46 protein-coding genes and 1 riboswitch (2 of these 47 cut by a window edge) are annotated in these 57,671 nt (G+C 62.1%); of the genes, 21 read left to right on the top strand and 25 right to left on the bottom strand.

The window, feature by feature from the left end; all coding sequences use genetic code 11:
- From JJJ17_RS00735 to cysQ, 7 genes are all read right to left on the bottom strand, one after another.
- Positions 1-932, bottom strand: the 5' portion of a protein-coding gene (locus tag JJJ17_RS00735; RefSeq protein ID WP_200683082.1) for a sulfotransferase family 2 domain-containing protein. It extends 466 nt beyond the left edge of the window; 932 of the gene's 1,398 nt are visible here — the first part of the coding sequence; the start codon lies at positions 930-932; its stop codon lies off the left edge, out of view.
- The gene (locus JJJ17_RS00730; RefSeq protein WP_200683081.1) at positions 929-2,617 is read right to left on the bottom strand and encodes a DUF5927 domain-containing protein; all 1,689 of its coding nucleotides are present in this window, start codon (positions 2,615-2,617) and stop codon (positions 929-931) included. Before JJJ17_RS00730 ends, JJJ17_RS00735 begins: the two co-directional genes overlap by 4 nt.
- On the bottom strand, positions 2,614-3,642 hold the full coding sequence (locus JJJ17_RS00725; RefSeq protein WP_200683079.1) for a glycosyltransferase family 2 protein: 1,029 nt from the start codon (positions 3,640-3,642) through the stop codon (positions 2,614-2,616). Before JJJ17_RS00725 ends, JJJ17_RS00730 begins: the two co-directional genes overlap by 4 nt.
- Before the next feature lie 78 nt (positions 3,643-3,720).
- Positions 3,721-4,779 (bottom strand): glycosyltransferase family 2 protein, encoded by a 1,059-nt coding sequence (locus JJJ17_RS00720; RefSeq protein WP_325168739.1) that lies wholly within the window; start codon positions 4,777-4,779, stop codon positions 3,721-3,723.
- Positions 4,776-5,762, bottom strand: coding sequence for a UDP-glucose 4-epimerase GalE (galE, locus tag JJJ17_RS00715; protein WP_200683077.1), 987 nt, complete (start codon positions 5,760-5,762; stop codon positions 4,776-4,778). Before galE ends, JJJ17_RS00720 begins: the two co-directional genes overlap by 4 nt.
- A gap of 16 nt (positions 5,763-5,778) precedes the next feature.
- Positions 5,779-6,675, bottom strand: coding sequence for a UTP--glucose-1-phosphate uridylyltransferase (locus JJJ17_RS00710; protein WP_200683074.1), 897 nt, complete (start codon positions 6,673-6,675; stop codon positions 5,779-5,781).
- 315 nt (positions 6,676-6,990) lie between these two features.
- Complete coding sequence (gene cysQ, locus JJJ17_RS00705) at positions 6,991-7,788, bottom strand: 3'(2'),5'-bisphosphate nucleotidase CysQ (protein ID WP_200683071.1); 798 nt, start codon at positions 7,786-7,788, stop codon at positions 6,991-6,993.
- Positions 7,789-7,917: 129 nt separating this feature from the next.
- Here cysQ and JJJ17_RS00700 point away from each other — a divergent pair, with 129 nt between their 5' ends.
- From JJJ17_RS00700 to JJJ17_RS00665, 8 genes are all read left to right on the top strand, one after another.
- A complete protein-coding gene (locus tag JJJ17_RS00700; RefSeq protein ID WP_200683069.1) occupies positions 7,918-8,739 on the top strand; it encodes an ABC transporter permease in 822 nt (273 codons plus the stop codon).
- A gap of 215 nt (positions 8,740-8,954) precedes the next feature.
- A complete protein-coding gene (gene dnaK, locus JJJ17_RS00695) occupies positions 8,955-10,874 on the top strand; it encodes a molecular chaperone DnaK (protein ID WP_200683067.1) in 1,920 nt (639 codons plus the stop codon).
- 80 nt (positions 10,875-10,954) lie between these two features.
- Positions 10,955-12,118, top strand: a complete 1,164-nt coding sequence (gene dnaJ, locus JJJ17_RS00690) for a molecular chaperone DnaJ (protein ID WP_200683065.1) — start codon at positions 10,955-10,957, stop codon at positions 12,116-12,118.
- Between the two features lie 59 nt (positions 12,119-12,177).
- The gene (gene radC, locus JJJ17_RS00685) at positions 12,178-12,951 is read left to right on the top strand and encodes a RadC family protein (protein WP_200683064.1); all 774 of its coding nucleotides are present in this window, start codon (positions 12,178-12,180) and stop codon (positions 12,949-12,951) included.
- Positions 12,952-13,164: 213 nt separating this feature from the next.
- Positions 13,165-13,725 carry a ubiquinol-cytochrome c reductase iron-sulfur subunit gene (gene petA, locus JJJ17_RS00680; RefSeq protein ID WP_200683063.1) on the top strand — a complete coding sequence of 187 codons (561 nt, stop codon included), beginning with the start codon at positions 13,165-13,167 and terminating at the stop codon, positions 13,723-13,725.
- A 12-nt stretch (positions 13,726-13,737) separates the two neighbouring features.
- Positions 13,738-15,060 carry a cytochrome b gene (petB, locus tag JJJ17_RS00675; protein ID WP_200683062.1) on the top strand — a complete coding sequence of 441 codons (1,323 nt, stop codon included), beginning with the start codon at positions 13,738-13,740 and terminating at the stop codon, positions 15,058-15,060.
- A 12-nt stretch (positions 15,061-15,072) separates the two neighbouring features.
- Positions 15,073-16,443, top strand: a complete 1,371-nt coding sequence (locus tag JJJ17_RS20615) for a cytochrome c1 (RefSeq protein WP_200683061.1) — start codon at positions 15,073-15,075, stop codon at positions 16,441-16,443.
- Between the two features lie 122 nt (positions 16,444-16,565).
- Positions 16,566-17,444: a ribokinase gene (locus tag JJJ17_RS00665; protein ID WP_200683060.1), complete on the top strand. Its 879-nt coding sequence runs from the start codon at positions 16,566-16,568 to the stop codon at positions 17,442-17,444.
- Positions 17,445-17,447: 3 nt separating this feature from the next.
- Here the strand turns inward: JJJ17_RS00665 and phoB are convergent, their stop codons facing one another.
- The 8 genes from phoB to mutS all read right to left on the bottom strand — a co-directional run bounded on the left by phoB (position 17,448) and on the right by mutS (position 27,312).
- Complete coding sequence (gene phoB, locus JJJ17_RS00660; RefSeq protein WP_200683059.1) at positions 17,448-18,137, bottom strand: phosphate regulon transcriptional regulator PhoB; 690 nt, start codon at positions 18,135-18,137, stop codon at positions 17,448-17,450.
- Positions 18,138-18,141: 4 nt separating this feature from the next.
- On the bottom strand, positions 18,142-18,864 hold the full coding sequence (phoU, locus tag JJJ17_RS00655) for a phosphate signaling complex protein PhoU (protein ID WP_200683058.1): 723 nt from the start codon (positions 18,862-18,864) through the stop codon (positions 18,142-18,144).
- A 23-nt stretch (positions 18,865-18,887) separates the two neighbouring features.
- Complete coding sequence (gene pstB, locus JJJ17_RS00650) at positions 18,888-19,685, bottom strand: phosphate ABC transporter ATP-binding protein PstB (protein ID WP_200683056.1); 798 nt, start codon at positions 19,683-19,685, stop codon at positions 18,888-18,890.
- Positions 19,686-19,705: 20 nt separating this feature from the next.
- The gene (gene pstA / locus JJJ17_RS00645; protein ID WP_200683054.1) at positions 19,706-21,058 is read right to left on the bottom strand and encodes a phosphate ABC transporter permease PstA; all 1,353 of its coding nucleotides are present in this window, start codon (positions 21,056-21,058) and stop codon (positions 19,706-19,708) included.
- Positions 21,055-22,260: a phosphate ABC transporter permease subunit PstC gene (pstC, locus tag JJJ17_RS00640; RefSeq protein ID WP_200683053.1), complete on the bottom strand. Its 1,206-nt coding sequence runs from the start codon at positions 22,258-22,260 to the stop codon at positions 21,055-21,057. Before pstC ends, pstA begins: the two co-directional genes overlap by 4 nt.
- Before the next feature lie 77 nt (positions 22,261-22,337).
- A complete protein-coding gene (locus JJJ17_RS00635) occupies positions 22,338-23,366 on the bottom strand; it encodes a substrate-binding domain-containing protein (protein ID WP_200683052.1) in 1,029 nt (342 codons plus the stop codon).
- A gap of 212 nt (positions 23,367-23,578) precedes the next feature.
- Entirely contained in the window at positions 23,579-24,679 is a 1,101-nt protein-coding gene (gene aroC, locus JJJ17_RS00630; protein WP_200683051.1) for a chorismate synthase, read from the bottom strand.
- Positions 24,676-27,312 (bottom strand): DNA mismatch repair protein MutS, encoded by a 2,637-nt coding sequence (gene mutS, locus JJJ17_RS00625; RefSeq protein ID WP_200683048.1) that lies wholly within the window; start codon positions 27,310-27,312, stop codon positions 24,676-24,678. Before mutS ends, aroC begins: the two co-directional genes overlap by 4 nt.
- A gap of 103 nt (positions 27,313-27,415) precedes the next feature.
- A riboswitch (TPP riboswitch) is annotated at positions 27,416-27,515 on the top strand.
- A gap of 33 nt (positions 27,516-27,548) precedes the next feature.
- On the opposite strand from mutS, the gene JJJ17_RS00620 reads away from it, so the two are divergent.
- Genes JJJ17_RS00620 through JJJ17_RS00610 form a run of 3 tightly spaced genes read left to right on the top strand, consistent with a single transcriptional unit; the run spans position 27,549 to position 30,737 of the window.
- Positions 27,549-28,532 (top strand): thiamine ABC transporter substrate-binding protein, encoded by a 984-nt coding sequence (locus tag JJJ17_RS00620; RefSeq protein WP_200683047.1) that lies wholly within the window; start codon positions 27,549-27,551, stop codon positions 28,530-28,532.
- Complete coding sequence (locus tag JJJ17_RS00615) at positions 28,508-30,052, top strand: thiamine/thiamine pyrophosphate ABC transporter permease ThiP (RefSeq protein ID WP_200683046.1); 1,545 nt, start codon at positions 28,508-28,510, stop codon at positions 30,050-30,052. The genes JJJ17_RS00620 and JJJ17_RS00615 overlap by 25 nt, the downstream gene beginning before the upstream one ends.
- On the top strand, positions 30,045-30,737 hold the full coding sequence (locus tag JJJ17_RS00610) for a thiamine ABC transporter ATP-binding protein (RefSeq protein ID WP_200683045.1): 693 nt from the start codon (positions 30,045-30,047) through the stop codon (positions 30,735-30,737). The genes JJJ17_RS00615 and JJJ17_RS00610 overlap by 8 nt, the downstream gene beginning before the upstream one ends.
- Here the strand turns inward: JJJ17_RS00610 and JJJ17_RS00605 are convergent.
- From JJJ17_RS00605 to ubiE, 7 genes are all read right to left on the bottom strand, one after another.
- Entirely contained in the window at positions 30,631-31,731 is a 1,101-nt protein-coding gene (locus tag JJJ17_RS00605; protein ID WP_200683037.1) for a sensor histidine kinase, read from the bottom strand. The genes JJJ17_RS00610 and JJJ17_RS00605 overlap by 107 nt on opposite strands.
- Positions 31,728-32,405, bottom strand: coding sequence for a response regulator transcription factor (locus tag JJJ17_RS00600; RefSeq protein ID WP_200683036.1), 678 nt, complete (start codon positions 32,403-32,405; stop codon positions 31,728-31,730). The genes JJJ17_RS00605 and JJJ17_RS00600 overlap by 4 nt, the downstream gene beginning before the upstream one ends.
- A gap of 7 nt (positions 32,406-32,412) precedes the next feature.
- Entirely contained in the window at positions 32,413-33,882 is a 1,470-nt protein-coding gene (locus tag JJJ17_RS00595) for a DUF4153 domain-containing protein (RefSeq protein ID WP_200683035.1), read from the bottom strand.
- A 93-nt stretch (positions 33,883-33,975) separates the two neighbouring features.
- Positions 33,976-34,446 (bottom strand): DUF2269 family protein, encoded by a 471-nt coding sequence (locus JJJ17_RS00590; protein WP_200683034.1) that lies wholly within the window; start codon positions 34,444-34,446, stop codon positions 33,976-33,978.
- Positions 34,443-35,738: an SDR family oxidoreductase gene (locus tag JJJ17_RS00585; protein ID WP_200683033.1), complete on the bottom strand. Its 1,296-nt coding sequence runs from the start codon at positions 35,736-35,738 to the stop codon at positions 34,443-34,445. Before JJJ17_RS00585 ends, JJJ17_RS00590 begins: the two co-directional genes overlap by 4 nt.
- Positions 35,739-35,824: 86 nt before the next feature.
- Positions 35,825-37,357, bottom strand: a complete 1,533-nt coding sequence (gene ubiB, locus JJJ17_RS00580) for a 2-polyprenylphenol 6-hydroxylase (protein WP_200683021.1) — start codon at positions 37,355-37,357, stop codon at positions 35,825-35,827.
- A 1-nt stretch (position 37,358) separates the two neighbouring features.
- Positions 37,359-38,105 carry a bifunctional demethylmenaquinone methyltransferase/2-methoxy-6-polyprenyl-1,4-benzoquinol methylase UbiE gene (gene ubiE / locus JJJ17_RS00575; protein ID WP_200683018.1) on the bottom strand — a complete coding sequence of 249 codons (747 nt, stop codon included), beginning with the start codon at positions 38,103-38,105 and terminating at the stop codon, positions 37,359-37,361.
- Positions 38,106-38,206: 101 nt separating this feature from the next.
- Here ubiE and mutM point away from each other — a divergent pair, with 101 nt between their 5' ends.
- Both mutM and JJJ17_RS00565 read left to right on the top strand, forming a co-directional pair.
- Positions 38,207-39,052 (top strand): bifunctional DNA-formamidopyrimidine glycosylase/DNA-(apurinic or apyrimidinic site) lyase, encoded by an 846-nt coding sequence (gene mutM / locus JJJ17_RS00570; protein WP_200683016.1) that lies wholly within the window; start codon positions 38,207-38,209, stop codon positions 39,050-39,052.
- Positions 39,053-39,178: 126 nt separating this feature from the next.
- A complete protein-coding gene (locus tag JJJ17_RS00565) occupies positions 39,179-39,508 on the top strand; it encodes a DUF1330 domain-containing protein (protein ID WP_200683014.1) in 330 nt (109 codons plus the stop codon).
- A gap of 57 nt (positions 39,509-39,565) precedes the next feature.
- On the opposite strand, the gene JJJ17_RS00560 is transcribed toward JJJ17_RS00565, so the two are convergent.
- Complete coding sequence (locus JJJ17_RS00560; protein ID WP_234463826.1) at positions 39,566-41,563, bottom strand: TonB-dependent receptor domain-containing protein; 1,998 nt, start codon at positions 41,561-41,563, stop codon at positions 39,566-39,568.
- A gap of 286 nt (positions 41,564-41,849) precedes the next feature.
- On the opposite strand from JJJ17_RS00560, the gene JJJ17_RS00555 reads away from it, so the two are divergent.
- From JJJ17_RS00555 to JJJ17_RS00545, 3 genes are all read left to right on the top strand, one after another.
- Entirely contained in the window at positions 41,850-43,310 is a 1,461-nt protein-coding gene (locus JJJ17_RS00555) for a Y-family DNA polymerase (protein WP_456152401.1), read from the top strand.
- On the top strand, positions 43,310-46,651 hold the full coding sequence (locus tag JJJ17_RS00550) for an error-prone DNA polymerase (protein ID WP_234463899.1): 3,342 nt from the start codon (positions 43,310-43,312) through the stop codon (positions 46,649-46,651). The genes JJJ17_RS00555 and JJJ17_RS00550 overlap by 1 nt, the downstream gene beginning before the upstream one ends.
- A 142-nt stretch (positions 46,652-46,793) precedes the next feature.
- Positions 46,794-47,309 carry a BrnA antitoxin family protein gene (locus JJJ17_RS00545; RefSeq protein WP_200683010.1) on the top strand — a complete coding sequence of 172 codons (516 nt, stop codon included), beginning with the start codon at positions 46,794-46,796 and terminating at the stop codon, positions 47,307-47,309.
- 280 nt (positions 47,310-47,589) lie between these two features.
- On the opposite strand, the gene JJJ17_RS20235 is transcribed toward JJJ17_RS00545, so the two are convergent.
- Positions 47,590-47,940: a hypothetical protein gene (locus JJJ17_RS20235; protein WP_234463825.1), complete on the bottom strand. Its 351-nt coding sequence runs from the start codon at positions 47,938-47,940 to the stop codon at positions 47,590-47,592.
- A 735-nt stretch (positions 47,941-48,675) separates the two neighbouring features.
- Here JJJ17_RS20235 and JJJ17_RS00540 point away from each other — a divergent pair.
- The gene (locus JJJ17_RS00540) at positions 48,676-49,230 is read left to right on the top strand and encodes an N-acetylmuramoyl-L-alanine amidase (protein ID WP_200683008.1); all 555 of its coding nucleotides are present in this window, start codon (positions 48,676-48,678) and stop codon (positions 49,228-49,230) included.
- Positions 49,231-49,517: 287 nt separating this feature from the next.
- On the opposite strand, the gene carB is transcribed toward JJJ17_RS00540, so the two are convergent.
- Positions 49,518-52,856 carry a carbamoyl-phosphate synthase large subunit gene (carB, locus tag JJJ17_RS00535; RefSeq protein ID WP_200683006.1) on the bottom strand — a complete coding sequence of 1,113 codons (3,339 nt, stop codon included), beginning with the start codon at positions 52,854-52,856 and terminating at the stop codon, positions 49,518-49,520.
- 430 nt (positions 52,857-53,286) lie between these two features.
- On the opposite strand from carB, the gene JJJ17_RS00530 reads away from it, so the two are divergent.
- From JJJ17_RS00530 to dnaN, 4 genes are all read left to right on the top strand, one after another.
- Positions 53,287-54,063, top strand: coding sequence for an enoyl-CoA hydratase (locus tag JJJ17_RS00530; RefSeq protein WP_200683001.1), 777 nt, complete (start codon positions 53,287-53,289; stop codon positions 54,061-54,063).
- A gap of 151 nt (positions 54,064-54,214) precedes the next feature.
- Positions 54,215-54,487, top strand: coding sequence for a 30S ribosomal protein S20 (rpsT, locus tag JJJ17_RS00525; protein WP_200683000.1), 273 nt, complete (start codon positions 54,215-54,217; stop codon positions 54,485-54,487).
- A 554-nt stretch (positions 54,488-55,041) separates the two neighbouring features.
- The gene (gene dnaA, locus JJJ17_RS00520; protein WP_234463824.1) at positions 55,042-56,439 is read left to right on the top strand and encodes a chromosomal replication initiator protein DnaA; all 1,398 of its coding nucleotides are present in this window, start codon (positions 55,042-55,044) and stop codon (positions 56,437-56,439) included.
- Positions 56,440-56,606: 167 nt separating this feature from the next.
- Positions 56,607-57,671, top strand: the 5' portion of a protein-coding gene (gene dnaN, locus JJJ17_RS00515; RefSeq protein ID WP_200682996.1) for a DNA polymerase III subunit beta. It continues 54 nt past the right edge of the window; the window shows 1,065 of its 1,119 coding nt (coding positions 1-1,065); the start codon lies at positions 56,607-56,609; the stop codon falls past the right edge of the window.

Raw genomic sequence — 57,671 nt, 5'->3', positions numbered from 1 at the left:
TGGCGCAGGACGGTGAAGCTGCGATGACCGGGATGGCCGCGCTTCCACTGCCGCAGGCTGGTCTGGGTGAAATCGGCCTGCAACGCGCCAAGGCCGGTAAGCCATGCGGTAATGCCCGCGGTCGGGCCGCCCCTGACCGGCATGAACAACAGCCCGCGTCCCGCCTCGGTCGCGACAAAGCTGGGCACCGAGGGGCCGCGACGGGGTTCGTAATTCGGCAGATGATACAGCAGGAACGGGTCAAGCCCGTGCAGATCGGCCTGCATCGCGGCGAAATTGCCGACCTTGGCCTCCATATCCTGCGGGTTCTGCGGCACCAGATGCCGCGAGGGATCGACGCGTTCCACCTCGGTCCGGCCAAGCCAGCGGACCAGCCCGGTCAGCACCTCGGTATCGCGCAGGTCGGGATAGCTGAGGATGAAGGCCGATTGACCGCTGATCTGCAAACTGCGGATGATCTTCTGCTGAAAGGTATCGGTTTCGGACAGGGACTGACGGAATTCGGGACCGTCATAGGTGATCTGAATCTCGATCGGCGTTTCGGTCTCGTTCAGCTTCCACTGATCGGTTTCCCAAGCCAGCCGCGTCGAGACATAGCTTTCCAGCGGGTTCCGCGTCAGGATCACCTTGGCGCAACTGCGGTCCTGCATGATGGCATCGAAAACACGCGGATCGTGGTCGTGGAAATAGCGGAAGCCCGACAGATACCGGCGCGGTTTGCGCAACTGCTCCAACAACGGCAGCGGATCGGTCTCACGCTGGGCCATGGTGATGCCCCAGAGATCGTCGGTATTGGGCCAGCCGAGGATGTAGGGATTGAACGCTTCGCCGTAGCAGCGAATGCCCGGCACGTCGTTCAGCGTCGATTCCAGCAGGTTCGAGCCGGTCCGCATACCGGCAAAGATGACGAAACTTGTGAAACCTGCTGTCATTCCGCTGCGGCCCTTTCAATACTCGGCTGTTCCGCCGGGCGCAGGTTATCACCCGTCAGACGCGGTCGCAGGCCCGAATTGCGCAACTGACGCAGCATTTCGGCAAGGCCCGTCAATTCGCGCATCGGTGGCAGGCTTTCGACCGGCTTGGCCTGCGGGTCAATCGACTGGACGAATTGTTGCAGGATCAATCGCGGGCTGATCAGGAAATCTCCCAGATCAAACAGGTCCACCCGCGCCTTGATCCAGACCGAATTATAGATCGACAACTGCTCAAGCTCGGTCCGCTGAAGCTGGGCGAAAATGCGGCGTACATCGTCAAAGGGCATGCCGGAATGCAAAAGCGGCAGCGACCACGCGCCAGTCACCACCAGCACACGGGCATTCGGATCGGTGGCGATGAACCAGTTCAGGCGCTGATTGTCGCGGGGGCTGAATTGAAACACCTGCATCCGGTTGGTGATCCGGATCAGCGCCGCCAGAAATCCCTGTGGATCGCGGTCGCGGACCAGCGGATTGATCGACAACGCACCCGGCCCTACCTGTGGACGCCCGCCAAATTCAACCTCTTCCGGGCCAAGAATATGGCCATGCACATCGACCGACAGGTGCGCGGTCAGCCATTCCTCGAAATCCGGGAAGATGTCGGTCAGCCCCTGAAAGACCGCATAGGGGGCCGAGGTCTTGCCGTTCTCGGCGTCCTTCCGGGGATAGCGGCTTTGCATATAAAGCCCCGGTCGGCCCAGCACCCGGCGCTGGACCGTCTCGTTGATAAGGCGGTCGATGCTGGCGGTTTGCGGGCCACCGGCATCGGGCACCTCGGTATCCGGCAGCGGGAAATGCGTCAGCAGCCTTTGTGCGCCGGGCCAGACCTTGCGCGCGACAAAGCAGCGCGACCCCGCAAGCGCCGGAATGTGATCGTCGTAAAGCTGATAGGGCCGCCCGGTATGGTCGAACTTCGACAGCGTCAGCGAGCGGCTTTCGATCTTGTTCGAATGCCTGCGGGCAAGGGTCTGGAAATAGCTTTCATCGGGAATCCAGCTTAGCCGGAAATAGCGGTCGAATTCGTCCCGGCGTGGGTCATCCAGAATAGCCCGCAATGTCGTCGCGGTCAGGCACCACCATTGCGAACCCAGATGCGGCCAAATGCCCGCGGGGATCCTCCGCTTGATCTTGCGACGGCGCTGCCAGTCGGTGAACCAGTCGAACAGCCGCCGCCGCTTGCGCCAGTCGAAGGGGAAGTAGAGGGTGAACCGTTCCTCGTTCAGCCCGCCGATGGTCCAGCCCACATCATAGGCATTGACGCTTTCGATGTGATCGCGGGACGGCGCCTCTGCCAGAAAGGCGGTCAGGTCCGAAATCGGACGCAAGGGCAGGCAGGTGCCCGAGGCCAGGAAGACATGGGTGGTTTCGGGGAACTGCTGAAGCAGGCTCGTCGCTGCATTCTGCGTGGCCCGCACCAGCGAGAAGCGCCCCCACGAGCATCGAATGCGTGGCGTGAAGATGATCCGGTCCAGCCCCGCCAGATCGGCCTTCATCCGGGCAAGCTGTCTCTCGGACACCTTGGCATCGACATGGATCGCGACCGACGCGCCGCCGTCAGACCAGACGCGCGCCATCCGGGTCGCGATGTCCAGATCGGAATGGCACAGCAGGATGACGCCAAGACGAACCGGATCGCTCATGCCCAGTTCCCCCGAGAGATCAGGCCAAGCTCTTCCAACTGCCGCCAGTCGCGATATTCCCGCGATTCCGGGCACCAAAGCTGCAGGTCGGACTGAAGCCCGTGATGATAGGCGCGGTATTCCTGACTGTCGGCATAGTGCTGACGGCGGTCCAGCTCTTCTGCCGATTTCTCGACGAAGGTTGAAAGGAACTTCGCATGCAGCAGGCAGCCCGAGGGACGCTCGCCCCCGTCCTCGTCATAAACGATATTCAACCCGCGCGGCAGCAGCGCGTGGGTCGAGCTGACATAGACATAGCGGCGGTTCCAGCGAACAAGCGGGATCTTGTTCAGCGCCGGGCTTGCGACCGGGTCATTGGCAAAGAACGTGCGCGTGCGCGGCCCCCCCTGTATCCACAGGTTCCCCAGATGCCGGTTCTTCTGGATCGTGTAGTTGGCCGGGTCGAACCAGCAGGCGATTTCGAACGGGTCCTGCCCTTCCTGATAGGGGTGATCGTCGATGGCGCCCTTGGGATACATATCCAGCAGCATTGCCGGGAAGGAGCGCTGACCTATCGCCTGCAACCAGCTTGTCAGCGCGCCAAGGGGGCGCGTGTCACTGTGCGGATAGACCAGAAATTCGTCAGGATCGATGGTCAGGCACCAGTGCCGATGCCCATGACGCCACAGCAGCCAGTTGATCCAGTCCATGCCAAAGCGCGCGCGTTTATAGCTTACATCTGTGTGCCACAGCGACACATCGGGCTGACGCGAAAGATAACGGCCGCTATCGTCGTCGCTGGCATTATCGACGAAGAGAAAATGGTTGATGCCAAGTTTGCGGTAATAATCGAGGAAGTAAGGCAGGCGGACACGCTCGTTCCGCAGGGTGACGAAGGCAAGGATGTCATCGCGCCGGATATTCGCCGTCCGGTCAACGACAGGCGTCAGCGCACGGCGGCGGCGGATCGCGCGGGCCAGCAGCCATTGCCGCTCGATCCTCAGGCGGGTTTGTCGCGACAAGGCCGGAAGTCTAAGGCGCGCCATTGCGAACCTGCGCTGCGTGATGCGAAGGACGTAAAGCGGACGACAGCATTACCATGAAATGGCAGGCATTTTCACAATTCAGGGGGTTTCGTCCAACCAATCCCCGCTCCCCATAAGCTGAAGGTCCAGCAATTGTCGCCATCCTTCATATCTTACCGACCGAGGATACCAGAAGGTCGGCGCCTCTGTCAGGTGCTGATGATAGACCCTGTAGGCATCAGGATCACTGAAATGCTGCCGCCGGACCAGTTCTTCCTGCGACCTGCGCACGATATCGGGAAGAAACTTGCCATGAAGCAACACTCCCGACAGTTGCAGCTTTCCTGGGCCGTCGTAAAGATCGTTCAGCGCGGGTGGCAGCGCGGAATGGGTCGAATTCACGTAGGCATAGCGCCAGTTCCAGCGGATCAGCGGCAGTTTGTTCAAGGTCGGCGCACGGTCCGGGGTCTCGGCAAAGAATATCCGCTCACGCACCCCGCCCTGCACCCAACGGTTGCGTTTCGGCGAAATCGCCGTGCTGCGATAGGGTTCGGCGTCGAACCATTGCAGCCGACTGGTCAGGGGGGCGTCTTCAGCGGCTTCCGGCTGATCCAATGGACCCTGCGGATAAAGGTCCAGCATCAGCGCGCCCATCCCCGGAATGCCGCGCTGATCCAGATGCGCGGTCAGCATCTTCAGATCGCGACGGTCCCAATCAGGATAGATCAGCAGCTCATCGGCATCGACGGTCACGCACCAATGCCCTCTTCCGTGACGCAGTAGCAGCGCACCCAGCCAGTCCATGCCGAAACGCGCCGCCCGATAGCTACCCCCTGCCCGCCACAGCGACAGGTCGGGCTGGTCCCGCAGCATCTGCAGCGAGCCGTCATCGCTGTCATTGTCCACGATCAGAAAATGATCCACGCCAAGGCGGCGATAATGGTCCAGAAACTCCGGCAGACGCGCAGCTTCGTTACGGATGGTCGCGAAAGCAAGAATCGCGCCGGGCGTAATCTGCGATGTGCGATCCACTAACGGCACCAGCGCCCGGCCTGCCCGGATCGCACGCCAGATAATCTCTCGCCGTTTCCAGCGAAGCCGATAGCGCAGCCAGAGGCGGCCCAGAGATCGATTTCTCCAGCCGCCCGTGTCGCTCACCTGTCGTAATGGCCGTTCTGATGCCAGCGCCAGGCGTCGCCGATCATCTGTTTCATGGTCGAGCGGTCGGGCGTCCAGCCAAGTTCCGCCTTGGCCCGCGTGCTGCCGCAAACCAGCTTGACCGCATCGCCACCCCGGCGCGGACCATCCTGCATCGGAACTGCGCGGTTGGTGACAAAGCCCGTCGCATCGACCACCTCGCGAACGGAAAAACCGTCGCCGGTGCCAAGACAGAAAACCCGGCTGCCCTTATCCGCGCGCAGCCATTCCAGCCCTTTCACATGCGCATCGACCAGATCCATCACATGAACATAGTCGCGAATGCAGGTGCCGTCCTCCGTCGGGTAGTCGGTGCCGTGGATGGTCAGCGCGTCCCGGCGGCCATCAACGGCATCAAGGATCAGCGGGATCAGATGCGTCTCGGGGCGGTGGAATTCACCGACCTCGCCGTCCGGGTCGGCACCCGCGACGTTGAAATAGCGAAAGATCACATGGCGCAGCCCGTGCGAGGCGCCGAAATCGACCAGCATATCCTCGATCGCGCGCTTGCTGGCGCCATAGGCGTTCAGCGGGTTTTGCGGCGTATCTTCGTCCAGCACCTCGCCATCGCGGTCGCCATAGGTCGCGCAGGTGGAACTGAAGACGAAATCCAGACAGCCGGCGTCGATGGCCGCTTCGATCAGGTTCAGCGAGCCGCTGACATTGTTCCGCCAATATTTCCCCGGCTCGGCCATCGCTTCGCCAACCTGACTCAGCGCCGCGAAATGCAGGACGGCGACGGGTTTATATTCATCAAAGGCTGCATCCAGCGAAGCGCGATCCAGCAGATCGGCCTGCACAAGCGGGCCGAATTTAACCGCATCACGCCAGCCGGTTGAAAAATTATCCAGCGTGACGGGCCGATAGCCCGCCGCCGCCAATGCCTTGCAGGCGTGCGAGCCAATATAGCCCGCGCCGCCCGTTACCAAAACATTCTGCGTCATTTCACCGTCCAAACGGTTATTCGGCAGCGCGGCGCAAGGCCATCACGTCATGGAGATATTCGGCAAATTCTTCCGACAGCTCCGGCCGTTCCAGACCGAACGCGACGGTCGCCTGCAGGAAGCCCGCTTTCGAGCCGCAGTCGAACCGCTGCCCGCGGAAGCGCAGCCCGAACACGTCGCGACCCGCGGCAATGTCGTCAGCAATCGCATCGGTCAACTGGATCTCACCGCCCGAACCTGCCTTCAGCTTGTTCAGGTTCTCCATCACGGTCGGCGCAAGGATATAGCGACCGATCACCGCAAGGTTCGACGGCGCGGTGCCCGCAGCAGGTTTCTCGACCATGCCGCGCACCTTGACGATGGCGCCCATATCTTCGGCGACGTCGAGAACACCATAGGCCGAGGCTTTCTCGGGGGCGACTTCCATCGTCGCCACCATGCTGCCGCCGGTCTCGCCATAGGCCTCGATCATCTGCTGAAGGCAGGGCGGCTCGCCCATGATCACGTCGTCGGTCAGGATGACCGCGAAGGGTTCGTCATCAGCAACCAGACGACGACCGCACCAGACGGCATGGCCCAGGCCAAGCGCCTTGTGCTGGCGGATATAGGCGATGGCGCCGGATTCCATATTGGTGCCGCGAAGGATTTCCAGCAGCTCATTTTTGCCGGATTTCCGCAGGCTCGCTTCCAACTCGTGCGCGTGGTCGAAGTAATCTTCAAGCGCGCCCTTGCCGCGCGAGGTCACGAAGATGAATTCGGTGATGCCTGCGGCCCGCGCCTCATCGATCGCATACTGGATCAAAGGACGATCCACGAGGGTCATGATTTCCTTGGGAATGCTTTTGGTCGCGGGCAAAAACCGCGTACCCAAACCAGCCACGGGGAAGATGGCCTTCGTTACCTTACGATTCATTTGTCTGGCACCTTTATTTCAACACTGCCTTCACCAGCCCTGATCGGACGGACCGGGAGGTAACGTCTGACAGCCGAAATGGCTGCACTGATCACAACGCAACATAGCGACCTCGGCGAATTTGCGCCAATGCAATTGCTGCAGGTGAGCAAGAATCTGAACAAATCGGTGCAATAACCGCCCGATTTTCGCGTCGCGGCCCAGCTTCCCAGAGTTTTCAGAGCGGCAGCCATCGCGGAAAATCGCGCGGACCGTGTCGGCAAGCTTTAGCCCGGGGCGCCGATTCGATCCGGCGCCCACAATCCGTTCAAGTGTTTATTCTTTCACCAGCAGCACGCCCGGAGCAAAGGCAATGAAGAACGGGTTCTCATAACCCGGCTTGCCATAGGTCAGACTGGTATGATCATCAAAGCGCACCACTTCGCCACCGGCACCGCGCAGCACCGCATCGCCTGCTGCCGTATCCCACTCCATCGTCCGGCCAAGGCGCGGATAAAGATCGGCCTCTCCCGTCGCAACCAGACAGAATTTCAGCGAGGAACCGGCACTGGTCATGTCGCGGACGCCATATTGCCCGATGTAATTGTCGGTGGCTGCATCGCGATGCGATTTCGAGGCAACGACCATCAGCGCGCGATTGTCAGGCATCGGGTTGACCCCGATCGCCGCAACCTCGCCGGGGGCATCACCGAACGGTGCCTGCTCTTCGACCGAACGACCGTCTGCCGTGGTATAGAAAAGCCGCCCCTTGGCCGGGGCATAGACGACCCCGCGCAAGGGCACGCCATCCTCGACATAGGCGATGTTCACCGTGAAATCGCCACGTCGCTGAACGAATTCCTTGGTCCCGTCCAGCGGGTCCACAATCAGAAAGGTTCGCGCGGTCAGACCGTGGGTCGCTGCCTGCTCTTCGGTGACCAGCGTCACATCGGGGAATGCCTCGCGCAACCCGGCCGAGATCAGCGCATCTGCGGCCTCATCCGCGGCGGTAACGGGCGAATCGTCGGACTTGGCCCGGACCTCGAAATCTTCCGCTTCATAGATTTCCATGATCTTCGCCCCGGCTTGCAGCGCCAGACGGCGCATTTCGACGGTCAATCGATCAAATTCCATCTATTTCCCCTTCCAGACAGGCATGCAGCACTTACCCGCGCGATTGTCGCATGGGCGATGCCTCCTTATGATGGGCGTGGAAGGCTTCGGCAAGCATGACCGCCGGGCCACCCGATTGGAGTCACGGATTTGTTCGTTCAGCCTCGAAACCGCACCGCGTTGCATGCTGCGGGAAGCACGCTGGCGCTGATCTATCACCAGACCGTCTATAACCTTCGGACCGAGCATCGGAATGCCGTGATCGGGCTGTTGCTGACAATTATGCAAACCGTGATCTTTCTGTCGGCGTTTCTGGTGATCTACGTGGTGATGGGCATCAGAAGCTCGCCCATTCGGGGCGATTTCATGCTGTACATGATGTCCGGCATTTTCCTGTTCATGCTGCATGTTCAGGCGTCCGCGGCGGTCTCGGGCAGCCATTCGGTATCCGGGCAGTTGAACAAGCACGAACCGCTCAGCCCGGCGGTGCTGATCTCGGCTGCGGCGCTTGGGGTGCTATACCGGCAGACCATAAGCTGCGTCGCGGTGCTTTGGATGTACCACGTCCTCGTATCGCCGGTGGAGATCGAGAATGTTCCCGGCGCATTGGCAATGTATATGCTGTCCTGGTTCTCGGGCGCCTGTATGGGGCTGGTCTTTCTGGGCATCCGGCCATGGTCGCCACGCGGCGCGAAGGTGGTGACGACCGTTTATCAACGCGTCAATATGTTCGGGTCGGGGAAGATGCTGGTCGGCAATATGATCCCCAACATCGTCCTGCCATGGTTCCTGTGGAATCCGCTGTTCCATGTCATCGACCAGATGCGCGGCTTCGTTTTCATCAACTACAATCCGCAGAAATCGAGTCCGACCTATGCACTGTGGTTCGCGCTGGCGACGATGATGGTCGGACTGCTGATCAACTTCACCACCCGGAAATTCGAATCGATCAGCTGGTCCGCTGCCGAATAGATGATGACCCGGCAAGATCACCCGATTTCGGTCGGAAACATGCTGCTGGCGCTGAAAATTGCGCCTCTCGGATGCTTGCGGGCCTGAAATGCATCCCTATATACACCCCCGAAGCGTTCGGGCATGTCCGAACCAATCAATCAATGGGATCTCGGGCCTCAGGGGCCGCAACGGACCTGAAGCCCCGCAAAATCGCCGCAAGAAGGGTTTAATATATGTCTAAAGTCATCGGCATCGACCTTGGCACCACCAATAGCTGCGTCGCCATCATGGACGGCAGCCAGCCCAAGGTGATCGAGAACAGCGAAGGCGCCCGTACGACGCCGTCCATCGTCGGCTTTACCGAAAGCGAGCGTCTGGTGGGTCAGCCCGCCAAGCGTCAGGCCGTTACCAACCCCACCAATACCGTCTTTGCCGTCAAGCGCCTGATTGGCCGCCGTATCGGCGATGAAGCCGTTGAAAAGGACAAGAAACTTGTTCCTTACGCCATCGTCGATGGCGGCAATGGCGATGCCTGGGTTGACGTACGGGACGAGAAATATTCGCCGTCGCAGATCAGCGCGATGATCCTTCAGAAGATGAAGGAAACCGCCGAAAGCTATCTGGGCGAGCCGGTCACGCAGGCCGTCATCACCGTTCCGGCCTATTTCAACGACGCCCAGCGTCAGGCCACCAAGGACGCCGGCAAGATCGCCGGTCTGGAAGTCCTGCGCATCATCAACGAGCCGACCGCAGCCGCATTGGCCTATGGTCTGGACAAGAAGGAAACCAAGACGATCGCGGTCTATGACCTCGGCGGCGGCACCTTCGACATTACCATTCTGGAAATCGACGACGGCCTGTTCGAAGTGAAATCGACCAACGGGGACACGTTCCTTGGCGGCGAAGACTTTGACATGCGGATCGTCAGCTATCTGGCTGATGAATTCAAAAAAGAACACGGCGTTGACCTGACCAAAGACAAGATGGCGTTGCAGCGCCTCAAAGAGGCGGCTGAGAAGGCCAAGATCGAACTGTCCAGCTCCAGCCAGACCGAGATCAACCAGCCGTTCATCTCGATGGACAAGAACTCGGGCACGCCGCTGCACATGGTCATGAAACTGACCCGTGCAAAGCTGGAATCGCTGGTCGGCGATCTGATCAAACGCACGATGAAGCCGGTTCAGGACGCGCTGAAAGATGCAGGCGTCTCGAAATCCGACATCGACGAAGTGGTTCTGGTCGGCGGTATGACCCGGATGCCGAAGGTGATCGAAGAAGTGACCGCCTTCTTCGGCAAGGAACCGCATAAAGGCGTCAACCCGGACGAAGTTGTGGCGCTTGGCGCGGCCATTCAGGCCGGTGTTCTGCAAGGCGACGTGAAAGATGTCGTGCTGCTGGACGTGACCCCGCTGTCGCTGGGCATCGAGACGCTGGGCGGTGTCTTCACCCGTCTGATCGACCGCAACACCACGATCCCGACCAAGAAGTCGCAGATCTTCTCGACCGCCGAGGACAATCAGAACGCGGTGACCATCCGCGTCTTCCAGGGCGAGCGTGAAATGGCTGCCGACAACAAGCTGCTGGGCCAGTTCAACCTTGAGGACATCCCGCCCGCGCCGCGCGGTCTACCCCAGATCGAGGTGACCTTCGACATCGACGCCAACGGCATCGTGTCGGTCAGCGCCAAGGACAAGGGCACCGGGAAAGAGCAGAACATCACCATTCAAGCCTCGGGCGGTCTCAGCGATGAGGATATCGAGCGGATGGTGAAGGATGCCGAAGCCAATGCCGAGGCCGACAAGGGCCGCCGCGAATTGGTCGAATCCCGGAACCAGGCCGAAAGCCTGATCCATTCGACCAAAAAGTCGCTGGAAGAGCATGGCGACAAGGTTGACGGCTCGACCGTCGAAGCGATCGAGTTGGCCATTGGCGCGCTTGAGGAATCGCTGAAGTCGGAAGACGCCGGAAAAATCCGCGGCGGCATCCAGAACCTGATGGATGCGTCGATGAAGCTGGGCGAGGCGATCTACAAATCGCAGCAGGAATCGACCGGTGGCAGCAGCGACGACGACGGCGATGCGCCGCGTGACGTGGACGACGATATCGTGGACGCCGATTTCGAAGATCTCGGCGACAACAAGAAGCGCGGCTGATAGGGGCCGCCCCCGTTCTGGGACGGCCCGTGATCAATCGCGGGCCGTCCTTATTTTAGGGGATGCAAACGGGTAGAATGATGGCAAAGCGGTGCTATTACGAGGTTTTGGGCGTTTCGCGCGGGGCTTCGACCGAGGAAATCAAGAAGGCCTTTCGTCAGAAGGCGAAGGAGTTGCATCCCGACCGCAACAAAGACGATTCTCAGGCCGAAGCGCGCTTCAAGGAAGCGAACGAGGCTTATGATTGCCTGAAGGACGACCAGAAAAAAGCGGCCTATGACCGTTTCGGCCATTCGGCCTTTGACGGTGGCATGGGTGGGTTTGGCGCTCGTGGCGGCGCACATCCGGGCGATTTCGGTGCCGCTTTCGCCGATGTGTTCGAGGATCTGTTCGGCGACATGATGGGCCGTCGCGGTGGCGGCGGTGGTGGCCGGTCCCGTGCCCAACGCGGACAGGATTTGCGCTATAATCTGCGCGTCACGCTGGAAGAGGCCTATTCCGGGCTGCAGAAAAGCATCAACGTTCCCGGCTCGGTCGCCTGTGGCGAATGCAATGGTACCGGAGCGGAAGGCGCGACCCAGCCGACCAACTGTCCGACCTGCGCCGGGATGGGCAAAGTCCGCGCACAGCAGGGCTTTTTCACTGTCGAGCGGACCTGTCCGACCTGCGGCGGTCAGGGTCAGATCGTCAAGAACCCCTGCAAAGCCTGCCACGGTGCGGGCCGCATCGAACGCGACCGCACCCTGTCGGTGAACATTCCCGCGGGTGTCGAGACCGGCACCCGAATCCGTCTGGCGGGCGAGGGTGAGGCCGGTCTGCGCGGCGGCCCCTCGGGCGATCTCTACATCTTCATCGAGGTCAAGGAACACGCGATCTTCCTGCGCGACGGCAAGATTCTGGCCTGTCAGGTGCCGGTCACCATGGCGACCGCCGCGCTTGGTGGTGAGGTTGAGGTGCCGACCATCGACGGTGGCCGCGCGCGGGTAAAGGTGCCGCAGGGCAGCCAGTCGGGCCGCCAGATGCGCCTGCGCGGCAAGGGTATGCCCCCCTTGCGCCACGGCCCCGGCGCAACCGCCGAATCCGGCGACATGCTGATCGAGTTGGTGGTCGAAACGCCGGTCAACCTGACCGCCCGTCAGCGCGAATTGCTGCGCGAGTTCGAGGCCGAGAAGGCGGATAACAGCCCCCAATCGGCCAGCTTCTTCAACAAGGTGAAGGCGTTCTGGGACGACATGACGGGCTGAGCCCGCCATCGCAGCGCACTTAACCATTCTTTCATCGTCAAGGTGCCATGCTGCCCGGCATGGCCACGAATCGCACCTTCGGCGAAATGCCCCTGCCGCTTTTCTTTCCTGCCTCGGACGATGTTCCGGCGCAGGAACCGGGGGTGCATCAGAATGTCGCACCCTCTTATCTCGCCGATCATCGCGCCCGGCTGCGGGACCGTTTCATGCAAGGCGGCGCACAGGCAATGCCCGACTATGAACTGCTGGAACTTGTCCTGTTCCGCGCCATTCCCCGACAGGATGTAAAGCCGCTGGCACGTCGCCTGATCGAGGCTTTCGGCGATTTCAACCGCGTCATCAGCGCCTCTCCCGCCCGATTGCAGCAGATTGACGGTGCGGGCCCCGCCGTCGTGACCGAATTGAAAATTGTCGAGGCCGCAGCCCAGCGGATGGCGCGGGCCAAGGTACTGCACCGCCCCGCCTTGTCGGGGTGGCAGGCGCTTCTGGACTATTGTCACACGACCATGGCGCACCGCGAAATCGAACAGTTTCGCGTCTTATATCTGGATCGTAAGAACGTTCTGATCGCCGATGAAGAGCAGGGAAAGGGCACCGTCGATCACGTCCCGGTCTATCCGCGCGAAATCATTCGCCGCGCGCTGGAATTGAATGCCTCGGCGCTGATTCTGGTCCACAACCACCCCTCGGGCGACCCGACGCCATCGGATTCGGACATCGCCATGACCGCCAGGGTGATGCAGGCCGCCGACAGCATGGGGATCACGCTGCATGACCACCTGATCATCGGGAAATCCCGCGAACTCAGCTTCCGGGCGCAGAACCTTCTGTAGGCCAGCATACAGCGGGTCGAAAAGTTGAGCGAAATCGTCGCCCTGCGGCTCGCGACAAAATTCCAACAGATACGCGGGTATGGGGTGCGGCTGGCGGGCATATCGTCTGGACTGACGGATAATTGAACGCTAGAACCGCTGACGCAAGGCTGCGTTCACCGTGGCCCAGTATGACATAAGGCCGGTCACACGGCCCGAAACGGAGAATGACCCGTGTCCCACGCAGATGATCACGTAGGCACCCGGAGGGACTTCCTCTTTTATGCCACTGCGGGCGCAGGCACCGTGGCTGCCGGTGCTGCAGCCTGGACGCTTGTGAACCAGATGAACCCTTCGGCCGATGTTCAGGCGCTGTCCTCGATTCAGGTCGATGTCAGCGGTGTCGAGGTCGGCACCCAGTTGACGGTGAAATGGCTGGGCAAGCCGGTCTTCATCCGCCGCCGCACCCCCGAAGAGATCGAGGCGGGCCGCGCAGTCGAACTGAACGAGCTTGTCGATCAGGGCGCCGAGAACCAGAACAAGCCCGGCGAGCCTGCCACGGACGAGAACCGGACGCTGGACGAGGCTGGCGAATGGCTGGTCCAGATCGGCGTTTGCACCCATCTGGGCTGCGTTCCCATCGGTGACGGCGCTGGCGATTTCGGCGGCTGGTTCTGCCCCTGCCACGGCTCGCATTACGACACGGCAGGCCGCATCCGCCGCGGTCCGGCGCCGAAGAACCTGGCCGTTCCGCTGGCCGAGTTCATCAACGAAACCACCATCCAACTCGGTTAAGGGGGGCTTAACATGGCCGGTATTCCGCACGACCATTACGAGCCCAAATCGGGCTTTGAAAAGTGGCTGCATCGCCGTCTTCCGGTGGTCAGCATTCTCTATGATACGCTGATGATCCCGACACCGAAGAACCTGAACTGGTGGTGGATCTGGGGCATCGTTCTGGCCTTCTGTCTGGCCTTGCAGATCGTTACCGGCATCGTTCTGGTGATGCATTACACGCCGCATGTCGATCTGGCCTTCGCCAGCGTCGAACATATCATGCGCAACGTGAACGGCGGCTATATGCTGCGGTATCTGCATGCCAACGGCGCCTCGCTGTTCTTCTTCGCCGTCTATATCCACATCTTCCGCGGCCTCTATTACGGCAGCTACAAGGCTCCGCGTGAGGTCACCTGGATCGTCGGCATGCTGATCTATCTGCTGATGATGGCGACCGCATTCATGGGCTACGTGCTGCCCTGGGGTCAGATGTCCTTCTGGGGCGCGACCGTGATCACCGGCCTTTTCGGCGCCATCCCCGGCATCGGCGAATCGATCCAGGCATGGCTCTTGGGCGGACCGGCAGTGGACAATGCCACGCTGAACCGCTTCTTCTCGCTACATTACCTGCTGCCTTTCATCATCGCGGCGCTGGTGATCGTTCATATCTGGGCCTTCCACACCACCGGGAACAACAACCCGACCGGCGTCGAAGTGCGCCGCAGCTCGAAGGAAGAGGCAGAAAAGGACACCCTGCCCTTCTGGCCCTATTTCGTGATCAAGGACCTGTTCGCCCTTGGCATCGTGCTGGTGGTGTTCTTCGCCGTGGTCGGCTTCATGCCCAACTACCTTGGCCACCCGGACAACTATATCGAGGCAAACCCGCTGGCGACGCCTGCGCATATCGTGCCCGAATGGTACTTCCTGCCCTTCTACGCCATCCTGCGCGCCTTTGACGGCGATGTCTGGCTGGTGCAACTGGTGCAGTTCCTGTCCTTCGGCATCATCGACGCCAAATTCTTCGGCGTTCTGGCGATGTTCGGCGCAATCGCGGTCATGGCGCTGGTGCCGTGGCTGGATACCAGCCGCGTCCGCTCGGGCCGGTATCGTCCGCTGTTCAAATGGTGGTACTGGCTGCTGGCTGCCGACTTCATCATCCTGATGTGGGCCGGGGCGATGCCTGCCGAGGGGATCTATCCCTATATCGCACTGGCAGGCGCGGCCTATTGGTTCGCCTACTTCCTGGTGATCCTGCCGCTTCTGGGCGTCATCGAGAAGCCGGAACCGATGCCTTCGACCATCGAGGAAGACTTCAACGCACATTACGGCGCCAAAGCGCATCCGGCCGAGTAAGGAGAGCCTTCAATGACCCTGAGAACCAAGACGCTCACGGCTGTTGCGGCCCTGACGATCTCTGCCGGGGGCTTCGCCTTCGCGCAGACGGCCCCGACTGCTCCGGCTGAAGAGCCGGTGCAGACGCAGCAATCGACCGAAACCGAGGCTCCGGCAGCGGAAGCCCCTGCCGCCGAGGCAGAGGCTGGCGCAGAAGCCGAAGCCACAGAAGAACCGGCGGCTGAGGAACCGGCTGCCGACGATCAGGCGACCGGCGCAGATGACGCCCCGGCTGCGGACGCAACCGAGGCACCTGCAGAGGCCGAGGCTCCGGCTGAAGCAGAAGCGCCTGCCGAAGCTGAGGCTGAGGCGACGACCGAAGAACCTGCAGCAGATCCGGCATCCGAAACTGCTGCAGAGGAAAACCTTGAAGAGCAGCCCGCGCCGGAACCGACCGACGAGGCTGTCGAGGAAACCGGCGCCGAGCAAGAGGCCCCTGCCGGGACCGAGGCCGAAACCGGCGCAGAAGCCGAAGAGGCCGCTGCCCCGACCGAAGCCGTCGAGACCGAGGGCGAGGCTGCTGAAGCAGAGGCTGCTGCGGGCGATCCCGAAGCCGCCGATGACCACGGTGGCGCGGAAGGCGAAGAGCATGCCGCCGCCGATGCGGGCCACGGCACCCCGCATATCGAGGATATCTCGTTCAGCTTCGAAGGACCGTTCGGCAGCTTCGACCAGTTCCAGCTTCAGCGCGGTTTGCAGGTCTATACCGAGGTCTGCGCAGCTTGCCACGGCATGAAATTCGTGCCGATCCGCACGCTGGCCGATGATGGCGGCCCCGGCCTGCCGGAAAATCAGGTCCGCGCCTATGCGGCAAACCTGACGCCGATCTTCGACGACGAGTTGGGCGAAGAGCGTCCGCGCGTTCCGACCGACCACTTCCCGACCATCTCGGGAATGGGAATGGGCCCGGATTTGTCGCTGATGGCCAAGGCCCGCGCAGGTTTCCACGGGCCGCAGGGCTCGGGGATCAACCAGCTTATTCGCGGCATTGGTGGCCCGGAATATATCCACGCCATCCTGACCAGCTATACCGGCGAAGAAGTCGAGCAGGCTGGCTCGATCTTCTATCACAACACCGCCTTCCCCGGCGGCAATATCGGCATGCCCCCGCCCCTGTCGGCTGGCATGGTGACCTATGAGGACGGGACCGAGGCGACCGTGGACCAGATGTCCACCGACGTTGCGGCCTTCCTGATGTGGACCGCCGAGCCGAAGATGATGGACCGCAAGATGGTCGGCTTCTCTGCCGTGCTGCTGCTGTCGGTGCTGACGGCGCTGCTCTACTATACCAACAAGCGGCTTTGGGCGCCCCATAAGGGCAAGGGCCTGCACAAGCAGTCCTGATCCGACCCAACTGAACCTTGAAAGCGCGCCCCCAACCGGGCGCGCTTTTCGTTTGGCGGTTTCCGTGACTGGACAAGACCCGGCATGGCTGCAAGATCAGGGAAAACAACGGAGGGGCAGAAATGGCGATATGGAACCTTGGGTCGATCAATATCGATCATGTTTACCGGCTGCCCCATCTGCCCCGCCCCGGCGAGACGCTGGCCGCCCGCGATTTCAGCATGGGGCTGGGCGGCAAGGGCGCGAACCAGTCCATCGCGTCGGCGCGGGCAGGAGCACTGACCATTCATTTGGGCGCGATGGGCGAGGCCGATCAATGGGTGATCGACCGTCTGCGGGCCAGCGGTATCTGCACCGCGAATATCCTGCGCCTGCCTAATGAGGTGACGGGCCACGCGATCATTTTGCTGGATGAAGACGCCGAAAACTCTATCGTCATCCATCCGGGCGCGAACCGGGCCTTGACCATAGCCGCGCTGAAGGATGCGCTGGCGGGGGTTCAGCCGAACGATCTGATGCTGATCCAGAATGAAACGAATTGTCAGGTCGAAGCCGCCAAGGCTGCCCGGCAGATCGGCGCGAAGGTCATCTATTCCGCCGCCCCTTTCGACATCGAGGCGGTGCGGGCGATCCTGCCCCATGTCAGCATTCTGGCGATGAATGCGGGCGAATCCGAGCAGCTTTTCGCGGCGATCCCCGGCGATCTGCCGGTCGAGGGTCTGCTGATCACGCGCGGCGGCGACGGTGCGGAATATCGCGACCTGACGACCGGCGAAAGCTGGCAGCAACCGTCCTTCAAAGTCAAAGCCGTCGATACGACCGGCGCGGGCGATACCTTTGCGGGCTATTTCGCCGCCGCTCTGGATCGGGGCGATCCGATCCCCGAGGCGCTGCGCACCGCATCTGCCGCTGCGGCGTTGCAGGTCACCCGCAAGGGCGCGGGTGATGCCATTCCGATGCTTGAGGAAGTGGTGGCGTTTCTGGGCAAACAGGCGGGCTGAGGGTCAGCCCAAGGCGTAACCCGTGCCGCGCACCGTGCGGACCGGGTTTTCACCGCCATTCTGCATCAGCGCCTTGCGCAACCGGCCCACATGCACGTCGATGGTGCGCGTATCCACATAGATGTCGCGACCCCAGACCCGGTCCAGCAACTGTTCCCGCGTCCAGACGCGGCCCGGCTTTTCCATCAGCGTGGACAGCAGCCGGAACTCGGTCGGGCCCAGATGCAGCGCCTTGCCTGCACGGAAAACCCGGTGTTCGGCGGCATCCAGAATAATGTCCTCATAGCTCAGCCGTTCGCCCATCGTGGCCGGGCGGGTACGGCGCAACTGGGTGCGCAGGCGCGCCATCAGTTCGACCACCGAATAGGGCTTCACCACGTAATCATCCGCGCCGGTTTCCAGCCCGCGCACGCGGTCGCCTTCCTCGCTGCGCGCCGACAGCATGATGATCGGGATCGAGCGGGTGCCCGGATCGGCCTTGACCTGACGGCAAACCTCGATCCCGGACACCTTGGGCAGCATCCAGTCCAGGACCATCAGATCGGGCTGTTCCTCTTGCACCAGCAGCAGCGCATCTTCGCCATTGTCGGCGACGACCACGTCAAAGCCTTCGGCCTCAAGGTTATATTGCAAGACCTCGCGCTGCGCGCCCTCATCCTCGACCACAAGGACGCATGGTGCCTGTCGAGCCATCGGTTCAGCCTCCTGCCACGACATCAGCATCGCTTGGGACGCTGTTGGCCTTGGGCCGCGCATCATCCGGCAATTCGCCCGTGACCAGATAGATCACCTGCTCGGCAATCGAGGTGGCATGGTCGCCCATCCGCTCGACGTTCTTGGCCATGAAATGCAGATGCATGCAGGGGGTGATGTTGCGCGGGTCTTCCATCATGTAGGTCAGGAATTCGCGGAACAGCGCGTTATACATCTGATCCACTTCCAGATCGCGCTGGCGCACATCCTCGGCCAGATCGGCGTCGCGGCGGATATAGCTGTCCAGCGCGTCCTGAAGCATCTTGCTGACCGTCTGCGACATCCGGCGCAACGCAATGGCCGAGCCGTCGATCACCGGCATCTGCGACAGAACGGCGGTGCGTTTCGCCATGTTCTTGGCGTAATCGCCCACCCGCTCCAGCGAGGCGGCGATCTTCATCACCGCCAGCACCATGCGCAGATCGGTCGCGGTCGGTGCGCGAAGGGCGATCAGGCGGGCTGCGTCTTCGTTGATCTGCGCCTCCAGCGCGTCGATCGACTTGTCGCGGCGGCGGACCTGTTCGGCCAGTTCTTCATCCCGGCCCTCCAGCGCGCTGGCGGCATCGGTGATGGCGGCTTCGACCATGCCGCCCATCTTGACGACCTGCGCCTGAATCGTCTCAAGATCGCGGTCGAAGGCTGACGAGATATGCTTGTCGCGGTTCATTCTGAAATTGCTCCCTGCAAATGTCAGCCGATGCGGCCGGAAATATAGGCCTCGGTCCTGCTGTCCTGCGGCTTGGTGAAAATGTCGTCGGTTTCGCCATATTCGACCAGATTGCCCAGGTGGAAGAAGGCGGTCTTCTGGCTGACGCGGGCAGCCTGCTGCATCGAGTGGGTGACGATCACGACCGAGAACTGCTCGCGCAATTGATCGATCAGCTCTTCGACCTGACCCGTGGCAATCGGGTCCAGCGCGGAACAGGGTTCGTCCATCAACAGCACCTCGGGCGCGGTCGCCACGGCGCGGGCGATGCAGAGGCGCTGCTGCTGACCACCCGACAGGCCGGTTCCCGGCTCTTGCAGACGGTCCTTGACCTCGTTCCACAGGGCGGCGCCGCGAAGGGCCTTTTCAACGATCTCGTCAAGCTCTGCCCGGTTGCGGGACAGGCCGTGGATGCGCGGGCCGTAAGCCACGTTGTCATAGATCGATTTCGGGAAGGGGTTCGGCTTCTGAAACACCATGCCGATCTTGGCGCGCAGCTGCACCGGATCGACGCGACGGTCATAGATATCTTCGCCATCCAGCGCGATCTTGCCTTCGACGCGGGCAATCGGGATGGTGTCGTTCATCCGGTTGATGCAGCGCAGAAAGGTTGACTTGCCGCAGCCCGACGGGCCGATAAAGGCGGTCACGGTCTTGTCTAGGATGTCCACATCGACATCCTTCAGCGCGTGTTTGTCACCGTAATAGACCTGCACCCCACGGGCTGCGATCTTGATGTCGGTCTGGCTCACGGCGTTCTCCACTCGGTTCATGTCGTACATATTGGCCTCCTTGGACCGGATTACCACCGACGCTCGAATTTGCGGCGCAGGTAGATGGCCAGCAAGTTCATGCAAAACAGGAAGATCAGCAGCACGATGATCGCCCCCGAAGCACGTTCGATGAAGGCCGGGTCCGAGCGCTGCGTCCAGTTATAGATCTGCACCGGCAGGGCCGAAGCAGGGTCGAACAATCCTTCCGGCGGCGAGGCGGGGAAGTTCTTCACGAAGGCCACCATGCCGATCAACAGAAGCGGGGCGGTTTCGCCCAAAGCCTGCGCCAGACCGATGATCGTGCCGGTCAGGATGCCGGGCATCGCCAAAGGCAGGACGTGGTGAAAGACCGACTGCATCTTCGAGGCACCGACCCCAAGCGCCGCATCGCGGATCGAGGGCGGCACGGCTTTCAGCGCCGCGCGGGTCGAGATGATGATTGTCGGCAGCGTCATCAGCGTCAGCACCAGACCCCCGACAATCGGCGCGGATTGCGGCAGACCGGCGAAGTTGATGAAGGCGGCAAGGCCAAGGATACCGAAGACGATGGACGGCACCGCCGCGAGGTTCGAGATGTTCACCTCGATCACGTCGGTCCAACGGTTCTTCGGCGCGAATTCCTCAAGATAGATACTGGCCGCAACGCCAATCGGCACCGCAAGGAACAGCACCACCAGCATCATGTAAAGCGACCCCAGAATGGCCACCCCGACGCCCGCCGCTTCCGGGCGTTGATCGGATGCGTCCGGGTTGCTCAGGAAATGCCAGTTGAATCGGGTGACCATCAGGCCACGGTCGCGCAGCTCATCCGCCAGCATCAGTTGCTGCGGCGAGGTGTTGTTGTCGCGCTCGGCGCTGGCCAGCGTGACGCGGCCTTTGAAGTAGCCATCGACACGGCCATTCGCCAGCACATCGACCTCGATCGTTTGGCCGACCAGTTCCGGGTCGGCCAGAACGCGGCTGCGCACCTGCGCCGAGGCATCCTTGGAAATCAGCCCCTTGATCTCGGCCTCGGTCAGGCCTTCGATCTGGATATTCTCGCGGGCGACGGTCGCCTCGACCGCGGCATCCAGCACCTTGCCATAGCCAAGGGTCAGCACCTTGGACATTTCGCCGGGGTCGCGGTTGCCTTTCGGGTCAAGCACCTGCGCATTCAGTTCGACCGGAATGGCCAGATAGGTCTGCCGGAACGCGCCCGAGCCATCGCGGAAGATGGTGAACAGCAGCACCACCAGCGCAAGGACGGCGATGCCGATGGCGGTCGCGCCATAGATGCGGAAGCGTTTCTCGGCGGCGTTGCGGCGACGGGTGCGGGCGTCGGGCTGCATCAGCGTGCCTTTGGTCGCACCGGAAACGGGGTTGGACATGGGCATATCGGTCATTCGTACTGCTCGCGATATTTGCGCACGATGTAGAGCGCGACCACATTCAGGGCGAGGGTGATGATGAACAGGGTCAGGCCAAGGGCAAAGGCCACCAGCGTCTCGGGCGAGTTGAAATCGCTGTCGCCGGTCAACTGGCTGACGATCTTGACGGTGATCGTGGTCATCGCCTCGAACGGATTAAGCCCAAGCTGCGCGGCGGCACCGGCGCCCAGAACCACGATCATCGTTTCGCCGATGGCACGGCTGGCCGCCAGAAGGACGGCGCCGACAATGCCGGGAAGGGCGGCAGGCAGAACCACCTGACGAATGGTCTCGGACGGGGTCGAGCCTAGGCCCAGGGCACCGTCACGCAGGCTTTGCGGCACGGCGTTGATGATATCGTCGGACAGCGAGCTGACGAAGGGGATCAGCATGATGCCCATGACCAGCCCGGCCGTCAGCACGGACGAGGCCGAATTGCCCAATTGCAGCGGCTGCGCGAAATAGTCGCGCAGCATCGGCCCGACGACGACCAGCGCGAAAAGGCCGTAAACAATGGTCGGGATACCGGCCAGAACCTCGATGGCGGGCTTGGCAAAGCTGCGCACCCGCTTGCTGGCATATTCGGACATATAGATCGCGGCGAACAGCCCGACCGGGACCGATACGATCAGCGCGATGAAAGAGATATAAAGTGTGCCCCACAGCAGCGGCAGGATGCCAAGCTGCGAATTCCCCTGAAAACGCGGGGTCCATTCGGTGCCGAAGAAGAAGGTTTTCCAGTCATAGACCTGAAAGAAGCGGCCCGTTTCGAACAGCAGCGACAGCACGATGCCCGCCGTGGTCAGGATCGCGATCAGCGAGCACATGATCAGCAGCCCAAGCACGATCCGTTCGACGGCGTTGCGGGCCTGAAAATCGCGGCCAATGCGGGTCGCGGCCCAGCCCAGCCCAAGAACCGAGGCTGCCAGCGCGATCAGGCCAACAATGGTCCCGGCTTCGGCGGTGATGACACCTGCCATGCGCAGGATCGAGGCGATGGCCAGAACTGCCAGCGCCGGCATCAGCGCGGTCAGGGCGACGCTTGCGCCGTGATAGGTGGGGCGGCTGTGCAACTGGCGCACATCGGGCCCGGCTGCGGCGAATGCTCGGCTGCGGCCAAGCAGGTAGCCCGCAAAGGCCAGAAGCAGGCTGGCAAACAATGCCCAGGACAACGGCATATGGGCGTTCCTTCCTTACTGAAGGGGCGAAACAGGGTGACCGGGCGAGGCGCGCATCGCGCCCCGCCCGTGCCGGATCATTGCATCGTGGTTTCGTTCGCGACGGCTTCCTGCGTCGCGGCCAGTTCCGGGTCCGAGACCAGACCGTATTCGGCCAGCGGACCATCAGGGCCTGCCAGTTCGTCCGACACGAAGAATTCGACGAATTCCTTCAGACCGGCGATTTCACCGATATGGGCTTTCTTCACATAGAAGAACAGCGGGCGCGAAACCGGGTATTCACCCGAAGCGATCGTCTCGGTCGAGGGGGTGACGCCGCTGATCGTGCCGACTTTCAGCTTGTCGGTGTTGTTTTCGTAGAAGGACAGGCCGAACACGCCGATGCCGTTGGGCGAGCTGCCGATGCGGGCCAGCGTCTCGGTATAGTCGCCGTCGATATCGACCGATTTGCCGTCGGTGCGCAGCGTCATGCAGGCTTCTTCGGCGGCATCTTCATCGCCCAGTTCAGCGGTAAAGACTTCCAGCGCGCCGGATTCTTCGCAGCCAGCCAGAATGACTTTTTCCTCGAACACTTCGCGGGTGCCGTGCTTGGTGCCCGGAACGAAGGCCAGAATGTCCTGCTCGGGCAGTTCCGGGTTCACATCGCTCCATTTGGCAGCGGTGTTGTCGGCCATCTTGCCGTCAACGACGACCTTGGCGGATAGTGCGTTGAACCAGTCAGCCGGGGTGTAGGCGAAATCCGGGCCATCAACGGTGTTGGCGAAGACGATCCCGTCATAGCCGATGCGGACTTCCATGATGTCGGTTACACCATTGGCGGTGCAGGTCTCACGCTCGGCATCTTTGATCGGGCGGCTGGCATTGGCGATGTCGATGGTGTTTTCGCCGACGCCTTCACAGAATTTTTGCAAACCGCCGCCGGTGCCGCCGGATTCCACGACCGGAACCGGGAAGTCGGTGTTCTCGCCGAAGACTTCGGCAACGATGGTGGCGTAAGGCAGGACGGTGGACGAACCCGACACCTGAACCTGATCGCGGGCAGCAGCGGCAGTAGCCGAGGCGGCGATCAAGGCGAGGGCCGAGACGGTGAATTTCACGGTGGACATGGATCTCTCCTGAATCGGTCTGTGCCCGAAAGGGGCTGCGGGTGATTTATTCCGCTCCGGTGACACGCATGCGACATAAACATGACGATATTATGACAGTGACCGATTTTACGGTGGAGATATGCGTGGAAAGCTGAGGGCATTGCCCAACCGCCGGTGGGCAATGCCCGGCGGTGCCTATCGGCATCTTGTTCCGGGCGGGCGCTTTACGTTCAGCCGATTTCGCCGCGCACCCCGCCCGTCTGGGCGCGGTCCATCAGTAGATGATCCAGAATGACACAAGCCGCCATCGCCTCGGCCACCGGGACGGCACGAATACCCACGCAGGGATCATGGCGGCCCTTGGTGATCAGGTCGATCTCGGCGCCATGCTGGTTGATCGTCTGGCGCGGCGTGGTGATGGAACTGGTCGGCTTGACCGAGAACCGCACCACGATGTCCTGCCCGGTCGAGATCCCGCCAAGGATCCCGCCCGCATGGTTTGACAGGAACATCGGGCCGTCATTGCCAATCCGAATCTCGTCCGCATTGGCAGTCCCGGTCAGGGCTGCCGCTGCCATCCCCTCGCCGATCTCGACCCCTTTGACCGCGTTGATCGACATCATCGCCGCCGCCAGATCGGTATCGAGTTTCGCATAAACCGGCGCGCCAAGACCGGGTGGGCAACCCTCGATCAGCACCTCGATTGCGGCGCCAACGCTGTTCTGATCCTTGCGGATACCGTCAAGATAATCCGACCATTCATCCACCGAAGCCGCATCCGGCAGGAAGAACGGATTGTCCGGGATGGCGCGCGGATCGAACCTGCTGCGGTCCAGATGCAGCGCGCCCATCTGCACCATATAGCCGGTGATACGTAGATCCGGCAGCAGATGCGCCAGCACCGCCTGCGCCACGCCGCCAGCCGCAACCCGCGCCGCCGTTTCGCGGGCCGAAGAGCGGCCACCGCCGCGATAATCCCTGATCCCGTATTTCAGGTGATAGGTGATGTCGGCATGGCCGGGGCGAAAGCTGGTCGCGATCTCGCCATAATCCTTGGACCGCTGATCGGTATTCTCGATCATCAACTGAATCGGGGTGCCGGTGGTCTTGCCCTCGAACACGCCCGACAGGATGCGCACCTGATCTGCCTCGCGGCGTTGCGTCGTATGCTTGCTGGTCCCCGGACGGCGACGGTCCAGAAATTGCTGAATGAAGGCTTCGTCAACCGGCACGCCCGGAGGGGTGCCATCGACGGTTGCGCCCAAGGCAGGCCCGTGGCTTTCGCCCCAAGTGGTGAACCGGAATTCGCGGCCAAAGGTGTTGTAGCTCATCGCGGCTCTCCGGTCAGCGATTTCAGTTCATAGATCAGATCCAGCGCCTCGCGCGGGGACATGGTATCGGGATGCACCGCTTTCATCCGCGCGTCCAGTGGGCTTTCCTTGGCCTTCGCGGGCGCGGGTGCCGCAGGAACCGCGCGGAACAACGGCAGATCGTCGATCAGGGCGGCAGGCCGGGCCGCGCCTTCGCGTTCCCCCGATTCCAGCGCGTCCAGCACTTCGCGGGCGCGTTCCACCACGCTTGCAGGCAAACCGGCCAGCCGCGCCACCTGCACCCCATAGCTGCGATCCGCTGCGCCCTTCCTGACCTCGTGCAGGAAGATCACCTCGCCGTCCCATTCGCGCACGGCGACGGTGGCGTTCTCGACGCCTTCCAGCTTGGCGGTCAGGGCGGTCATTTCGTGGTAATGCGTCGCGAACAAGGCCCGGCAGCGGTTGACGGCGTGCAGATGCTCCATCACCGCCCAAGCGATGGAAAGGCCGTCCCACGTCGCCGTTCCGCGCCCGATTTCGTCAAGGATCACCAGCGCATGATCGTCGGCCTGATTGAGGATCGCCGCCGTTTCCACCATCTCGACCATGAAGGTCGAACGCCCCCGCGCCAGATCATCCGCCGCGCCGACGCGGCTGAAAAGCTGGCTGACCATGCCGATATGCGCGGCCTTCGCGGGCACAAACGCCCCCGCCTGCGCCAACACCGCGATCAGCGCATTCTGTCGCAGGAAGGTCGATTTACCGGCCATGTTCGGGCCGGTCAGCAGCCAGATCGCCGGGGTGTCGCCTTCGGTTAGCGCGCAATCATTGGCGACAAAGCTGTCCGCCTTTCGCTTCAACGCACGCTCGACCACCGGATGCCGACCGCCCTCGATCACAAAGGCGCGGCTGTCATCGACGCGCGGACGCGCCCAGCCCTCGCCGGTCGCGATATCGGCAAAGGCCGAGGCCAGATCGATTTCGGCCAAGGCGCGCGCCGCCTGACCGATTTCGGCAGCCTGCGCCAGAATCGCCCCTCGCAGGCGGTCAAAAATCCCCCGCTCAATCTCCAGCGCCCTGTCGCGAGCGTTGAGGATACGCGTTTCAAGCTCGGACAGTTCGACCGTGGTGAAGCGGATTTGGTTGGCGGTGGTCTGACGGTGAATGAAGGTCTCGTTCAGCGGCGGGGCCATCATCTTTTCGGCGTGGGTCGCCGTGGTTTCGATGAAATAGCCCAGCACGTTGTTATGCTTGATCTTCAGGCTGGAGACCCCGGCCTTAGCCGAATAGTCGGCCTGCATCCCGGCGATCACGCCCCGGCCCTCATCCCGCAGGCGGCGGGTTTGGTCCAGATCCTCGTCATAATCGGGCGCGACGAAACCACCATCGCGGGCCAGCAAGGGCGGCTCGGCCACCAGCGCCTGATCCAGCAGATCGATCAGCCCGTCATGGCCGGTCAAATCGCGGGCCGCGTCGCGCAGAACCTGCGGTGCGTCCTCGGGCAGGCGTTCGGCAATGGCGGCACCTTGGGTCAGGCCCGAGCGGATCGCCGTCAGATCGCGCGGCCCGCCCCGGTCCAGCGCCAGCCGCGACAGCGCCCGGTCCATATCCGGCACCCGCGCCAAGGCATCGCGCAGATCGGCCGACAGCCGCGCATCCGCGACCAGCCCGGCCACCGCATCCTGCCGCGCATGGATCACCGCAAGATCGCGGCTTGGCGCGCTGATCCGCCGCTCCAGCAGGCGCGCGCCCGCCGCCGTCACCGTCCGGTCGATGGCCGCGAGCAGCGACCCCTCGCGCCCGCCCGACAAAGCCTGCGTCAGTTCCAGATTGCGCCGTGTCGCCGCGTCGATCTGCATCGCCCCGCCCACGCGTTCGCGGACCGGCGGGCGCAGCAGCGGCAGTTTGCCCTTCTGGGTCATGTCCAGATAATCGACGACCGCGCCCATCGCCGACAGTTCCGACCGCGAAAAGCTGCCGAACCCGTCCAGCGTCTCGACCCCGTAAAGCGCCGCCAGCCGCCGCGCCCCCGCCGCGCTGTCAAAGGCGCTGGCAGGCAGATCGGTCAGCGCCGCCCCGGCCTCGGACGCCAGATCATCCAACCCCGCCCCGTCAATCGCCAGCAATTCACGCGGAGCCAGCCGCGCCAGTTCCGGCGCCAGACGCGAGGCCGGACATTCCATCACCTGAAAGGCCCCGGTCGAGATATCCACCCATGCCAGCGCACTTTCATCGCGAACCGTCGCGAAAGCCGCCAGAAAGTTATGCCGCCGCGCTTCCAGAAGCGCCTCTTCGGTCAGCGTGCCGGGGGTGACCAGCCGCACGACATCGCGGGCCACGACCGACTTCGATCCGCGCTTCTTCGCCTCGGCAGGGTCTTCCATCTGCTCGGCAATCGCCACGCGGAACCCCTTGCGGATCAGCGTCAGAAGATAGCCTTCCGCGGCGTGGACCGGGACACCGCACATCGGGATAGGCTCACCCTGATGGGTGCCGCGCTTGGTCAGCGCAATATCCAGCGCTGCCGCCGCCGCGATAGCATCGTCAAAGAACATCTCGTAGAAATCGCCCATGCGATAGAACAGCAGCGCGCCGGGATTTGCGTCCCTGATCGCCAGATATTGCGCCATCATCGGTGTGGGCTGATCGTTCATGCCGGTCCTGTCTCATCCCTTGTGGCGGCTTTTCTAACGGCCCGCGACCGCCTTGGAAACCACGCTTTCTTCTTGCGGCGGCCAGCGGGGCGACTATGTTCCAAAGAACACCTCGGGGTGCCCTGTCGGGCTGAGACGCGAATAGCGGACCCGTTGAACCTGATCCGGCTAACACCGGCGGAGGGAAGGTTTCGCTGTCCTTCTTTTCGAAACCCGCTTGAGAAGGAGACGCAGCGATGAGATTGCAGGCCCTTACCCTTGCCTTGCTGGCAGCCTCACCCGGGCTTGCCGAGGATAAGCCGGTGCTGACCGTCTATGCGGGCGATTATGTCACCAGTGAATGGGGCCCCGGCCCGAAGATCGAGGAAGGCTTCGAGGCTTTCTGCAACTGCGATCTGAAATTCGTGACCGGCGACGTGCTGCCGCGCATCCTGATGGAAGGCGAAGGGACCGAGGCCGATATCGTCTTTGGCCTGAACACCGATGTGACGGCCCGCGCCCGCGCCTCGGGCCTGTTTGCGCCGCATGGGCAGGACACCTCGGACATGTCGCTGCCGATCGAATGGACGGATGAGATTTTTCTGCCCTACAACTGGGGCGAAACCGCCTTCATCTATGACGAAACCCGGCTGGAAAACCCGCCTGCAAGCTTTGCCGAGCTGCTGGACGCGCCCGACGATCTGAAGATCGTCATTCAGGATCCGCGCGCCTCGATCTCTGGCCTTGCGCTGCTGTTGTGGGTGAAAGAGGTTTATGGCGATCAGGCGCCAGAGGCTTGGGCCAAGCTTGCGCCCAAGGTGCTGACGGTGACGAAGGGCTGGTCGGAAAGCTATGGCATGTTCACCGATGGTGAGGCCGATATGGTGCTGTCCTACACCACCTCGCCCGCCTATCATATCGCAGCCGAGGAAGACCTGACCAAAAAGGCCGCGATCTTCCCCGAGGGTCATTATTTCATGACCGAACTGGCGGCGCAGCTTCGCACCACCGATCAGCCGGAACTGGCGCAGGCGTTCATGGATTGGATCCTGACCCCGGATTTCCAGAAGGTGATCCCGCTGGCCAACTGGTCGATGCCGGCCAAGCTGCCTCAGGCTGATTGGCCGCAGGTGATGCGCGACCTGCCGCGCCCCGAAAAGACCCTGTTCTACACCGAAGACGAGGCCGAGGCATTGCGCCAGCCTGCGCTTGACGAATGGCTGCGGGCATTTTCGCAATAAGGCGGGATTGGGGCGGCGGCGCCGTTGCGGCGGCGCTGGCCGCGCTGATCCTTGGCACCTTGGCCGCAGTCGCATGGCAGGCCCGCGGCTTGTCCGGGCTTGGGCCGTGGGACTGGCGCGCGGTCTGGTTCACCCTCTGGCAGGCGATGCTGTCGGCCAGCCTGTCGGCGCTGTTGGCAATCCCGGTCGCCCGCGCTTTGGCCCGCCGCCGCTTTCCGGGTCGCGCCTTGCTGGTCACGCTGCTGGGCGCACCGTTCATCCTGCCGGTGATCGTGGCGATCATGGGCCTGATTTCGGTCTTCGGTCGCAATGGCGTCCTGAACGACGCCTTCCGCGCCTTCGGCCTGCCCGAGATCACCATCTACGGCTGGCAGGGCGTCATCCTTGCGCATGTCTTCTTCAACCTGCCGCTGTCGGTGCGGCTGATCCTGCAAGGCTGGCAGTCGATCCCGTCCGAGCGTTTCCGCCTTGCCGCAAGCCTTGACTTTGCCCCCGCCGACATTGCCCGGCATCTGGAACGGCCCATGCTGCGGGCGGTTCTGCCGGGGGTCTGGCTGGCGGTGTTTCTGGTCTGCCTGACCTCTTTCGCGGTGGCGCTGACATTGGGCGGAGGCCCGCGCGCCACCACGGTGGAGTTAGCCATCTATCAGGCGTTCCGTTTCGATTTCGACCTTGGCCGGGCGGCAATGCTGGGCCTGATCCAGATCGCGCTGTGCCTTGCTGCGATGTCACTGGCCCGCTGGATCGCGATCCCCGCAGCCTTCGGTGCCGGGCTGGATCAACCCGACCAACTGACCGGACCGCGCGGATGGCGGCGGATCACCGATACGCTGGCGATCACACTCGCCGCCGTCTTCCTGCTTTGGCCGATGCTGGCGGTGACGATGCGCGGCCTGCCCCGTATTCCCGCGCTGCCCGCCGATGTCTGGGACGCCGCGCTCAGATCGGTGGTGATGGCGCTGATTTCCGCCGCGCTGGCCATCACCCTGTCGCTGGTCCTTGCCCTCTCGGTTGCCCGCAGCAAATCGCGCCTGATCGAGGCGGCGGGGATGTTGCCGCTGGTCGCCTCGCCGCTGGTTCTGGGCACCGGGTTGTTCATCCTGCTGCGCGGAACGCTGGCGCCGCAATCGCTGGCCTTGCCGGTCACTATCGCGATCAACGCGATCATGGCCCTGCCCTTCGGCCTGCGCGCCCTGATCCCCGCCGCCCGCGACCTGCGCGCCGATTACGGCAGGCTGGCCGATTCCCTCGACATGCAAGGACTGGCGCGGCTGCGATTGCTGACCCTGCCCCGGTTGGCGCGACCCATCGGCTTCGCAGGCGGTCTGGCGGCGGCCTTGGCGATGGGCGATCTGGGCGTCATCACGCTGTTCCCAAGCGACCAGCCAACGTTGCCGCTGAAGCTATACCAACTGATGAATTCCTACCGCATGGCCGACGCATCAGCCTGCGCGGTTCTGTTGATGGCGATCAGTTTCGCCCTGTTCTGGCTGTTCGACCGGGGAGGCCGACTTGCTTGACCTTGAAAACCTGCATGTGACGCGCGGCAACTTTACCCTTCAGGCCAATCTGTCGCTGCCCGCCGGATCACGCGCGGCGGTTATCGGGCCGTCAGGGTCGGGCAAATCGACGCTTCTGGCGATGATTGCGGGGTTTCTGCATCCCGATCAGGGGCGGGTGCGCTGGAACGGTGAGGACATCACTAATACCGCGCCGGGCAAGCGTCCGGTTTCGGTGCTGTTTCAAGACCAGAACCTGTTTCCGCATCTGAGTGCCGCGCAGAATGTAGGGCTTGGTCTGCGCCCGGACCTGCGCCTGAACCATGCCCAGAAAGCGCGGGTCGGGCAGGTTCTGGCGCATGTCGGGCTTGAGGGCATGGAGAACCGCAAGCCCGCAAACCTGTCAGGCGGGCAGCAAAGCCGGGTCGCGCTGGCCCGCGTCCTGCTGCGCGCGCGACCGATTTTGCTGCTGGACGAACCTTTCGCGGCTCTTGGCCCCGCGCTGAAGGTTGAAATGCTGCGGCTGCTGGACCAGTTCACGACCGAGAACAATACGACCGTGCTGATGGTCACGCATGACCCCGACGATGCCCGCGCCTTCACCCCCTCGACCATCCTGATCGAGCACGGCGCGGCCCATCCTCCGGTCCCGACCGAACCGCTCCTGGACAATCCGCCGCCGGGCCTGCGGGCCTATCTGGGCTGACAGGCGCGTCAGGCAACGGATACCCTGCCTTTAGGCAAAATCGATGCGAAAGGTCGCCGTTGGGAGCCTGCACCAGCGCCAGCCTGCCACCATGCGCGACCAGCAGATTGCGGACAATCGTCAGGCCCATCCCCGTGCCGCCGGTATCCCGGCGCGTGGTAAAGAACGGCTCGAATATGCGACCCGCATTCCCCGCCGAGATACCGCGCCCATTGTCCTGAACCGTCAGGAACAGCCGCCCATCCTGCAAACCGACGCGAAGCTCTACCGAGGTCGCGCCATGCTCTGCAGCGTTGCGCAGAAGCTGGTCCAGAATGATCCGTAAACCATCAGCGGACAGCGGCAGAAGCTCTTCGGCACCGACAAAGCGTAGCGCCAGCGCGGGATGCCCGGCCTCCAGAATCTCTGTCAGCGCAGACAGGGTTGTGCTGCCGCGATGGCTGGCCTCTCGCGCCTGCGCGGCGTCTCGCAGGGCGGCAAGCTGGGCCTTGATCTGCTGACGCGCACCGTCGATTTCCGACAACAGGCGCTGCTGCACCTCGGTCAGATCGCCACCGTCAGACAGCAATTCGCTGGCCGCACGGATCGCCGCGACGGGGGATTTCAGCTCGTGGGTGACATGGTCGGTATAGGTCCGCACCGTCGCTTCTCGTTCGCGCAGGGCTTCGGCCATGGCGATGACGCGCGAGGCCATGGCCTGCAGTTCCCGCGTCCCGAAATGGCGGGGCGGCGGGATCGGGGCAACCGTGCCCTCCTGCGCCTCGGCATAGGCAGCAAGCGCGCGGATCGGGCGCAGCAGCAGGCGAAGCTGCAGCAGACCAAGCACCGCCGTCGCGCAGGCGATCAGCGTCGCCAGCAACATCGCCGCTTGGCGAAAGCCGATCTCGGGACCGATCACCCGCAGCAACACCAGCCCCCAGAAGGACAGCGCCAGCGTTCCGATCAGCGCGCCGCCCAGCACGAAAGCCAGCGAGGGCCGCCAACGCCGGGTCATTCCACGCTCCGCAACCGCACACCCTGTCCGTGCAGCGTTTCGATCAGGTCGGGGCACCCTGCCTCGTCCAACTTACGCCGCAGATTGCGCAAATGGCTGTCCAGCGTCCTGTCTGAAACCGGACTGCTTGCCCCCCATAGGCGGTTGATCAGATGCACGCGCGTCAGCATCCGCCCGGCCTCGGCCAGCAACATCGAAAGCAGCTCGAATTCGGTCCCGGTCAGGGTGACGCGGTTCCCGGCAACCTCGCAATGGCGCGCCTCGCGGTCCAGACGGATCGGCCCATAGCGCAACGCCTGCGGCCGTGTGCCGCCATTCGCCCGTTTCAGGATCGCCCGCACCCGTGCGACCACCTCTCGCGGGCTGAAGGGCTTGGTCACATAATCATCCGCGCCCAGTTCCAACCCGACGATCCGGTCGATTTCGTCGTCGCGGGCGGTCAGGAACAGGATCGGCACCTCGGATCGGGCACGAAGGCGGCGGCAAACCTCGAAGCCGTCCATTTCGGGCAGGCCGACATCAAGGACGATCAGATCGGGTGAATGCCGGGCCGCGTGGGTGATGGCGGTCTGCCCGTCGCCCGCCGTCAGCACCTCATGCTCTGCCCGTTCCAGCGCGATCCGAAGCAGATCGCGCAGGCGGGGGTCGTCATCGACGATCAAGATGCGGCTCATCCGGGTCTCACTCGATTGCGTCCAGACCATAGCTGCGCACCCGCCACTTGCGGAACCCCCAATCCCGCCAGCCGTCGATCTCGGGCGCTTTGACCCGGCACCATTCGTCGTCGATCAGGTAGCTGCGATCCGCCTTGACGACCGCCCCGAAGGCCATCGGGCCAAGCGAGCAGATGTAGGAGTTATCATCCCTGTGCCGCGACAGGTTCTTTTCGGCGATGATCTGCGCGAAGTTGATGAAGCAGGTGAGGTAAAGCGTTCCAAGCGCCAGCACCGCGACACGCCTGATCAGCCAGCCATTGCCGTGCCCCATCTGCACCTGCCACGCCGTCAGGCCCAGCCCGGTGGCGACAAGGCACATCCAGATCAGCGCATAGATACGCAGATAGGTCAGCCCGAAGCTGTCGATATACAGGTCCAGCCGCAGCAGAGCCGAAGCGCAAAGCGCGATGTTCTGCGCCAGCCACAGCAGCATCAGCGGCTTCAGGGCGCGATGTTCGGCCAGAAAGGGGCGTGCCAGCAGGGCGAAAATCCCGGCGAGGAGCGCGGTCAGCAGCAGCGGATAGGCACCGCGATGGGCGTATTGCGCATAGGTCATCCCGGCGGGAAGCTCTGCCCCGCCGATGAGGATCGACAGGTCCAGAACCGTCTGCACCCCGATCAGCGCGTTGAAGAGCCATAGCGAGCGCAGCACCGAGCCGGTATTCAGGCCCAGATTGGGCGCCGTTCGCGATTTGGCGGGTTGAGCGGTTGCAGGAGCGGAATGTTCAGCGCTGAGCAGCGGCCACAGGGCGATCGCAAGACCGGACCAGAACATGCCGCGGCGGATGACTCTTTCAAGATCCGGCAACTCGAACTGGAAGAGGCGATACAGCAGCGGATTGGCGTCAAGCAGCAATGCTGCAAAGATCAGACCGCCGCCCACCGGAAAGGCCCAGTTTCGCAGCAGGGTCCGCCATGAGGGATTCGCCGTCGCCCCGCTTGCAAACCTGTTTTGAAAAAACCGGATCGGCGAGACAAGGACCAGCGCCCATTGTCGCGGCAGGTCGCACAGAAACGCCCCCCATGCCGGAAGCAGGCCGGACAGGTCGCGCGTCGCCCAAACCACCGCTGCCGTCAGCCCGGCGCAGAGGAACAGCACCGACAGAAGCTGCACATGCTCGACCGCTGGCAGGATCGAGACGATCAGCAACACTGCCGGGCCGATCAGTCGGGTGATGGGACGGATGTTCCAGACCGACAGCACGAAGATCGCGCAGGCATAGACCGGCAAGGACAGGCCCAGCCTCTGCCGCCAGAACAACAGATCGGCAAGGGCGATCAGCAGGACCAGTGACATCAGCCGAAGCCTAAGCCGCCTGTCACGGGATCGCTTATCGGCATCGCTGCCTTGGCCGGGATCGCGATTGTCGGTCAGCCACCACGCATCGCGCTGAATCGAATGCGGTATCCCGCGCAGCGTCAAACTTTGTCCCATCGGTTTATCCTTCCGTGTTGTTCGGAAGGTGTCGCCTGCGGGCCGTGCAAGGATTGCGGGTGAGATGTGCAGATTTCGTGCAGATCGGGCGGGTTACAGGGCCGGTTTCGTCAGCATCAGCCAGATGATCACCATGATCGCACCGAATGCCGGGAAGCCGAAGGCGAACCACCAGCGATAGAGACGATGATAGGCGGCAGGCAGCGGTCGCCCCTGGTCGCGGGCGGCGCGGGCAAGATCGCGCATCCGCATCTGCATCCAGACCACCGGCAACCAGAACGCGCCCACCACCACGTAAAGGACCAGCGAAAGCGCAACCCAACCTTCGGTCAGGGACCAGCCGACCTCTTTTGTCAGAAGATAGCCGGTGATCGGTTGCACGATTGCGGCGGTCGCGGTGAAGACCGTATCGGCAAGAACGACGATCCCCGCGACATGGGCGATCAGCGCCGGATCCCGGCTTCGGTTCGAGATGACCATGAAAAAGGCAATCCCCGCGCCGGTGCCCGTCAGGACAATGGCACCGATGACATGCAGGAAAAGAAGGATCTCGTACCAGCTCATCTTTCTTCCATCAGCAGCCAGACCACGGCGGCAAGCGCCATGCCGGGAAAGACCTTGACCATGGGCCCAAGCGGATCAGCCCACATATCCGGCGCCGTGAGGACGCTGCCCGCCAGATAGGCGGCGGATAGCCCGATCATGCCCAGTGCCGCGCGCTTCGCCCATGGTCGCCACAGGATCGCAAGCCCAAGGACCACATCCGCTACCGCGCCGCCGATCACGGTCGCGGCGACCAGCCAGGACACGATCCCTCGGTCATAAAGCAGGGCCATTGCGCGTAGCGGGTCCAGCAGCGTGATCAGCCCGGACAGCAACCAGAACAGTGACAGCGTGCCGATTGCCAGCGGCAGCGCCAGATAGGCGCGCGCAAAGGCCCGCTCTTGCCGGGACGAGGGCAGTCGCGAAAGCGTCTCATCAAGCGAGTGGCAGGGCGGACCACCTGCCAGATCCCAAGCCCCCGGATCGCCGCGAACACCGTCGCGCAGCACCTGCAGCGCCGTGCTGCGAAGCGGGGAACGCCAGCCCAGATGGCCCAGCAGATCCGCACAGCGCGCCACGGTGCGAAGCAGCAGATCGGGCACCGGGACGCGAAACCGCGCGGGCGGATAGCCCTGCCATTTGCGGACGCTGGCAAGCAGATCGGGAAAGCTGTGGGCTTCAGACTCGGCCAGATCAGCAATGGTGCCCGACGGCACCTCGTCGCGGGCAGCGGCGACGGCGGCCCTTGCGATATCGCCGACATAGACCGTCTGAATCCGTGTCTTTGGTAAAAGTTGCGGCTGGACGGCGGGAAGCGCCGCTGCGGCCCGAAGCAGGGCGGTACCGCCATAGGCATCCTGCGACAGGACCAGCGCCGGGCGCAGGATCACCCAGTTTCGCGCATTGGAAGCGATGATCGCATCCCCCTTGGCCTTGGTTTGCAGGAAACGGGTCGAGGCATTTTCTGACGCGCCAGCCGCCGAAATCTGCACGATCCGCAGATCGCTGCCCGAGGCCGCATCGACCAGACGGGCGATGGCAGTGACATGGATCGCCGTCAGATCATCGCGGGCGCCGTCCTGCAACGCGCCAGAGGCGTTCACGACCACATCGACGCCGCTCAGAAGTTCCTGCCATTCCGCGACACTGATCGAGGGGATGTCACGGATCAGCCAGCGCGCCCCGGCATCCGAGGCTATGGCCGAGGGCATCGACCGTCCGATGCCCGTCACCTCGAAACCCGCTTTGGACAATGCTTTCATGCAGGCCGACCCGATCAGCCCGTATCCCCCAAGCACAACAATCTTGCGCATATCCCGCCGTCCCGCTTTACCGACGAACCTGAAATGTCGTGTCACGCCCTTCGCCCGGCTGGACCATCATCCGCCGGGCATCGGTCTTAATGCAGCGCCAACCCGATTGCCGTGCCGACGCCCAGCGACAGCACCACCGCCAGCCACATCGGAACGCCTGACTTCGGCGCAGCAACCGGCTGCACATCCTCTGGGTGTGCACGCTCCCACAAGGCCTGCTCGACGATCTGCGGCAAAAGCGGACCATAGCGCCCGACCGTCTGCACGATCCGCGCCATATCCCCGGCCAAGGCTTTCGGCCCCAGATTGGACTTGATGTAATCCGATACGACCGGCTTCGCCGCGTCCCAGATGTTCAATTGCGGATCGACCGAGCGTGCCACGCCCTCGACCACCACCATCGTTCGTTGCAGCAGGATCAACTGGGTCTGCGTCCGCATTCCAAACCGCTCGGTCACTTCGAAGAGATAGGCCAGAAGGTTTGCCATCGAAATCCGGCTGGCATCCGCGCCGAAAATCGGCTCGCCCACGGCACGCAGGGCACGGGCGAAAGCGGCCTCGTCGCGGTCGCGGGGGACATAGCCCGCCTCGAAATGGACCCGCGCGACGCGCCGGTAGTCGCGGCGGATGAAGCCCATCAGGATTTCGGCATAGGTGCGGCGGGTATATTCATCGATTTCGCCCATGATGCCGAAATCATAGGCGATCACGTCACCATTCGCCGCCACCTTCAGGTTGCCGTGATGCATGTCCGCGTGAAAGAACCCGTCGCGAAGGGCATGTTGCAGGAACAACTGGATCACCCGCGTGGCGATACGGGTGACATCATGGCCCGCCGCGATCAGCGCCTCGGGATCGCCCATCGGCAGGCCTTCGGCCCAGTCCGAGGTCAAGACGCGGCGCGAGCACAGGTCCCAATGCGGCAAAGGCACCGCGAAACCGTGATCATCCTTGGTGTTCACTGCAAATTCGGATGCAGACGCCGCCTCAAGCCGCAGATCAAGCTCCGACATCACCACGGATTCGAAGTGGCTGACCACATCGCGCGGGCGCAGGCGGCGGGTCGCCGGGGACAGGGTTTCGATGAAGCGGGCGGCGAAATGGAAGGCGTCGATATCGCGCCGGAACGCCTGAACGATGCCGGGCCGGACGATCTTGACCGCGACCTCGCGGCCCGTGTCTCGGACGCGGGCGCGGTGGACCTGCGCGATAGAGGCCGCCGCGACAGGTTCCGAAAACTCGGAAAACAGCACATCGACCGGCGCGCCCAGCTCACTTGCGGCAATGTCTTTGGCCACATCGGTCGGGAAGGGCGGCAGGCGGTCCTGCAACATCCGAAGCTGATCGGCCAGCTCCACCCCCACCACATCGGCGCGGGTCGAGAGGATCTGGCCGAACTTGATATAGGCGGGCCCAAGCGCGGTGATGGCGCGGGTGACCGGCGGCAGGTTCGGGTCGCCCTTATAGCCCAGCCAGCGGAACGGCCAGCCAAGGATGCGGGCGGCGGCGCGCAAGCGGGGCGGAGCCTCAATCGCGTCAAGAACCACGCCCATGGCGCCGGTCCGCTCGAACGTGGCGCCTGTGCGGATCAGGCGCAGGATATTGTGCGGGCCGCGCATGTTACAGCTTCCAGCCCGAATGCAGCGCGGCGATGCCCATCGACATATTGCGCCACTGAACGCGGCCAAAACCGGCATCGCGGATCAGACCGGCGAATGTGTCCTGATCGGGGAATTTGCGGATCGATTCGACCAGATATTGATAGCTGTCGCGGTCACCCGTCACCGCCTGCCCCATGGCCGGAATGACGTTGAAACTGTAGCGATCATAGGCCCATTGCATCGCGGGAACCGGGATCTGGCTGAATTCCAGCACCATCAGGCGACCGCCGGGGCGCAGGACGCGATACGCCTCGGCCAGCGCGTCGGGAATACGGGTCACGTTGCGGATGCCGAAGCTGATCGTGTAGCGGTCAAAGCTGTTATCGGCGAAGGGAAGCTGCATCGCATCGCCGGTGACCCAGGCCAGCCGGTCGGCTTTCTCGGCGGCTTCGGCGCGTTTGCGCCCCTCGACCAGCATGGATTCGGTCATGTCGCAGACGGTAACGCTGGCCTCGGGCGCGCGGTCGAGAAAACGGAACGCAACATCGCCGGTTCCACCCGCCACGTCCAGCAATTGCTGGCCATTCCGGGGCGCAAGCCAGTCCATCATCGCGTTCTTCCAGATGCGGTGGATGCCCACGCTCATCAGGTCGTTCATCACGTCATAGCGCGAGGCGACGCTGGAAAAGACGCCATGGACCATTCCGGCCTTTGCATCCTCGTCCACGGTCTGAAATCCGAAATGGGTTTTCTTGGTTTCGGTCATCACGCTTGCCGTTCCTGAATTTGCACTCCAGATAAGACCAGCGTGCCGCGGGCACAATGACCGGGATGCGCCACGGGCGCAATGCGACGAAGGGGAAAGCCTTGCCCGAACTGCCAGAGGTCGAAACGGTCAGGCGCGGTTTGCAGCCGCATCTGGAGGGACAGCGGATCGCGCGAGCCGAGGTGCGCAGGCCGGATCTGCGCTGGCCGCTGCCGCCCGATCTGGTGCAGGTGTTGACCGGGGCGGTGGTGGTGGCGCTGCGGCGGCGGTCGAAATATCTGCTGGCGGATCTGGACCGGGGCGGGACGCTGCTGATGCATCTGGGGATGTCGGGGCGGATGCTGGTCGAAGGGGCCGGGCTGGCCGGATTTCACCGCGATCCGTCGATCATTGCGCGGCACGATCACGTGGTGCTGGTGACGGAAGCCGGGACGACGATCACGTTCAACGACGCCCGCCGGTTCGGGATGGTGGACCTGATCCGCGAGGGCGTGGCCCATCCGTTGCTGGATCATCTGGGGCCAGAGCCGTTTGATCCCGCCTTCACGGCGGAATATCTGACGGCCATCTTCGCTCGCCGGAAGGCGCCGATAAAACAAGCGCTTCTGGATCAGCGGATCGTGGCGGGTCTGGGGAATATCTATGTGAGCGAGGCTTTGTATCGCGCCGGCATCGATCCGCGACGGGCGGCAGGACAAATCGACGCAACGCGGCTGGCGGTGCTGGTCGGGCATATCCGCGACGTGCTGACCGATGCGATCGCGGCGGGTGGATCGTCGCTTCGCGATCACCGGCAGGCGACCGGAGAGCTGGGCTATTTCCAGCACAGTTTCCGGGTTTATGACCGTGAGGGGCAGGCTTGTCCGACACCGGGTTGTGACGGCGTGATCCAGCGGATCGTGCAATCGGGGCGATCCAGTTTCTTCTGTCCGGTCTGCCAAAGGTAAACCTGCGCTTCACGGACGCCCTTGCATCGGTATTTGGACAACGGAGAAATATTACCTCCGGCGTTATCGACCCGCATCCATGCGATCATGCATCCTGCCTTCATGAACCGAAGGAAGGAATATCACATGACGACCTATGCCGTGGGCCATTTGCAGGACGTGGATCTGAACGCCGACATCGTCGCCTATCTTGAGGGGATCGATGCCACCTTGGCGCCTTTCGGCGGCCATTTCATCATCCATGGCGGCGAAAAGACAGTGCTGGAGGGCGGGTTCGGCAGTGATCTGATCGTGATTGCCTTCCCGGATCGCGCCTCTGCCGAGGGGTGGTATGCCTCGGCCGCCTATCGCGATCTGCTGCCGCTGCGCACCCGTAATTCGCAGGGCGACGTGTTCCTGATCGAAGGCGTGGATCGTGACCACAAGGCCACCGACATCCTCGCCGCCGCAGTTTGAGGGCCGGATGCATCCGGCAGGTTGCAGCCCCGGAGATCATCCGGGGCTGCAAGTTGGTCAGAAGCTTTTCGCCAGCGTCAGCTTGATATTGCGGCCCGGCGCTTTCCGGGTTGCAAGCCAGGGCTGGTAATCGCGGTCGAAGACGTTCTCGACACCCACGCGGATCTCGGCACCTTCCAGCACGCCCGTCTGGGGGCGATAGGTGGCGCGGATATTGTGGACGGCATAGCCCGCCGTTTCAGGCGTCGGCGCATTCACCCGGTCCATCCGCGCAACGGCGACGGTTTCCCAGCTCAGGTCCAGTTCGTCGGTCAGATGCTGGCCCAGCGTCACCCGAAGCTGGTCGGCCGGTGCATAGGTCCAGTAATTCGCACCCGGTGCGGCCGTCTGGTCGCCCTCGATGATAGCTGCGTTCAGATCGACATAGAAACCGCTGGCCATCACATAAGACGATTCAAGCTCGATCCCTTTCGTGGAGACGGCGGTTACCCCGGAATAGGAGGTCGCGTCCCACAGATCGGTGTTGAACAGGTTCGCCTTGACCGCCAGTTGATCGCCCGAACCCAGAACGTCCTGACCCTCATAGCTTGCGCCCAGTTCCCAGGTTCGCGCCTTCTGCGACTGGCCCATATAGTTGGGCGTGTCGAAATCGTCGAGGATCGGCATGTTCTCGGTATAGGCGGCGCTGCCGAAGACGGTGAAGCCGTTGTTGAAGGCATAGCGCAGCGACAGACCGCCCATCACGGCGTCATTGTCATAGGTGGTCGGGTTGGCGGTGGCGACTTTGCCCTGACGGGTCAATTCCTGCGTCTCGTAGCGCAAAGCGGGCGAGATGGTCAGACCGCCAGAGGTGATATCGTCCACGACGAACAGGGCGAAGCGACGGTCGGTGCCGCCGGGGGCCGATGCGGCTTCAGCACGCTTTTTGTGAATGATCTCGAACCCGGTTCGCAGATCGTGCTGGAAGCTGCCGGTGGCGAAATCGGCGGTGTTCTTGACCGTCAGCCGGGTCGTCTCGTAGCGATGATCCGCATTGCCAAGCACAGCCGCCATCGGCTCCTGAGCGGGCGGCAAGGTAGAGCTGCCCCAGATATAGGTGCTGTCGATCTTCTGATCGGAATAGCTGAGATTGGCCGTCACATGGATCAGCGGGCTGTCGGGATTGTATTCATATTCCGCTACGATTGTGCGGGTATCGATATCGCGATCCACATTGCCGAACGAGCCGCCGCCCAGTCCGAACTGGTCATAAGGCACATCCCGTTCCGAGATTTGCGTGTCGTTGTAAGACAGCGTGATCGATTGATCCCGTGCTGCGCCGAATGTGTATTTGCCCTTGAGCAAATAGGACGGCAGATCGAACGGCTCGGCCCCAAGGTCATTGCCGTCGCCGTCATCCTGACGTTCCTGCTTGCGACGGACATATTGGGCAAGGAATTCCAGATCCTGCGTCGGCTGCCATGCAAGGATTGAGGACGAGGTGATCCCGTCGCCATTGCTGGTGAATTCAAAGGTCTGCCGTCCGGCCCAGCCGATCTCACCCCCGGTAAAGTCCGAGGCGTCCTTGGTGCGCAACTGCACCAGACCGCCGACCACGCCCGAGCCATATTCGAACGAGCCGACAGTGCCACGCTGAACCGAGACTTCCTTGTAAAGCGCCGGATCGGTGTAAAGCTGGGTGCCGATGCGATACAGTTCCTCGGACCCCTGCGTCGCGCCATCGACCTGGATCATGATCATCTGGTCGGTGCCGTAGGACCCGGTCGCACCGAAGCCGCGGATATTGATGCCCGAGCCGCCGGGCGTGTTGCCGTTCATCAGCGTGACGCCGGGCACCGAATCGATCAGTTCGGCGATGGTGCTGGCCTGACGGTCCTCGATTTCTTGTTGATCGACATCGGTGCGCGGAATCGCCGTATCGGTGGCGACATCACGTTTGCTTTCTATGGTGATCGTTTCGAGAAGGACGGGGCTTGCGGCATCCTGAGCGATCGCTGCAAGCGGGAAAATGAAGGCGCAGCCGCCCATGAGGGCAGCGTATGCGGTGGTGCGCATCGTTAAGGTCTCCTGTGGTGGGTTAGGGACTGGCGATGGCTTGCACCCGGAAGTGGTAATATCTCTTAACCAGCCTTTGGGTAAGTGTTCGGACGTGAACCGAGGTGTTTATTTCTGGGAGTGTTGGCAAAAACCCACACTTTTTGTCAGATTTTTCGGAAATTTGCATGACGTGCCGCCGACAAGCTGCCGATTTGGGCGACTCGACTCGCCGAGAGGGGTGATTTAAAAAGAACATATCAGGAACATTGGTGTTGGTATGTTCGATGGAATCAGACAGCGCGTTGTGTCGATATGGCTTCCCCGGCTGCCCAGCGACCGGGTTCTGCGGATGCGCGCGGTCGATGCGCCCTTCGCGCTGGTGCAGCGGCAAGAGAATGCCGATCGGCTTTATTGCCTGAACCAACGGGCCGAAAAGCTTGGCCTGCAACGCGGCATGGCCTTGGCCGAGGCGCGGGCCTATTGCCCCGATCTGCAACAGGAGCCTGCCGATCTGCGGGCGGATGCACGGTTTCTGGCCGCGCTCAGGCGGTGGGCTTTACGCTATTGCCCATGGGTCGCGGTCGATGGCACCGATGGGCTGCTGCTGGATATCACCGGCTCGGACCATCTGATCGGGGGCGAGGCCGCGCTGCTGGCCGATCTGCGCCGCAGGATGCGGGCTTCGCGGATCACCGCGCAGCTTGGTCTTGGCGACAATCGCGGCGCGGCATGGGCCTTGGCGCGTTATGGCGAGGGGATCGCTCAGCCGGGTCAGGGTCGGACGGCGCTTGCGCCCCTCTCCGTCGCCGCCCTGCGGATCGAGCCTGAAATCACGACCGCCCTGCAACGTGTCGGCCTGCGCAGCATCTCGGATCTGCTGGCCCAGCCCCGCGCCTCGCTGGCCCGCCGTTTTGGCCCCGCGTTGCTTTTGCGATTGGATCAGGCCCTAGGCACGCTGCCCGAGCAGATCTCGCCCGAGCAGGATAGCCCGCCCTTCTCGGTCCGCATGTCCCTGCCCGAGCCAATCGGGCTGGTGGGCGATGTGATGGCGGCGGTCGAAAGGCTGGTGATCGCGCTTTGCCATCGACTGCGGGCACAGGATATGGGCGCGCGTATGCTGAACCTGTCGCTGGAACGGGTGGACCATTCCGCGCGGCAGATCGAATTACGCCTTGCCTCGGCCCTGCGCGATCCGGCGCGGATCATGCCGCTGTTTCATCGCGGCATCGCCGATGTCGATGCGGGCTTTGGCATCGACGGGTTGCGGCTGCGGGCCGTTCAGGTCGAACCCCTGCCGCCCGAGCAGCTTGGCGACGGCCTGACGGGAGCCGCACGGGACGACAGCGCCCTGTCGGATCTCATCACCCGACTTGGCAGCCGCATCGGGATCGAGAACATCCGCCGCCTGCTGCCCGCCGAAAGCCATATCCCTGAACGCAGCTTTCTGGTCGCGCCCTCGGCTTTCAGTGAACCCGCGCCAGACTATACCCCTCAACAACCCCGCCCGCTGACGATCTTCCCGCCCGAGCCGGTTCGGGCACGCGGCACGCAGCCCCCCGCCCGGTTTCAGTGGCGACGGATGAGCTTCACCACCCTTCGCGCAACCGGCCCGGAACGGATCGCGCCGGAATGGTGGATGGATGATGAAGGCTGGCGCAGCGGCATGCGCGATTATTGGCGGGTCGAAACGCATCAGGGACGCCGGTTGTGGATGTTCCACACGCCGCAGAACCCCGGCTGGCAGGTGCAGGGGGAATTTCCGTGATGCCTCCTCGCGCGGCTCCATATACCATGCCCGAGGAACTGGAGCCGCCCGGCTATGCCGAACTGGGCGTGACCACGAATTTCACCTTCCTCACCGGCGCCTCGCATCCCGATGAGATGATTGCCCGCGCTGCCGAACTGGGCCTGTCCGCCATCGCCATCACCGACCGCAATTCGTTGGCGGGGGTGGTGCGGGCATGGCGGACGCTGCGCGATCTTAGGGATAAGGTCGAAAAACCGCGCATCGCCTCGACCGTCCGCATCGATACCAGTTCACGGCAGGAAATCGGCGCGGCGCAGGAATTGCCGGTCCCGCATGGGGTGAAGTTGCCAAAGCTGATCGTCGGCGCGCGGCTGGTTTTGCAGGATTGCCCGGTCGAATGGATCGCCCTGCCGACCGACCGGCCCGCCTATGCGCGATTGTCCCGGCTGCTGACGCTGGGCAAGCGCCGGGCGGGCAAGGCCGAATGCCACCTGACCCTGCCCGATCTGGAACAGGGCTGCGCCGGTATCATCCTGATCGCCCTACCGCCCGCCGATGCCTTGCAGGCACTGAAGCCGATCCAGCGCCTTGTTCGCCGCTATCCGGGCCATGTCTTTCTGGGGGCGGCCCCGCGGTATGACGGCTCGGATCAGGCATGGTTTGACACCTGCGCCACGCTGGCCCTGCGCGCCGCTGCGCCGATGGTGGCGGTGGGCGATGTGCTGATGCACCGCGCCGGGCGGCGTCCGCTGGCCGATGTGCTGACCTGCATCCGCAAGGGGCTGACCATCGACCACATTGGCACCCATGCCCTGCCCAATGCCGAACGCCGCCTGAAAGGCGCGGCTGAAATGGCGCGTCTTTACCACCGCCATCCCGGCGCGATCCGCCGCACGCTGGAAATCGCCGCCAGATGCAGCTTCGATCTCAGGGAGCTCAGCTATGATTACCCGGATGAGCGGGCGAACGGCGAAGAACCACAGGAACGCCTGCACCGTCTGGTCCATGAAGGTCTGGCCCGCCGTAGCAAACAGGGGATCCCGGGCAAGCACCTTCAGACCGCCGCACATGAACTGGCGCTGGTGGCAGAGATGAAATTCGCCCCTTATTTCCTGACCGTGCATGACATCGTCACCTATGCCCGCTCCGTTGGTATTCTCTGCCAAGGGCGTGGCTCGGCAGCCAATTCCATCATCTGTTGGGCGCTTGGCATCACCGATGTCAGCCCGGATCAGATTAACATGGTCTTTGAGCGCTTCGTCTCGCGCCATCGCGGTGAGCCACCAGATATCGACGTCGATTTCGAACACGAGCGCCGTGAAGAAGTGATCCAATGGATTTACGAAAAATATACCCGAGAACGCGCAGGCCTCTGCGCCACGGTGATCCACTTCCGCACCCGCGCAGCGATCCGCGAGGTTGGTAAAGTCATGGGCCTGTCTCAGGATGTGACGACCAATCTGTCTGGACTTGTCTGGGGTATCTCGAACAAAGGCGCGGACGAGGATCGCATCCGCGAATTGGGCCTGAACCCCACTGACCGCCGCCTTGCCCTGACGCTGGATCTGATCCGCGAAATCATCGGCTTTCCTCGTCACCTGTCTCAACATGTCGGCGGGTTTGTCATTACGAATGGCCGACTGGATGAATTGTGCCCGATCGAGAATGCGGCGATGGAAAAGCGCACCTGCATCGAGTGGGACAAAGATGATATCGATGCGCTGAACATCCTGAAAGTGGATGTGCTCAGCCTTGGCATGCTGACCTGCATCCGCAAGGCTTTCGACTTGCTGCGCGCTCACGACGGGATCGAGCATAACCTTGACTCTATCCCACCGGGGGACGGCTCGACCTATGACATGCTCTGCCGGGCGGACGCGGTAGGCGTGTTTCAGGTTGAAAGCCGGGCACAGATGAATTTCCTGCCTCGCATGCAACCGCGCGAATTTTACGATCTGGTGATCGAGGTCGCCATCGTCCGCCCCGGCCCGATTCAGGGCGGCATGGTGCAGCCCTATATCAAGCGCCGCCAGAAACTGGAAAAGGTGGATTATCCATCCGAGGAACTGAAGGGCGTCCTGTCGAAAACCCTCGGTGTGCCGCTGTTTCAGGAACAGGCGATGCGGATCGCCGTAGTCGCTGCGGGTTTCACCGCCGAAGAAGCGGACCAGTTACGCCGCTCGCTGGCCTCGTTCCGCCATGTCGGAACAGTCCATAAATTCGAGCGAAAATTCGTCGATGGCATGATCGCCAATGGCTATACCCCCGATTTCGCCGAACGCTGCTTCAACCAGATCCGGGGCTTCGCCGATTACGGCTTCCCCGAAAGCCACGCGGCGGCCTTTGCGCTGCTGACCTATGTGTCATCATGGCTGAAATGCCACCACCCGGCGATCTTTGCCTGTGCGCTGCTGAACTCGCAGCCGATGGGCTTTTACGCCCCGGCCCAGATCATCCGCGACGCCCGCGATCATGGCGTCGAAATCCGCCCCGTCTGCGTCAATCAAAGCGAATGGGACAACCGCCTTGAACGCCGCACCGATGGCGCGCTGGCCCTGCGGCTTGGCTTCCGCCAGATCCGCGGCTTCAAGGAAGATGATGCGGACCGCATCGTGGACCTGCGCGGCAACGGCTATCCCGACCCCGAGACATTGTGGATGCAGACCCGCATTCCCCCCGCCGTGCTGGAACGTCTTGCCGAGGCCGACGCCTTCACCGGCATGGGCCTGACCCGCCGCGCCGCCTTGTGGCAGGTCCGCGCCATCCGCTCGCCCCGGCTGTTGCCGCTGTTCTCGGACCCGCTGGACGGCGAGGGGATACGCGAGCCTGACCCCGACCTGCCCGCCATGCATCTGGGCGAAGAAGTGGTGGAGGATTACGTGGCCACCCGTCTGACGCTGCGCGCGCATCCGATGGAATTGCTGCGCCCCTCGATCCCCGGTCTGGTGCCGCATGGCCGGTTGATCGACGCGCGGGGCAGGGTCTCGGTCTGCGGGCTGGTGATTACCCGGCAACGCCCCGGCACGGCTTCGGGGGTGGTGTTTGTGACGCTGGAGGATGAAACCGGGGTCTGTAACGTGGTGGTCTGGAAGAAGGTGTTCGACCGCTATCGCCGCGTGGTCATGGGGGGGCGTCTGCTGCGCGTGACCGGGCGGGTCGAGAAGGCGGGGATCGTGGTTCATCTGATCGCCGAACAGATCGAGGATATGTCTTTTTGCCTTATGAATCTAGGACATCCGTGGGGGGATGCGGTCGGGATGACGACGCCCAAGACCGATACCGCGCCGCGTCCATCGCGCCCGGCGAGGCATCCGAGAGAGCAGGCGAAGAAGCTTTTTCCCAGCCGCGACTTTCACTGAAACAACCCCTGAAAACCGGCGCACAGGGCGTCCACAACCCATGCACAGCCCGTGCACAGCGCGTACACCGACAACGCTCGCATGGTTAAGGCGGCGTTTACCCTTTGCGGGCAGGTTCTTCGCAAGCGGCAAGGGGTGTGCGATGACCAAGGCGGACGATCAGCGGCGGCTGAATTATCACTACATGGCCGATGCCATGCGGATGCTGGAATGGGATCTGCACCAGACCATCTTCCGCGAGATGCGCATCCCCGACGAATGGCACGAGATCGCGCGCCAAAAGCCGACCGAGCGCAAAACCCGCGTCACGCTGCGGCTGGATGAGGGGCTAGTGCGGTTCTTCCGCTCGATGGGGCCGGACTGGCAGGTCCGGGTGAACCGGCTGATGTCGGTCTGGATGCATGCACGTCTGGCCGGGGTGATCCGGGGCGGCGAGACGATGGATTACATGAAACGCCGCGAGCAAGAGATGCATGACGGCTTGCGGCCCGAGTTCGGGGAAAGGCAGCGGAAATACGATGAGATGAATGGCGGCAAGCCGTTCGGCGCCGCGGGTGAGGGCGTGCCGATGGATGAGACATCGGAGATGTCATCGGCATCACGTCGGGCGATTTTAAAAGGGATCATGGCGGCACGGGCTGTGTTGGAGGATCCGTAGTTGAGCGGTGGGAAGTGTGTTCGGATGCCAGCTTACAGTATAGGGTAGAAGGGCATAGACTTAAAATTTGCTGATACGATTATTTAGAAAGAAAATATATTAAAAATAGCCAAAATATAAAATACGCGATTGATAAAATCATATACCTCGCCGCGATTTATACTAAATTAAATAAAAAATATTCATCAGAATAATCGCAGGCCTCGCCTTGACACCCGTCAGCCGCAGAGCCAAGTGATAATACTTCATATGAGGTCAGTGGCTCAACATTCTGTCATTTTTAACTTAAAATCGGCGCTCCTGAATTCACCTCCCTAATCTCCATGACTTCCGTAATGAATAGGTAAATGTATACAAACGCGATCATCAAAACGATCATCCAAGTCGCAGCGGAAGTCACCCTTATCCCGGACGGACCAATATTGATATCGGTTGACAATCCAGCAAACCTTCCAAGAAGCCGTTCCTTAGCACCTAATATTTTTTCGGCCTCGCCGCCAATCTCAGCCACTAAGCCGTCGATCTCGACTTCAAGTTCAGTTCTTGCGCCAAGGATTCTAAACGATGGCCTAAGCCCAAGCAAAGCTGTCGCAATCGCCAATGAGGCGACAATGAACGTAATTATAGTCACCACCCAAAGCGCAGTGTTTTGCTAGGAAAATATTTTCTTTGCATTATCATCCAACCAAGAAAGATGATTGAACCTCGAGACGGCATATGCATTTTGAGCGCGCATTGCGACAACCGCATTTGTATCCATGTCGATCCGCGCCTTCGAAACGGCGTCTGATGCAAGCTTAAAGCCCTACGCTGACGTTCTACTTCAACTCTCAGGTCTTCAATTTCTTGCATAAAATCTTGCTCGGCGCACCTATCCAACTGGCAGCCCTAATCTTGACCTATAGTAGACGTCGGCAAAGATAAAAATAGTATTTTGAACAAAAATCTACGAAAACGCCTTACACTAACACTCATCGCGACCCTCTCCCTCTGGGTCCCACTCGCACAAAACAGGACAACCACCGGACGGATTACCAACAATTATAGGATGCTGGGGAAACCCTGGAACGACAACAGCATTAGGATCTGCAGCCTGCGGGAGGGGATTCATTGGAACAACAAGATCGCACGCTGGATCAAGCCCATCCATACAAACCGAGAACGGATGACCAGAAATTATTTCATCTGTTACTTGGTTTCCTTCGAGAGATAATCCGTCAATATCTTGCCCGTGAGCTTGGGCCGCAAGCGCAAGCATCGCTAAAAAGAACGCATGACTATCACCAGTTCAAGTACTATATTTTATAGTGCCAGTAGCAGCGATTCGCTGCAAGTAAACTTTATAGCGTATATGGGAGGGATTATCATGAAAGTTGCAATCGTCGTCGGCCATACAAAAGATGCGCCCGGGGCATACTCCCCCTACTTTAAGGAATTCGAGTATCATTGGAATACCGACCTAGCAAACCGTATCGCCGCTCAGCCTAGCAGCCATGAAATTAAAATTTTTTATAGAGACAACGTAGGAATTTCCGGTGCTTATGAAAAACTTTCTTCATGGGGCGCTGCGGTTTCTATTGAATTGCACTTTAACTCATCTCATAATTCAACATCAACCGGAACTGGTGTATTGTATCTATCAGGCAACCATAAGGGGAAAATTCTGGCGGGCGTATTACAAGCAAGATTGATGCAGACTCTTGGCCTGCCTGATTGGCCAAAGGGAAGCGGAGGCGTTGTGACACCATTCCAGGCCTCCGGAAAGCAGGAACGCGGAAAAACCTCTTTGTCCGCAGGCAAGCCACCAGCTGCACTCGTGGAGCCATTCTTCGGATCTAACCCGAACGACTGCAAGAGGGCAACAGCACAAAAAGATCAGCTAGCACAGGCCTACATTCTGGCAATGAGCGATTACGCTTAGCAGATAACGCCCAGACACCTAAAAGCTGGTACGCAACTATCTCGGCATGTATGAGGCCAGAGTTAGATGTTTAGATACCCAGGTGTTTGATGATGCGCGTGTATCGGAAGTAACTTTACGAACTAAAATTCGCGACGAGTTCTTTGAAAAAACTCGAAATGAATGTTGTGCATAGGGGTCACCGAAAGAGGTCTCGTGAAGGATAGTTCACCTGGTCACGAAGGGTGAGTCATGGGGTTGGGCGAGTTCGCAAGTAATATACTACCGTTAAGTGAGCCTAGATACCCCTAAGCCTGCAACGACCTCACCCCAACCTCACCCTCTTCCCGCGACTTGATCGCCGCAACCGCCGCGATGCTCCCCGCAGCCGTGGTGAAATACGGAATCTTGTCATAGAGCGCCACCGCCCGGATCTCGCGGCTGTCGGCGATGGCCTGGGCGCCCTCGGTCGTGTTCAGGACCATGGCGATGTCGTCGTTCTTCAGGCGGTCAACGATGTTCGGGCGGCCTTCATAGACCTTGTTCACACGCTCGGTCTGGACGCCTGCCGATGACAGGAAATCCGCCGTGCCGCTGGTCGCGACCAGTTGGAAGCCCAGATCAGTCAGGTCGCGGGCGGCCGTGGCAAGCGCCTCGGTCTTGTCGGCGTCCTTGACCGAGATGAAGACGCGGCCCGATTGCGGCAGCACGCTGCCTGCGCCAAGCTGTGCCTTGAGGAAGGCGCGGGGGAAGTTGCGGTCCCAGCCCATCACCTCGCCGGTCGAGCGCATTTCCGGGCCAAGCAGGGTATCGACGCCGGGGAAGCGGGCGAAGGGCATCACCGCCTCTTTGACCGAAAACCACGGGGTGTTCGGGTCGGCCAGCGTCATCGGGTCGGCAAATGGCAGGTCATCCTCGGGGCCGACGCCTTCCGGGTAGGCGGCGCGGGCGGGGAAGTTCGACATCGGCTCGCCCGCCATCAGGCGCGCGGCGATCGAGGCGATGGCGCTGTCGGTGGCTTTGGCGACGAAGGGCACGGTGCGCGAGGCGCGGGGGTTCACTTCGAGAACATAGATGGCGCCGTCCTTCAGCGCGAATTGCACGTTCATCAACCCGACGACGCGCAGGGCGCGGGCCATGGCGACGGTCTGGCGTTTCAGTTCCACGATGGTGGCCGCGTCCAGCGTATGCGGGGGAAGCGAGCAGGCGGAATCGCCGGAATGGACGCCGGCTTCCTCGATATGTTCCATGATGCCGGCGACGTGGACGTTTTCGCCGTCGGAGAGGGCGTCCACATCAACCTCGATCGCGCCGGACAGGTAGCTGTCCAGAAGCACCGGGTTTTTGCCCGAGACGCTGACCGCCTCGGTGATGTAGCGGCGCAGGTGGTCCATGTCGCGGACGATCTCCATCGCGCGGCCGCCAAGGACGTAAGACGGGCGGATGACCAGCGGGAAGCCGATGCGGCCTGCGATTTCAATGGCTTCTGCGTCGGAATGGGCGATGCCGTTGATCGGCTGTTTCAGGTCCAGATCGTTCAGCAGCTTCTGGAACCGCTCGCGATCCTCGGCCAGGTCGATGGCGTCGGGGGTGGTTCCAAGGATCGGAATACCCTCGGCCTCGAGCGCGTCGGCGAGTTTCAGCGGGGTTTGGCCGCCGAATTGCACGATGACGCCGTGGAGGGTGCCGTTTTCCTGTTCGACGGCAAGGATTTCAAGGACATGCTCCAGCGTCAGCGGTTCGAAATACAGCCGGTCCGAGGTGTCGTAATCGGTCGAGACGGTTTCCGGGTTGCAGTTGACCATGATGGTTTCATAGCCCGCATCGGTCAGCGCGAAGCAGGCATGGCAGCAGCAATAGTCGAACTCGATCCCCTGCCCGATGCGGTTCGGGCCGCCGCCAAGGATGACGACTTTCTTGGCGTCGGTGGGGCGGGCTTCGTTTTCCGCATCGCCCATCGCCGGGGCTTCGTAGGTCGAATACATATAGGGGGTCTGCGCCTCGAACTCGGCGGCGCAGGTGTCGATGCGTTTGAAGACCGGGCGGATGTCCAGCGCCTGCCGGGCGCGGCGGATGTCGGCTTCGTCGCGGCCCGTCAGGATGGCAAGGCGGGCATCCGAGAAGCCCATCATCTTCAGCGCGCGCAGGCCGTCTTCGTCGGTGGGCAGGCCGGTTTCGCGGACGCGGGCTTCGGCATCGACGATCTCGCGGATGCGGGCAAGGAACCACGGATCGAAGCTGGTGACGCGCTGGATTTCGTCGTTGGACAGGCCAAAGCGCATGGCCTCGGCGATGACGCGGATGCGGTCGGGGGTTTGCTTGGACAAGGCGGCGATGACGGCGGGCTTGCCCTGATCGGCCACGCCCTCGATGGCGATTTCGTCAAGGCCGGTCAGGCCGTTCTCCATCGAGGCCAGCGCCTTTTGCAGCGATTCATGGAAGCTGCGACCGATAGCCATCACCTCGCCCACGGATTTCATCGCCGTGGTCAGTTCGGGCTTGGAGCCGGGGAATTTCTCAAAGGCAAAGCGCGGGATCTTGGTGACCACGTAGTCGATCGAGGGCTCGAAGGACGCGGGCGTGACCTTGGTGATGTCGTTGTCCAGCTCGTCCAGCGTATAGCCCACGGCCAATTTCGCCGCGATCTTGGCGATCGGGAAGCCGGTCGCCTTGGATGCCAGGGCCGAGGAACGCGACACGCGCGGGTTCATCTCGATCACGACCATGCGGCCATCGGCGGGGTTGATCGCCCATTGCACGTTCGAGCCGCCGGTTTCCACGCCGATTTCCCGCAGCACGGCGATAGAGCCGTTGCGCATGATCTGATATTCACGGTCGGTCAGAGTCAAAGCCGGGGCGACGGTGATGGAATCGCCGGTATGGACGCCCATCGGGTCGATATTCTCGATCGCGCAGACGATGATGGCGTTGTCGTTACGGTCGCGCACGACCTCCATCTCGTATTCTTTCCAGCCGAGCAGCGATTCATCGACCAGAACCTGCGCCACGGGCGAAGCATCAAGGCCCGAGCGGACGATGCGTTCGTAATCGTCGCGGTTATAGGCGACGCCGCCGCCGGTACCGCCAAGGGTGAAGGCGGGGCGGATGATGGCGGGCAGGCCAATCTCTTCCAACGCATCCATCGCCTGCGCGACGCCTGCGGAAATGTCGTATTTGCCGTTTGTGCCCTTGGGGGCGGCGACGATGGTGGCTTTTGGGTTTTCCAGCCCGATCCGGTCCATCGCGTCACGGAACAGCTTGCGATCCTCGGCCATTTCAATGGCGGTCCGCTGTGCGCCGATCAGTTCGACCCCGTAGCGGTTCAGGACGCCCGCATCGGCCAAGGCCAGCGCAGTGTTCAGCCCGGTCTGCCCGCCCATGGTCGGCAGCAGCGCATCGGGGCGTTCCTTGGCGATGATCTTTTCGACGATTTCGGGGGTGATCGGCTCTATATAAGTGGCGTCGGCCATTTCCGGGTCGGTCATGATCGTCGCCGGGTTCGAGTTGACCAGAATGACCCGATAACCCTCTTCCCGCAGCGCCTTGCAGGCCTGTGCGCCGGAATAGTCGAACTCGCAAGCCTGCCCGATGACGATGGGCCCTGCTCCGATGATCAGGATAGATTTGATATCGGTTCTTTTGGGCATGTTGGCGATCCTTGGGGCGGCTGGCGGCAGATAAATCGTCCGGGGTTATAGCCATGCAGGGCCAAGGTGCAAGGTGGGATGAGGGGGGATTGCCGGAATCTCGGGCTGGCCGGGAAAAGCGGAGGGCGGGGCACGTCCGCCGGATGGGCACAGCAACGGTCGTGCTGGACGCTTTATGGTGCCACCCCGTCGGACATCGCTGTAGCGCAGGACGGTGACGAAGTGCCCGTCCGGTGGGGCGGACGTGCACTGCCCGGCGATGCCTGCGGCACCTTGATTCCGGGCGGGCGCTTTACCTTCGGCCCAAACGGCTGCCAGTAGGGGCGTTCGCTGCGGGTCTGGCGCACCCCCCTACTGGCAGCCGCTTGGATTCCCTCGCTCACTGCTGTTAGGTATCGCCCAACAGCTTCTTGCCAGTGAGGACCAGCAAATGGCCTATGAAACCATCATCGTCGAGATCGAAGACGACATCGCCCTGATCCGGCTGAACCGCCCCGAGGCGCTGAACGCGCTGAACGGCACGCTGATCAACGAGCTTTCCTCGGCCCTGACCGAGGCTGACCACAATGACAAGGTGCGCTGCATCATCATCACCGGCAGCGAAAAGGCCTTCGCCGCCGGCGCCGATATCAAAGAGATGTCGCAGAAGAGCTATGTGGACGTTTACACCGAAGACCTGTTCGGCGCCCAGATCGAGGCGATCACCCGCGTCCGCAAACCGATCATCGCGGCGGTCAGCGGCTATGCCCTTGGCGGCGGCTGCGAGCTGGCCATGATGTGCGACTTTATCATTGCCGCCGAAAACGCGAAATTCGGCCAGCCCGAGATCAATCTGGGCGTGGTCGCAGGCATTGGCGGCACCCAGCGCCTGACCCGAATCATCGGCAAATCGAAGGCGATGGACATGAACCTGACCGGCCGCTTCATGGATGCCGCCGAGGCAGAACGCGCAGGGCTGGTCAGCCGCGTCGTGCCGACCGCCAAGCTGATCCCCGAGGCGATGGCCGCCGCCCGCAAGATCGCCGAGAAATCGCAGATCGCCGTCCGCACCGTGAAAGAGGCGGTCAACCGCTCTTACGAGACGACTTTGCGCGAAGGACTGCTGTTCGAACGCCGGGCTTTCCACGCCCTCTTTGCCACCGAAGATCAGAAAGAAGGCATGGCCGCCTTCCTTGAAAAGCGCGAGGCGCAATTCCGCGACCGCTGATTCGGGGTTTCCATTTGGCGATCTTTGGCCTATAGGCCCTCGCTTACATGCGCGTGGGCCCGCTTAGGCAAGAATCATGTCCGTCTTTCCAAGGCGGTCTTATGGGTCTTTTCGTGCAATCGAAACGCAAAAGACCCGATAGGACCAAGACATGGCCAATACCGCCCAATCCAAAAAACGCGCCCGCCAGATCGAGCGCCGCACCGACGTCAACAAAGCCCGTCGTTCGCGCATCCGCACCTTCCTGCGCAAAGTCGAAGAAGCCATTGCCAGCGGCGATGCTGCTGCTGCTGCAGAAGCGCTGAAAAACGCCCAGCCCGAGCTGATGCGCGGTGTGACCAAAGGCGTCGTCCACAAGAACACCGCCTCGCGCAAAGTGTCGCGTCTGGCATCGCGCGTCAAAGCGCTGTCGGCCACGGCCTGATCGGTCGGGCCCAAGCGGCCCTCGACGACCCGAAATATACCGCCCGAAAGGGCTGGCGATTCTGTGCCGGGCGCGATCTTTCAGGTCGCGCCCGGTTTTCTTTACGTCAGCTTGCTCACAAGAATATTTGTTAATTTTCAAGGCATTTTTAATTTTCGCTGTCGAGTCAAAGGCATCGCAGATTCGATTCAGGAAAGGCTCTGTCAAGCGCATAGTTCGGTTGCGCGGCTCTTGCAGAGGTTGCTAGTTTCATCAGGCGATTCACGTCGTGTTGGGGGACGTGCCCGACAAGGTTCGCCGGAAACATCCGGTAATCCGCGATCGGGCCGGGCAAGGAAACAGGGTCAACTCTGTTCAGCCCAGGGATATATTTGGGGGTCGGCTGCCACCGGCGTTCAGGTTGTCCTTGTCTATTGTTCAGTTCGGGCAGTTGCCCCTTCATGTGCTGCGAAAGCAGCGCAGGGGTGTTTTGTTGCCGCTTGGTCCCCAGACGCGTGAATTCTGTTTCGTCGCTTGTCGGCGAAGGCTGGGGACAGAAGGATAGGGCAACGAAGATGGAAAATCTCTGGGGGCAGGCATGTGCGAATTTAAAAAAGAGCATTGGGCCGAATAATTTCAATCACTGGATCAAGCCGTTGCGGCTGAACGAGGTCCAGACCGGAATCGCGCAGTTCGAAAGCCCGACCCGCTTCATCTCGGACTGGGTGAACCGGCACTTCGCCGAAGCCATCGTGACCGAATTGAACCGCCACGGCGCCGAGGTCGAGCGCTTGCGCTTTACCGTCGTGCCCGCCGGGGCCAGCGCACCCCGCAGCGCCGCGCCGCAATCTGCGCGCGCCGCCGCCGCGACTGAGGGGCGCAATGACGATCGCGTGGCAGCCCCCGCCACTGCGCGCATCGCCGCCAAGCCCGAATTGGGTGCGCCGCTTGACCCGCGCTCGACCTTCAGCAATTTCGTCGTCGGCAAGCCGAACGAGCTGGCCCATGCCGCCGCCCGCCGCGTGGCCGAAGGTGGCCCGGTCGGTTTCAACCCGCTGTTTCTGTATGGCGGTGTCGGCCTGGGCAAGACCCACCTGATGCATGCGATTGCGCATGATTATCAGGCCCGTCACCCCGAGTCGCAGGTGATGTATCTGTCGGCCGAACAGTTCATGTATCGCTTTGTGCAGGCCCTGCGCGAAAGCACGATCATGGATTTCAAGGCGATGTTCCGCAATGTGCATCTGCTGATGGTCGATGATGTGCAATTCATCGCCGGCAAGGACAGCACACAGGAAGAATTCTTCCACACATTCAACGCTCTGGTCGATCAGGGCAAGCAGATCGTCATCTCGGCCGACCGCGCCCCCGCCGAGATCAAGGGCCTTGAGGAACGGATCAAATCGCGCCTTTCCTGCGGTCTGATCGTCGATCTGCATCCGACCACCTACGAGCTTCGCCTTGGCATCCTGCAATCCAAGACCGACGCTTTCCGCGCCCAGCAGCCGGATCTGGAGATTGGCGACGGGGTGCTGGAATTCCTTGCGCATCGGATCACCTCGAATGTTCGCGTGCTGGAAGGTGCGCTGCAGCGGCTGTTTGCGCATGCAAGCCTTTTGCGGCGCGAGATCACGCTGGACGTGGCGCAGGAATGTCTGGCCGATATCCTGCGGACCAATGACCGCAAGATCTCGATTGATGAGATCCAGCGGAAGGTGGCCGAACATTACAATATCCGGCTGGCCGACATGATGGGCCCGAAACGCGCCCGCAACGTCGCCCGCCCGCGTCAGATCGCCATGTATCTGTCGAAGCAACTGACCAGCCGCTCGCTGCCGGAAATTGGCCGCCGCTTTGGCGGACGCGATCATACGACGATCATGCACGGCGTTCGCAAAATCGAGGAACTGGTCGGCGAAGATCACGGGCTGGCCGAAGACGTGGCGATGCTGAAGCGGTTGCTGGAAGCCTGATCGCACGCAAAAGCAGCGAGGCAGCGGCCTGCCTGTTCGGGCGGGCCTTTGCTGCCAGAAGGCGCTTGGGTGGCGTGGCACCACGAAAACCTTGTGACCGCTCGCAGGGGCGGTTACAAAATATCCCGACAACGCGGCCCTGACGGCCATAGGGACAGGAAAAACCGATGAAATTCTCGATCGAGCGCGCCGTTCTGGTCAAAGCTGTGGCTCAAGCGCAGTCGGTTGTGGAGCGTCGGAACACGATCCCGATCCTTGCCAACGTGCTGATCGAGGCGACGCCCGACGGTGTCAGCTTCCGCGCCACCGATCTGGATACCGAGGTCGTGGACCGCGCGACCGCACAGGTCGAGCGTCCGGGTTCGACCACCGTCAGCGCCGTGATGTTGAACGAGATCGCCCGCAAGCTGCCCGATGGCGCGCTGGTCAATATCACCTCGGACGATGCTGCCGGACGGCTGACGGTGCAGGCGGGGCGGTCGAATTTCAGCCTTGCGACGCTGCCGCGCGAAGATTTCCCGGTCATGGCCTCGACCGAATACAGCGCGAATTTCACCGCCAGTGCCGGTGTGTTGCGCCGCCTGTTCGACAAGTCGAAATTCGCCATCTCGACCGAGGAAACCCGCTACTATCTGAACGGTGTCTATATGCATGTGGCGCAGTCCGAAGAAGGTCCGGCGCTGCGTTGCGTGGCGACCGACGGTCACCGTCTGGCGCGGATCGATGCGCCGCTGCCCTCTGGTGCCGAGGATATGCCGGGCGTGATCGTGCCACGCAAAACCGTGGCCGAGTTGCGCAAGCTGCTGGATGATGACGAGGCGGACATTGCCGTCTCGGTCAGCGAAACCAAGGTGCGGTTCGCCACGCCGACGCTGACGCTGACCTCGAAAGTGATCGACGGGACGTTCCCCGATTACTCGCGGGTGATCCCCGCCAACAACACCCGCAAGCTGGAAGTGGATGCCAGCGATTTCGCCCGCGCCGTGGACCGTGTGGCCACCGTCAGCAGCGAGCGTTCGCGGGCGGTGAAGCTGTCGCTTGATGCCGACCGGCTGGTGCTGTCGGTCAACGCCCCCGATGCGGGTGCCGCCGAGGAAGAGCTGATCGTGGCCTATGCCGATGAGCCGCTGGATATCGGCTTCAACGCGAAATATTTGCAGGAAATCGCCTCGCAGGTGGATCGCGACAATGCGGTGTTCCTGTTCAACGGTTCGGGCGATGCGGCGCTGATC

This window comes from Paracoccus caeni (assembly GCF_016629665.1).
GTDB lineage: Bacteria > Pseudomonadota > Alphaproteobacteria > Rhodobacterales > Rhodobacteraceae > Paracoccus > Paracoccus caeni.
Note: the sequence above shows the minus strand (reverse complement) of the source record. Positions and strands in the feature narration are given on the sequence as shown.

Coding starts and splice junctions, on each gene's coding strand:
- JJJ17_RS00730 (WP_200683081.1), bottom strand. CDS start 2,617: ATGAGCGATCCGGTTCGTCTTGGCGTCATCCTGCTGTGCCATTCCGAT.
- JJJ17_RS00725 (WP_200683079.1), bottom strand. CDS start 3,642: ATGGCGCGCCTTAGACTTCCGGCCTTGTCGCGACAAACCCGCCTGAGG.
- galE (WP_200683077.1), bottom strand. CDS start 5,762: ATGACGCAGAATGTTTTGGTAACGGGCGGCGCGGGCTATATTGGCTCG.
- JJJ17_RS00710 (WP_200683074.1), bottom strand. CDS start 6,675: ATGAATCGTAAGGTAACGAAGGCCATCTTCCCCGTGGCTGGTTTGGGT.
- cysQ (WP_200683071.1), bottom strand. CDS start 7,788: ATGGAATTTGATCGATTGACCGTCGAAATGCGCCGTCTGGCGCTGCAA.
- dnaK (WP_200683067.1), top strand. CDS start 8,955: ATGTCTAAAGTCATCGGCATCGACCTTGGCACCACCAATAGCTGCGTC.
- dnaJ (WP_200683065.1), top strand. CDS start 10,955: ATGGCAAAGCGGTGCTATTACGAGGTTTTGGGCGTTTCGCGCGGGGCT.
- radC (WP_200683064.1), top strand. CDS start 12,178: ATGGCCACGAATCGCACCTTCGGCGAAATGCCCCTGCCGCTTTTCTTT.
- petB (WP_200683062.1), top strand. CDS start 13,738: ATGGCCGGTATTCCGCACGACCATTACGAGCCCAAATCGGGCTTTGAA.
- JJJ17_RS20615 (WP_200683061.1), top strand. CDS start 15,073: ATGACCCTGAGAACCAAGACGCTCACGGCTGTTGCGGCCCTGACGATC.
- JJJ17_RS00665 (WP_200683060.1), top strand. CDS start 16,566: ATGGCGATATGGAACCTTGGGTCGATCAATATCGATCATGTTTACCGG.
- phoB (WP_200683059.1), bottom strand. CDS start 18,137: ATGGCTCGACAGGCACCATGCGTCCTTGTGGTCGAGGATGAGGGCGCG.
- phoU (WP_200683058.1), bottom strand. CDS start 18,864: ATGAACCGCGACAAGCATATCTCGTCAGCCTTCGACCGCGATCTTGAG.
- pstB (WP_200683056.1), bottom strand. CDS start 19,685: ATGTACGACATGAACCGAGTGGAGAACGCCGTGAGCCAGACCGACATC.
- pstA (WP_200683054.1), bottom strand. CDS start 21,058: ATGACCGATATGCCCATGTCCAACCCCGTTTCCGGTGCGACCAAAGGC.
- pstC (WP_200683053.1), bottom strand. CDS start 22,260: ATGCCGTTGTCCTGGGCATTGTTTGCCAGCCTGCTTCTGGCCTTTGCG.
- JJJ17_RS00635 (WP_200683052.1), bottom strand. CDS start 23,366: ATGTCCACCGTGAAATTCACCGTCTCGGCCCTCGCCTTGATCGCCGCC.
- aroC (WP_200683051.1), bottom strand. CDS start 24,679: ATGAGCTACAACACCTTTGGCCGCGAATTCCGGTTCACCACTTGGGGC.
- mutS (WP_200683048.1), bottom strand. CDS start 27,312: ATGAACGATCAGCCCACACCGATGATGGCGCAATATCTGGCGATCAGG.
- JJJ17_RS00620 (WP_200683047.1), top strand. CDS start 27,549: ATGAGATTGCAGGCCCTTACCCTTGCCTTGCTGGCAGCCTCACCCGGG.
- JJJ17_RS00615 (WP_200683046.1), top strand. CDS start 28,508: ATGGCTGCGGGCATTTTCGCAATAAGGCGGGATTGGGGCGGCGGCGCC.
- JJJ17_RS00605 (WP_200683037.1), bottom strand. CDS start 31,731: ATGACCCGGCGTTGGCGGCCCTCGCTGGCTTTCGTGCTGGGCGGCGCG.
- JJJ17_RS00600 (WP_200683036.1), bottom strand. CDS start 32,405: ATGAGCCGCATCTTGATCGTCGATGACGACCCCCGCCTGCGCGATCTG.
- JJJ17_RS00595 (WP_200683035.1), bottom strand. CDS start 33,882: ATGGGACAAAGTTTGACGCTGCGCGGGATACCGCATTCGATTCAGCGC.
- JJJ17_RS00590 (WP_200683034.1), bottom strand. CDS start 34,446: ATGAGCTGGTACGAGATCCTTCTTTTCCTGCATGTCATCGGTGCCATT.
- JJJ17_RS00585 (WP_200683033.1), bottom strand. CDS start 35,738: ATGCGCAAGATTGTTGTGCTTGGGGGATACGGGCTGATCGGGTCGGCC.
- ubiB (WP_200683021.1), bottom strand. CDS start 37,357: ATGCGCGGCCCGCACAATATCCTGCGCCTGATCCGCACAGGCGCCACG.
- ubiE (WP_200683018.1), bottom strand. CDS start 38,105: ATGACCGAAACCAAGAAAACCCATTTCGGATTTCAGACCGTGGACGAG.
- JJJ17_RS00565 (WP_200683014.1), top strand. CDS start 39,179: ATGACGACCTATGCCGTGGGCCATTTGCAGGACGTGGATCTGAACGCC.
- JJJ17_RS00560 (WP_234463826.1), bottom strand. CDS start 41,563: ATGCGCACCACCGCATACGCTGCCCTCATGGGCGGCTGCGCCTTCATT.
- JJJ17_RS00550 (WP_234463899.1), top strand. CDS start 43,310: ATGCCTCCTCGCGCGGCTCCATATACCATGCCCGAGGAACTGGAGCCG.
- JJJ17_RS00545 (WP_200683010.1), top strand. CDS start 46,794: ATGACCAAGGCGGACGATCAGCGGCGGCTGAATTATCACTACATGGCC.
- JJJ17_RS00540 (WP_200683008.1), top strand. CDS start 48,676: ATGAAAGTTGCAATCGTCGTCGGCCATACAAAAGATGCGCCCGGGGCA.
- carB (WP_200683006.1), bottom strand. CDS start 52,856: ATGCCCAAAAGAACCGATATCAAATCTATCCTGATCATCGGAGCAGGG.
- JJJ17_RS00530 (WP_200683001.1), top strand. CDS start 53,287: ATGGCCTATGAAACCATCATCGTCGAGATCGAAGACGACATCGCCCTG.
- rpsT (WP_200683000.1), top strand. CDS start 54,215: ATGGCCAATACCGCCCAATCCAAAAAACGCGCCCGCCAGATCGAGCGC.
- dnaA (WP_234463824.1), top strand. CDS start 55,042: ATGGAAAATCTCTGGGGGCAGGCATGTGCGAATTTAAAAAAGAGCATT.